Raw genomic sequence first — 41,476 nt, 5'->3', positions numbered from 1 at the left:
AAGGGAAGGGGACGAGGCGGTCCGATCGCCCGATGTGCGGGACCGGAGGCCGTCGCGGAGGCCGGTTGTCGCGGAGGCCGGTTGTCCGATGTACGGGACGGGGCGGTGCCGGTCGTCGGAGGTGCGGGACGGGGCGGTACCGGTCTTTCGTCCCACGCGCGGGGCAGTGGTGGGACCGGTCGTCCCATGCGTGGGGCAGTGGCCGGACCGGTCGTCCCATGCCTGGGGCAGTGGCGGGACGGTTCGTCCATTGCGTGGGACGGGGGAGAGGCCGGCCAGCCGGGCAACAGGTCAGCTGCTACGGTCGCCCCCGCCGGGAGGCCCATCTGAGTGAGGTCTGCCGGCCGAGTCGGCCTGGTCGGCAGGGCTCGAGGCGAATCCCTCGGCCTGCGTCGCCTCGTCCGCGACCCGAACGCCATAGCGGTACGAGAGCTTGCCGCCCAGCCATCCCGAGACGCCCAGCACGGCGAACGCGACGGCGTTGAGTGCCAGCGGTCCGGCCGCAACGCTCCCCGAGGGGCCCGCACCGGCCTGCCGCCACAGGAAATTACCGAGGTAGGCGGCGGTGACCAGCAGGTTCAACGTCATGTGGAGCAGCGCCACCCGAAACGCAGGCGTACCGGTCGGCACGGCGAACAGGTCCAGGAAACCGACCATCGCCGCCGCCAGCGCACCGATCACTCCGAGCGCGATCAGCCACATCGCCCCGCGGGACAGGAACTCCGGGTCGCCCACGAAGCGCGAGGCGATGTCGAAGACGAGGCTCGCCGCCCAGGCACCGATCGGCACGGTGACCAGCATGGGGTGGAACGGATGCCCGTAGGGACCGGCGAGTGCCGCACTGACCGGTTGTTTGGCCTGATGCGGATGGGTCATCGCGGCCACCTCCTTATTTCACCAACAAATCTTGGTCTTATTCCGGGAGGCGGTCAAGTGCACCAGCCCGAGCGCCCTCGATTCACCGTCCACCCACGTGCGCTGGCGTTACCGTGAAGGGGTGACCTCCGAGATGACCCCGCCGGCCTCGCCCGACGACGCAGCTATCGACTCCGTCAGTGCGCTGGGGGAGGGCACCCGGCGGCAGATGTTCGCGTTCATCCGCCGCGCCCGCCGGCCCGTGACCCGCGACGAGGCGGCCGCCAGCGCCGGCATATCGCGCAAACTCGCCGCCTTCCACCTCGACAAGCTCGTCGACGCCGGCCTGCTGCGCGCCCGCTACGCCTCGCCCAACGGCATCCGCAAGGTCGGCCGGCAGCCCAAGGTGTACGAACCCACCGACACACCGATCCGCGTCAGCATCCCCGACCGCCGCCACGAACTCCTGGCGGACCTCCTCGTCCAGGCCGTCCTTACCGAAGGCGAAGACGAGACCGCCACCGAGGCGGCGATGCGTACCGCCGGACAGCGCGGCCAGGAACTCGGCGAGGAAGAACGCACGGAACTGCGCCCCGGCCGACTAGGCGCCGAGCGCGGCCTGACCCTGTGCGAGCGCATGCTCGACCGGCATGGCTTCGAACCCGCACGCGAGGCCCCCGACCGGCTGCGACTGCGCAACTGCCCCTTCCACCCCCTCGCCGCCCAGGCCCCTGACCTGGTATGCGGCATGAACCACGCCTTCCTCAGCGGCTACCTCGAAGGTCTCCGCGCCCCCGCGGTCGAGGCCGTCCTCGCCCCCCGCCCCGGCGAATGCTGCGTCGAACTACGCCCCACCAGCGACCGCCCCGCCGGCGACCGCGCAGCGAGCGACCGCCCCGCTGGCGACCGCCCTCCGAGCGACCGTCCCGCGAGTGACCCCTCCGCCACTGACCGCCCCGACGGCGAAATCGGCTGACGGACATGAGCAAAGTGCAGCACCACACGGACGCAGCCCCGCACCTCAATAACGGGTAGCCAACCGGCCGGAGTTGACGCATCAGGGAGGGCCTTCCACGGTCCGCCGAGTGGCAGATGGTTTTCGGCTCACGGACGGCGATAGGCAGAGCGGTTAGTGCCCGGCGGCGGTTCGTGGGTCAGTGTCACGTCGCAGGGACAGTCGGGAACCCGGTACCGGCGTTCCCGTCGGCATCCCCGTGGGCACCCCCGATGGCATTCCCTGTGCGACCGGCAGCGGTCAGGCGGTTCCGCGGTGCTTGAACCCCGTTGGCCGTTGTGTGCCGAGGCCGTCGAACTGAAGGTCTCGCAGTGGGTCTTCCTGGAAGGCGGTGTACGTGAGGGCGCTGGGCACGAGGTGCAGTTCGTCGGCGAGGACGCGCGTCACTGCGGCGGCCAGGCGCTCGTAATCGGCCCGGTCCGCCGGCTCGGGCAGTTCCTGAGTCCAGCTCCAGCGCTCCTTCGCCTGCGGGGGCGTCCAGCCGGCGGCCGTGAGCCGGGAGCCGAACTCAGCCCACTGCCGCCGCAGTGCCCGCCCGCGAGGAGAGAGCAAGGCGGCCAGGCGCGCCGGAGCGCCGCGGGAAGGAACGGGGCCGATCTCGGCCGTCAGTCCGTCCTGGTCCTTGATGAAGCCCACGAAGAGGCTTTCCGGGGGCTTTTCGTTCAGCGTCAGTTTGCTGCCGTCGTTGTACGCAGGCATCTCTTGCAGCGCCGCGCCCAGAGCGGCGGTGAAGTCGGTCCACTGCGAGCCGGGGTCCTGATCAAGTGCCATCCGTCCAGCATGACCCATGTGGTGGTGAGGCAGTCCAGAGCCGCCGAGGCGTCCTGCCTGCACTGCGAACAGGACCTCCGGCCCGTCAGGGCGTGCACTGCTTGCCCAGCCGGGTGGGGCGAGCGGCCCTCCCGCCCCCACGCTCAGAGTCGCTGATATCGCCGATATCAGCGGCGCAGCCGTGTGCGTCCGTGCTTCGTGTGCGGGGCGGGGCTCCCGCCCTGTACCGTCCACGGTTCCGACGTGCTCGCGGACGTGCCGGCCGCCGCGTCGGCGATCTCTGGCTGGTGTACGCGCGTACCGGTGGGCCGCGGCGGCGTGAACTTCACGGGCAGGGAGAGCAATCGGCGCGAGACCCAGGCCGACTGCCACGTCAGCACCTCCTCGGACACGACCAGCTCCAGGTCCCGCAGGCGGTTCAGCAAGATGTCGATGCCCTCTTCCGCGATCGCCTGCCCGGTGGTCCGGGCCGGGAAAGGGCACTCGTGCGGGCCGGTGGAGAACGACAGATGGCCTTCGTTGTACTCGACCGAGAGTCCGGGCCGGCGGGCTGCCGGGTCGGCGTTGGCAGCCTCGATGCCCAGGATGATCATGTCGCCTGCCCGGATCTGCTGACCGCCGAGGACCATGTCTCCCGCTGCCCAGCGGGTCGGCAGCAGGCTGATCGGCGGGTGGTCCCACAGTACGCGGTTCAGGGCTTCGGGCAGCGTCATCTGACCGCTGGTCAGATTCTGGCTGAACTGCCGCTGCGTGAGGATCTCCAGCAGGGTGTTCGCGATCAACGCCACCGTCGGTGTGTACCCGGCGACGAAGACCAGGCGCAGGTGCTCCACGACCTCCTGCTCGCTGAGACCCGATTCGTGCTCCAGGAGCCGGGAGACGAAGTCGCGGCCGAGGGTGTGGGAGCTGGTCTCGCCGGCCTGACGACGTTCGACGAGTTCCTGCATCGTGCGAGTGACGAAGGCGTTGCCCTCGGCGGCTCGCTCGTTGCCGCTGGTCAGGTCGCGTACGGCGGAGACCAGGGCGGGACTCTCCTCCTCCGGCAGGCCGTACATCCAGGCGATCACCAGTGCGGGCAGCTGTGCGGCGTACTCCGCTACCAGGTCGGCGGTGCCGCGGCCGGCGAAGCCGTCGATCAGGCGGTTGGCGTACCGGCCGATGTAACGGCGCAAGGAGTGCCGGTTGAAGTCGAGGCTGTCCGTGACGGCATTGCGCAGCCGCTGGTGGGGCGCACCGTCCTCGAACGCCATGACCGGTTGGTAGGCGGTCATGGGGGCCAGCGGGTGGTCGGCCGTGATCAGGCCTTCCTGGTAGACGCGGCCGCGGCGGGAGTCGCAGGTCAAGCGGTTGCTGGTCTGCATCGCATCGCGGATCGCGTGGTAGCCGAGGATCAGGTACGCCGGTATGTCGCCGGGGGCGAGCACGGGGGCCACGTCGCCGTACTGCTGCCGCAGCCGCTCCAGTACCGGCCCCAGGGGCTCGGCGTCGGGGCCGTAGATCCGCTGCCAGGGACGGGCAGTGCTCTGCGTGTGCGCGGGGCATCCGGGAGGCGGCGCAGGTGTGGAGGAGGAGTGGGGGTCCGGATGAGTGGTCATGGTGCCTCCCGGCAGTGTTGCGACAGATCCCCTGCTGCCCAGCCTGCCGGTCGCGCTGTGGCTCCCGGCATCCCCGGTGCTGGGACACATCACCGCCCTGTGCGACGGCACACAGGGCGTGATGATCAACATTGATCATTAGCCTACCGACCCCGCTCCAGGCGTGACCTGCGGAGTCTTGGGCCATGGGTCAGGGCCGACGGTGACTGCAGGGGAACCGCAGACGCAGTGGATGACGCAGACGCAGTGGTCGGCGCAACGGGCGAGGCAGTGGTCGACCAGGCACTGGCCCCTCACCGGCCTCTCAGCCGGCCCCTCGCCGGTCCCTCGCCGGTGAGGGACCGGCGAGGGACCGGTGTCGTTCAGTGGTCCGGCCCGTTGGGGGCAGGGGTACGTGGCTGCACCGTCATGGGCACCCGGTCCGGCCGGGCCACCGCGCTGATCACTTCCTTCGGGGTGTGACCGCGCTGCGGCACCATGCGCCAGTCCCGGAGCACCTCCGCGATGGCGATGGTGGCCTCGGCCAGCGCGAACTGGTCCCCGATGCACTTGCGGTTGCCACCGCCGAACGGCATGAACCGCCGCTTGATCTCGGGGTTGTCCAGCCACCGGTCCGGATTGAACTCGTGGGCGTCCTTGCCGAAGACGTCCGGGTCGCGGTGGATCGCGTACATCGAGAACGCGACCTCGGTCCCCGCGGGCAGTGCGGTGTCGCCGAGGGTTACCGGCTCGGTGCTGCGCCGCATGAGGAAGGTGACGCCGTGCAGACGGATCACCTCGTCCAGTACGCGGCGGACGGCGGTCAGCCGGGGTACGTCGGTGATGGCCACCGGGCGGTCCGGGCCGACGACCGCCAGGATCTCGTCGACCACCTGGCGTTCCGCCTCGGGGTGGTGGGCCAGGTAATGCCAGGCCCAGGCCAGGGTCGAGGCCGTGGTCTCCGCTCCGGCGAACAGCAGGGTGGCCACTTCGTCGCGGACCTGGACGTCGCTGAGGCGTACCTCGACGTCGTCATGGACCTGCGTCCTGAGCAGCTGCGCAAGAAGGTCGTCGTGCTGCGCGGCGTGGTCGCCGTCGCGCGCGGCGGCGATGACCTGGTCGATCACCCCGCTCAACTGCGCGGACGCACGGTCGAAGACGCGGTTGTAGCGGACCGGCACCCGGTCCAGGAGCTTGGGGGAGGCGGCGCGCCTGAGCAACATGTCCAGCAGTACGGGCAGCTCGCGGCGGATCGTCTCCACCGCCGGCGTCCCGATGTCGGACGAGAACAGGGACATGGCGATGGAGTCGATCGAGTAGCCCGCGGCTTCCTCGTAGATGTCCACCTGCTGCCCCGGCCGCCAGGAGCCCGACAGACGCCGCGCGTTGCTGCTCATGACCTCGGAGTAGCCGGCGATGCGTTCCTTGCTGAACAGGGGCTGGAGGAAGCGGCGGTTGCGACGGTGCAGCTCACCGTCCGCGGTGGAGAGTCCCTCACCGGCCAGGCGTTTGAGGCGCTGGAAGAACCGGCCCTTCTCGAACCGTCGTCCCTCGGTGACCAGGACGTCGTGCAGCCGCTCGTGCGTGGTGACCACGTAGACAGGCATCCAGCCCAGCTGAATGCGGACCAGGCCGCGGTCGTCGGCGTGGTCCCGTAGGCGCAACAGGAATCCGAACGGGTCCCGGATGAGGGCCGGTGCGTGCCCGAGGAGGGGCACGGCGCCCGGCGCCCGGGGTATCGGACGAGTTCCGGCTGACGGGGCGGCGTCGACAACCACGGCGGGTCCTTTGCTGTAGGCGGCGCTGCGCGCCGCGACCAGGGAACTGTTGATCAAGCTTGCCCGGCATCGTCACGGACAGGCAAAAACGGAACACGAGAGTCTGTACGTTCCTGCCGTACGGACGGGAAGCCGCGGGCGCGACGTCGTTGAATCCCGTATCAGTGCAGGTGAGAGGCGCTCTGTGCCGTGCGGGGGAGGGCGGAATGCGCGATTCCCTTCTACTACGCTGCCGCCATGAAACTCACTGATCTGGAATGCGACATTCTGGATCACATGTGGCACGAGCCCGGTGAACCAGTACGAATCCGCGATCTGCGCGAAAGGCTGAACGAAGTTCGCGCCCGCCGCGGTGAACCCCCGTACGCCTACACCACGGTGGCCACCGTGGTGCAAAACCTCAGGGGCAAGGGGGCAGTGGTGAGCGCCGGGGGACGGCTGGCCGGCTACCTTCCCGTTGACGACCAGGCGGGCCGGACGGGTGACCGGATGCGGGAGACCTGGGAGGAGTCCGGTGACGCCGACGGTGCCATCGAGCGCTTCCTGTCGGGACTGACCGAGGAGCAACTGGGCCGCGTCGACCGCGCCCTCGCCGTCGCGCGCCGCAAGCCGGCCTCGCGGCAGGACGGGATGCCGGCACGTGCACGGCTCGTCCCCCGGGCGTACCCCGTGCCGGCACCTTCCGGCGGAGGGGCTCCGCAAGGAGACGTGCCACATGACCCGAACGCCTTGATCAGTGGCCTTCTTGAACAGCAGCTGAAGACGCTGGCCCCCAGGAGGATCACCAAGCGGGCGATCGCCGGCCGCCTGGGGGTCCACGAGAAGACGGTCGCCAAGCGGATGGCCGGCGCAGCCGACCTGCCCCGGGAGCAGCTCGAGGAACTGGTCGACGCTCTCGAGACGCCGGACGACATTCGCCCCGCCATCTTCCGATTGGCCCGGCGCATCCCTTCACCCAAGGAAGCCGTCGACCCCCGTCGTCTCCCCGACATGCCCACCATGCGGGCCTACCTGGACAGCATCAAACGCCCATCCGTCCTGTACGACGATGCATGGGATGTCGTGTACTACAACAAGGCGTACGGCGAGCTCTTCGCGCCCGGCCCCCTTATTCCGGACCGTCCCGGGGTCATGCCGCTGGAAAATGGCGTCCTGTACATGCTTTTTCACCCGGACGCCGTCCGGCTCCTGGGCGCCGGCGACCCGGAGGCGTACGACCGTCACTGGCGCACCCTTGCCGTGGCGCACTTCGCCGCAGTCTTCGAGGGAAATACCGGAAATCCCCGCTTGAAAAGCATTTTCCGCCAGATCAGAAAACGCCCCAACCTGTACCACGCCTATCGAAACGCCGCGAAACTGATTCATGAGCACGGCGACGTGGCCGTCAGCAGCGAACCGCGCCCGTTCTTCGATCCACGCAGCAGAACCAGGACACGGGCCCAGGTGCTGACCGAAGCACACCCGAACAGCCCGCTCCAGCACGCCACTTGGATGATCGAGGGCGAGGGCGAGGGCGAGGGCGAGGGCGAGGGCGGGGGCGAGGGCGAGGGCGAGGGCGAGGGCGAGGGCGAGGGCGTGGGCGAGGGGAAGATCGAGATCCAGAGCGCCTGCGACGAGGACTGACAGCACATCAGGCTCGGGCCGCACACCACACGGTGCCCAGAGACTACTACGCCTCATCGTCGAATAGGAAAGCTGCGTTCCATTTCGAGGTACGGACGGCCAAGGTCGGTAATGATGGTCCCGGCCACCCCACAGAGCTGAAACGGGGGCAGGCGAGGCGTTCCTCCACGCCTGTCAGCCTGTGAGGTGGCGCAATAAGTACCGGCCCCAGCCCCAGCCGGTACCGGACCGGCAGAGGTCGGCCCGTCCCGCCGCGGAAGCGAGGAAGCCACAACGCACACATCAAAGAACCGGAACTAGAACTATGACACCCTTCGGGGCGCACACGGGCCCGGCATGTTGCAAGCACGTCACGGGTGCTCGGGGTGACCGTGTCCGTCGGCCACGTGGAACTCCCGTCTGTACGCATTGCGGCGCAGGCTCTTCCTGGACCGTGAGTCTCCAACGCAACGCGGATGACCAGCCGGGATACGAGCGCTCGCGCTCGGCTGCTGTCGATCTGCCCAGCAGCCCGCACACGGGCGGAACGCCGCGCCGCCACCTCTAGGCCGGCCGCACCATCGCCACGTGCGGCTTCTCCAGGCGCACTCACGCCGAGCCGTACCGGGTACACCTAGGCTGCTCGGCCGCCCTCTTTCGCGGCGGCGAGCTGCCTCCGAGGCCGCGCTCGCCGGGCTGGACCACACAGGGGATGGCCCAGCCCGGGAGGCGGCCTCTCCCCATCCCACGGCGGCGTCCGAGGCAGTGCCGGTTGCAGGACGTGCTTGATACAGCGGTGTCTTCTGCGCCGGCCGGGTTGCCTGACCCGCCCGCAACCGCAGCACGAACGCAGAGGGCTCCTGCCAAGGAACGGCTGGAGCCAGCACATCGTCCTGGCCAGTGACGACCAGGACCGCATTCGCTGCGGCGTGACGACTCCGTCGACTAGTACGTCCTGCACTGGATCGACACCCTGCAGACCTTCTTCCGCCATGGCCTCACCAACGACGTCGTGGGGAAGCTGGTCGCCACCATGGAAGCCTCCATGCCCGAGGCGGTGGCGCACGCGCCGAGCGGCTTCGTCGACCGGATCGACTACCAGCCGGCCGCCCTGCTCGGCGGGCCTGGGCCGGTCGACGGGCCCGGGCCGGCCGGTGCTGTGCGACGTCCATGGGCGCCGGCGCGCGGGCAGGTGAAGGCCACGGGCACGGACGCCTGAGCCGGCCCCGGGCGCTCCGCCGGTGCCCTTCCGCAGGCCGAGCTCGGTGAAACAACAGCGTGGCGGGGCATGACCACGGACATGGACTCAGCAGTGCTCTCCGGAACGATAGGCCTGGCCGGGGCCGTGGTCGGCGCCGCGGCCACCTTCGCCGGCGTGGTGTACCAGCAGCGCCACCAAGAACGCACGGCCCGCGAGGCCCGGCGCAGCGAGCGGGCCGAGGCCGCGACCGAGGCGATCCTCGCCGAGCTGCTGGCCATTCAGGCGCTCGCCCGGCGCAGCGAAGAGGGACTGCGGGCGGAGGAACTGCAGGAGCGGAAACGCAGCATCCACGACCACGTCGCAACGATTATTCAAGTCTCGCACCGCCTCACCGAGAAGAGGCTTCGCGAGCGAGTTCAGAACAACGCATTCTTCGTCCTGCTGTCACCGCCCGGCGACGACAGGTCCAGACTCGACAAGCGCCTCGCGATGCTGCACCTGTGCGAAGACTCCGTGCTCGCCCTCGGGGCTCACCTGCGTGGCGACCCACCTCCTGAGGTGGGCCTGCAGGTGCGGCGGTTGCACGCACGATGGCCGGAATTCCTGGGATCCACCTGGTACGTGGAGAGCTGACCTGCCGCCTTCAGCATTCTTGGAGTTCAGCCGTCTGCTGATGATGAGACGGGCTGGACCAGTTTCCGGCCCAGGGTTTGTGGCCGGCTACCAGGTGATGACAGTCCAGGGCGGCGCTCTGCTTCGCTTGCTCGCGCCTGCCGGCCTCTGGCCCGCACGCGGAGGCGCCGGTCACGTGAGGCCGCGCTGTCGGCACTGTTCTCGCCTGAGGTAAATCACCCGGTAGGTGATATTTCCTGCCGCGCGGTCTGCCCAGTCTCGACGCCGCGTATGCGTGAGGTTTCCCTTATTTGAGCATTGTTGAAGTCGGCGTGTTCGAATTGCGCGCTGGGCAGTCTCCTGCTCAAAGCGCCTGATACAGGCGATGGACTGCGCTGCATGGCACACATGGCACTTGGTGGTCCTGCGGCGCCGAGATTGAGCGGAGATGCCGTGACGATTGCCGCAACTCAATCTGTCGGAGTGCAGTCGATACCTCAGGCACCCGGCGCATGGCCCCTCCTGGGGCATGTCCCCGCACTGGCCAGAGACCCGTTCACATTTCTGCTGTCGCTACGAGAACATGCGTCCGCCGGCCTGGTCCGTATCCAGCTGGGCACGCTACCTGTGTATGTCGCCACGACAACCGAGACGGTCACTCAGGTGCTGGTCCAAAAGGCCCGTTCCTTTGAGAAGGGCCGGTTCTTCGACCGCTTGCGGGCGCTGGCCGGCAATGGGTTGGCCAACGCGGACAATGCAACCCACCGGAAGTCGCGTCGGCTGATGACGCCGATGTTTTCCAACCAGCGTATTGCCACCTCCTACGCACGCATGATGCTCGCCAACGCGCGGGCTCAGGCCGCTGCCTGGAAACCGGGACAGGAACTGGACGTGCACCGGGAGATGGCGCAGTACGCCATCGCCACCGTCGCCCGGTCCCTGTTCTCCTCCGTGACACCCGAGGTGCTGGACCTGGTCCAGCGCCACCTCCCCATCGCGTTGGACAAACTCCTCAAGCGGGCGGCCTCTCCGAAGCTGCTGGACCGGCTGCCGGTACGCCACAACCGCCAGTTCGACGCCGCGGTCGCGCAACTCAACGCTGTCATCGAGCGCATCATCTCCGATCGCCGCCGCGCCGGGCAGACCGACCAGCACGATGACCTGCTGGGCTTGCTGCTGGCGACCGGCATGGAGGACGTGCAGATCAGGGACGAGGCCAGCACCCTCTTTTACTCAGGTGCGGAGACCACGGGGGCCATCCTGGCCTGGTTGTGGATGTACCTGGCCCGGCATCCCGAAGTGCAGGACCAGGTAGTGGCTCAGATTCAGGAGACCCTCGGCGACCGCGAGATGACCATTGCCGATGTCCCGCGCCTGACTGCCCTGCGGCGGGCTCTGGACGAGGTGATCCGTCTGCACGGCGTCACCTTCTTGATGCGCCGCACCACCGAGCCCGTCGAGATCGGCGGCGTCGAGCTGCCCCAAGGAGCGGAGGTCGGCTTCAGTCTCTACGCGCTGCACCGTGACCCTGCCCTCTACGGCGACGACGCGGCGCAGTACAACCCCGATCGATGGCTGCCCGAGCGACAGGAGCAAAGCGGCCGCCTGCCGTTCTTGTCCTTCGGGGCCGGTGCCCACAAATGCATCGGAGAGGCGTTCGCATACACCGAGGCGACCATCGCGATGGCGACGTGGCTCAGGGACTGGAAACTCGTCGCGGAACCGGGCCACGCCCCGAAGCAGGTCCCCAGCGCGGTGTCCCGCCCTGACCGCATGCCCATGACGGTCCAGCCTCGCCACCCCTGAAGCACTCCTGAATGGACTGCTGAATGCACCCTGAAGGCACCCCAGAAAATACCCCTGAAAGTCCGCGCCTGTGCCCAGCGAGGGACCCTCGCCGAGCCGCGGTACGCCGGCCAACAGACGCCACGCCGCAAGGGCCACCGCTCCGCCCGAACCAGGCTCGGGCGGAGCGCAGTTGAGGGCAGGGTGCCGCAAACGGCAGCCTGTTCGAGTGGCGGTATGGTGGCCGTTCACCTGCTGATACCTCACACCGCGTCAGCCGAAGCGGCGTGAGGTATCGCGGCTCCCAGCCGACGATCCACCGCTGTTCCGGAGGCCCCGTGACCACCTCACACACCCCCGACAACCCCGCTCCGCCCCCGGGCTGCCCCGCTCATGCCGGATCCGACGCCCTCGCCCCGCCCCGCATCCACGGATCCGCCCCGGTGACCGACCGCGCCTTGCACAACCAGGGCGGGCCGGTGGTCCGGGTACGGGTGCCCGGAGACGTGGAGGCCTGGCTCGTCGGCGGCTACGACGAGGCCCTCCACGTGCTCAGAAGCCCCCACCAGTTCGTCTGCGATTCCCGTGTCGGCCGCGTCTACCGGGAGAACCTGCTGTCGGCCGACTCGCCGCTGCGGCCCATGACGCAGTGGGCCCCCTTGCTGGCCTTCGCCGACGGCGCCGAGCACGCCCGGTTGCGCCGGGCGGTCGCCGAAAGCCTGGAGCAGCTGAGCCGGCACAACATGCGCCGCTACATCAGGCACTACGCCAAGCAGCTGCTCGCCGCGTTCGAGGACCGAGGCCGGGCCGACCTCATAGCCGACTACGCAGCCCCCCTGCCCGTCCTGGTCATGAACCACCTGCTCGGCCTTCCCCCGGAGATGGGACCGAAGCTCGGGCAGGCGGTGGCCGACAGCATGAGCGGCAAGAGCAATGCCGCGGACGCGAATGACTTCGTCGTCCGCACCATGGAAGACCTCGCCCGCAGCAAGTGGAGCGCGCGTACCTCCGACGCGAAGGTCATCGACTTCACCAGTCTGCTGATCCGGCATCCGGAGCAGCTCACCTTTGAGGAGGTGGTCCAGCACCTGCGCCTGACGCTGGCCACCAGCTGTACGCCCACCACCGGCCTCATCGGGAGCGCGCTCGGAGAGATCCTGACCGACCGGAAGTTCTCCGCGGACGTGCGGCGCGGCCAGATCACGATGTCCGAGGCCCTGAACCGGGTGCTGTGGAACCACCCGCCGCTGGCACTGCTGCCCACGCGCTGGGCGGTCGGCGACACCGAGCTGGGCGGGCAGCACATCCGCGCCGGCGACCTGGTGGTGCTCGACTTCGGCGCGGCCAACCGCGACCCCTCCAAGCGAGGCCCGAATCTCGAACTCCCGGTGGACCACAACGAGGGCCACCTGGCGTTCTCGGCCGGGCCGCACGAGTGCCCGGGGCGCGACATCGGCCGTGCCATCGCCGAGACAGCCGTCGATGTCCTGCTGGAGCGCGTCGAGGACCTCGAACTGACCGTCGAAGCCGAAGAGCTGGCCCGCATTGAGGCATTCATCTCCCGCCCCCTGGCTGCCCTGCCGGTGGCCTTCACGCCCCCGCGGGCGGCGCCCCGGCACAACCGGCGACCGGTGCCCCAGGCCACGGTGACGCAGACGCCGGAGCCCGGACCGGCCGAGGACGCCGGTACCCGCCGCTCGTCTCGGCGCCTGGAGCGCCGACGCTGACGATGCCCGGCGACATCGCCGGTTCAGGGGCGCTGTCTCCTCGGCGCGGGCCCTTGCACCGAGGAGTGCGGGCCCCTGCATCGAGGAGACAGCGCCTCCGCCTTGGCCGGGCGGAGGCGCGCCGCATTGACAGACACCGCCACCGCCCGCACCCCGCCCGAGGACACCGAGGTCCCTGAGGACCCCGAGGCCCCCGAGGGCACCGACGAGGCCGGCCACCCCGAGCCCGGCCACCCCGTGCCCGGCCCGATCGATGACGGAGAAGCCCGCTTGGCATACGGTGACGTCATCCACGCTCGCCATCGCTTGGGCTTGGGCGGCCTGTCCTGGAGCAACGATCACCCCGTCGGCACCCTGCCGTGAGCATGCCGGCTCTACCGAACGTTGCCGTACGGCCCGAACGTTGCCGTACGGCCCGACCGCTCCTCGCGGCGTGGGGCTAGCTCCTGGCCGGGGCGGCCTGGACGCTCACCGTCCGGTACGGCGGCCTGGACGCTCACCGTCAGGTACGAGCCAAAGCCACCGTATCGGGTCACGGCTGAAGCGACTCCACCGCAGCCGGGTGCGTTCACGTGCGCATGTGGTCGATATCCTGGCGTGATGGCTGAGAGAACCGGCGGTGAGCCGCAGATCGACGGACGCTCCACCCGCTGGGACGAGCACAAGGCACAGCGCCAGATGGAGCTGGTGGATGCGGCGGTCGCGCTCATCGAGGAGGAAGGCGCGCCGTTCCGGGTGCAGCGGCTGGCGGAGCGCGTGGGCCTGTCGCGGTCGGTGCTGTACCGGCACTTCAAGGACCGTGCGGGCCTGGACGAGCTGATCCGGCGGCGTGTGGTGCAGTCGTTCATGCGGCGGATGGAGCCCACGCTCACCTTCGAGGGCACCATCGAGGAGTCCGTGCAACGGGTGGTAGGCGCACACCTCGACTGGGTGGCCGAGCACCCGCGCCTGTACGCCTACATGGGTGTCGGCGAGCACGCGATGGGGGACGGGTCGTTGGTGGCCGACACCAAGACGGCCATCGCGCTGATGCTGAGCGAGCGGTTCGGGGACGTACTGAAGGCGCTCGGGGTGCAGGACGCGCCGATCCGGTCCGTCGCGGTCGGGATCGTGGGGTTCGTGGACACCTCCGTGAACCAGTGGGTGCGCGATCCCCAACGCGAGGTGTCCAAAGAAGAGTTGCGGGCGATGCTGTGCCGCTCGGTGTGGGCGGTGCTGGACGCGACGCTGCGGGATCTGGGGATCGAGCTGTCCCCGCAGCAGAAGGTGTCGGAGCTGGAAGGGGCTTGACGTGTGCGCTGTCAGGGGGACGAGCCGCCGGCACTGAGCACCGGCCCGGGGTTACCCGCTCACCCCGGCAGCCGGTCGCTCGGCCCCATGGCCCCTACGTCAACCGCATGCCGCCGCAGCGCCGTTCGCCGCGCGGCGCAGGGACTCCGTGTCCGTGAACTTCACCCGCGGGCGGCCCTCCGCCTCGCCCGCCGCTCGCTCCGCGCGGTCGATCGCGCGCCAGGCGTCCAGACCCAGCGCATCCACCGCCACGCCAGTGCGGGCGTCGGCGGCCGGCTGGGTGAGGCGGCCGCCGGCGAAGTCGTCCAGGAGGGATTCGACCGTCTCGTGGGCACACGTCTTGTTGGTGCCGATGAAGCCGGTCGGGCCGCGCTTGATCCAGCCGGCGACGTAGACACCGGGCTCGACCCGGCCGTTCTCGTGCGGGACGGTACCGCCGGCCTCGTCGAAGGGCAGGCCGGGGACCGGTCGTGCCCGGTAGCCGACCGAGCGGAGGACCAGGCCGGTCTCCAGCCTCTCCGTGTCACCCGTGGGCCGTGCGCGGACCGTGCCGCTCTCATCGGTGTGCAGGGTCGTGGGCGTGATCTCCAGGGCGTCGACCGAGCCTTCGCCCGTGAGGCGGACCGGGCTGGTCAGGAAGCGCAGCACGATGCGGCGCCGGCCCGCCACCGGTTCACGGGCCGCCAGGCCGGACAGCAGACGGGTCTTCTCGGTGGCGTCCGGGTCCAGTCCCTCGGGCCAGCCCTCCACCGTGACGTCCACGTCCTTCAGCGCGGAGAGCGCCAGGAGTTCGGGCACCGTGAACGCCGCCTGGGCGGGGCCGCGGCGGCCGAGCAGGACCACCTCGCGGACCTTGCTCGCGCGGAGGGCGGCGAGCGCGCGGTCGGAGATGTCGGTGCGGGCCAGGGCTTCGGGGTCGGCGGTCAGGATGCGCGCGACGTCGAGGGCCACGTTGCCGTTCCCGATGACGACGGCGCGCTCGGTGTCGAGGGAGTACGTGTCGAGCGCGCGGTCGGGGTGGCCGTTGTACCAGGCGACGAAGTCCGTCGCGGAGACGCTGCCGGGCAGGTCCTCGCCCTCGATGCCGAGGCGCTTGTCGGTCGCCGCGCCGACCGCGTAGATCACGGCGTGGTGCTCGCGCAGCAGGTCGGCGTGGGTGAGGTCCGCGCCCACCTCGACCCCCAGGCGGTAACGGAAACCGGGCTGGGACTCGATGGCCCGGAACAGGTCGGTGACCTGCTTGGTGTCCTGGTGGTCCGGCGCGACGCCGGCCCGCGCGAGTCCGTACGGGGTCGGGAGCCGGTCGTAGACGGTGACGCGCACGCCGGGGTGGCGCAGCAGCTCGTCGGCCGCGAACAGCCCGGCCGGACCGGCGCCGACGACGGCGACGCTCAACTCGCCTGCCGGGAGACCGCGTTGCTTGGGCAGCACGTACATCGGCGCACGATCGTCGTGCGGATTCTCCTTGTAGTACGAGGCGTTCAGCTCGAGGAAGGGCAGTTCCCCCTCGCCGAGCGCCGTGTGGGGCTTGAGCGCGTCCACCGGGCAGGCGGTCGTGCAGGCGCCGCAGTCCACGCAGGTGCGCGGGTCTACGTACAGCATCTCGGCGGTCCCGAAGCCGGGCTCCCCCGGTGCGGGGTGGATGCAGTTGACCGGGCAGGCCAGCACGCAGGAGGCGTCGGCGCAGCAGGATCGGGTGACGACGTACGGCACGGCGGGCGGGTCTCCGTTCGGATTCAGTGCAAGGGGTACGCGGCGCGCGGGCGCTCAGTCGGCATGCACGGCGGGCTCGCCGCGGAAGCGCGCGGGGCGGCCGTCGATGCGCAGGGCCCGCCACACCGAGCGGGACACCTTGTTCATCAGGCCGATGTCCTCGGCCAGCATCCGCACGTCGGAGAAGAGGTTGCGGAGCATCTTCTCGCCGGCCTCGGACTTCCAGAAGACGTCCTTGATCACCCAGGCCGGGATGCCGACCTCCGCTGCGGACTTCCGGTCGGGGATCATGATGACGTCGCACAGCACGCGCATGATCACCGGGAAGAGAACGGACAGGGCGCCGCGGCGGGCCTTGCCGTAGTTCGGGACGCGCAGCCGCAGGAACTCGTGCGCGAAGGAGATGTGCCGGGCCTCTTCGGCGATGTGGATCTGCATGATCCGCTGCGGGAGCGGATGCACCGGCTCACCGCTGCGCAGCGCCCCCTTCTGCAGGTGGTCGATGGGCTCCTCACCGGCCAGGATGCCGGTGAAGAACGCCTCGGGGTAGAGCGAGCCGAACAGCGGCAGTACGCGGCTGAGCTGACGGAACCAGCGCTTGCCGCCCGCGGTGTTCACGCCGGTGCGGTTGACCAGCTCCTGGAACATCTGGGTGTGGTGGGTCTCTTCGGTGATCTCGTGGGTGAGATACCTGAACTCCGGGTTCTGATTGCCCAGTTGGTAGATGTAGTCCAGCGCTCCGCGCATCAGCAGGTTCTCGAACTGCATGCCCACCTTGGCGATGACCGCCCAGCGCCAGATCCCGATCCGGATCTGCGTCTCGAGCGGCTGCTCCTGGTACCAGGGATGGGCGCCCAGGGCGTCCGCCGAGGTCAGCACCCAGCGCGGATCGCTGGTGTCCACGGCGAACTCGGGGTCGTCCCACTTGATGTCGATGAAGGCGTTGAAGTTGACGTTGACGGAGCCCTCGGACAAGGTCCGCAGGCGCTCGTCGTACACCTTCCGGGTCAGGTTCGCAGACATCTTCGTCCTCGATTTTTTGGGGGAGAGGCGGGAGGCGGGGGTGCGCGGAGGAATCCGTGCGGCTGCCGGTGTGCCCCGGCCCGCCGGCCGGAGACACCGGTCCGTCAGGCCGCGCGAGTCGTTTCCGGGGTTTCGGCGCCAGCGGCCGCTGCGGCTGCTGCGGCCGTTCCGGTTGCCTTCTCGAAGCGCAGCGGCTCGTCCTCGATGGGGGCGTCCTGGAGCATGGCGCGGTCGCGGTAGTAGTTGTTCCACAGCCGCCACGGGTCGCGGGTGCCCTGGCGCGGCATGACCTCGTTGGCCCGGGCGATGTAGCCGGACGTCAGTGCCTCGCCCATGACGGAGAACTCGGAGCGGTCGCCGTCGGAGGCCACCGGGGTGGCGATGTCGTGGCCGTTGCGGCGCATGTGGGCCAGCAGGCGGGCCGTGTAGTCGGCCGCGAGGTCCGCCTTGAGGGTCCAGGAGGCGTTGGTGTACCCGATGACGAGCGACATGTTGGGGACACCCTCGAGCATGACGGCCTTGTAGAGGACGCGGTTCTTGACGTCCACGGGGCGGCCGTCGACGGAGAGGTCCATGCCGCCCATGAGGCGGACGCTCAGGCCGGTGGCGGTGACGACGATGTCGGCCTTCAGCTCCTCGCCGGACTTCAGGCGGATGCCGTCGGCGGTGAAGGTGTCGATGTGGTCGGTGGCGATGGCTGCCTTGCCGCTCTTGAGCGCCTTGAACAGGTCGCCGCCGGGGACCACGCAAAGGCGCTGGTCCCAGGGCTTGTAGTGCGGGCTGAAGTGGCGCATGTCGACGCCCTTGCCGGCCTGCACCCGTACGAGGCCGAGCAGCGCCTTGCGGGCGAGGCGCGGGTACCTGCGGCAGAAGGCGTAACTTCCGCGCTGCAGCGCGATGTTGCGGGCCCGGACAATCTTGTACGTGAGCCGGGCCGGGGCGTGCACCTTCTGCAGCACGGAGGTGAGCGGGTCGACCTTGGGCAGGGTGAGGACGTAGGTGGGCGAGCGCTGCAACATCGTGACGCTGGCGGCCTCGTCGGCCATCGCGGGCAGCAGCGTGATGGCGGTGGCGCCGGAGCCGATGACGACCACGCGCTTGTCCTTGTAGTCGAGGTCCTCCGGCCAGTGCTGCGGGTGGACCAGGGTGCCCTGGAAGTCCTCCTCGCCGGGGAACCGCGGGCGGTACGGCCGGTCGTAGTCGTAGTAGCCGGTCGCGCCGATGAGATAGCCGGCACTGTACGACTCGCGCTCGCCGGTGGCCTCGTCCTCGACCTCCACCGCCCACCGGCCGGTGCTGTGCGAGAAGTCGGCGCTGATCGCTCGGCGGCCGAAGCGGATGCGTTCCAGCACGCCACGGTCGGCGGCGGCGTCCTCGACGTACTGCCGGATCTGCGCGCCGTCCGCGAGGATGCGCGCGTCGCGCCAGGGGCGGAAGCCGAAGCCGAAGGTGGGCATGTCGGAATCGGAGCGGATCCCGGGGTACCGGAAGAGGTCCCAGGTGCCGCCGACCCGGGCGCGGCGCTCGAGCACGACGAGCGACGCGCCGGGCTCGTCGCGCAGGACGCGGGACGCGGCGCTGATGCCGGATATGCCGGCGCCGATGACCAGGACGTCGACGTGCTGCTGCTCCATGGGTGGAGGTCCTCACTCTCGCTGGCGGGGCCCTGATCGAGTCAGATGCGGGGCCGCCGCCGCTCGGGACACTGACGACTGTTTACGCGTGGTTCCACAGCTGTTGCGTTCCCGCAATGTACCTGCGACACGCTGTTCCAGATACCGCCGGTAACGTGATATGGGTCACGTTTAGCGGTGCGAGGTGCCCGACCAGCACACGGGCTCGGCTCGGCTTCGGGAATCCCGCCGACGAATTGGGGGTGCGTTTCGGGGGGTGCTTCGGGGATGCGTTTCAGGGGGCGTTCCGAGGGTGCGGACTTCCTGCCGACCCGCAACGCATGACGGGCGGGCGCTGGTCGGTAGCCGGGCCGACGTCGGGGGCCGTCGACGGGGTGGTGCTGACCCGGTCCGCTGACCCGCAGTGTGGCGAGGGCTTCTGACCTGCGAAAACAGCCACGAGGGCTTGGGCAGGTCAGGACGTCGGCCGGTGGCCGACGGGCGGGGTGGCTTACGTGGAAGAGTCGGCGGGGGCGCTGCCAGCGCAGGTGGGGCAGCTGCCGAGCGTGCTCAGCGGTGCTGGCGGAGTGCGCTTGTTCCGGAGATGGCGCATTCCGGGGCCAGCGCACGCCAGCGCAGAGAGCCCACCTGTTGCCGAACTCGATCACACCGTGGAGGCCCATCCCGCGATGGGCGTCAGCGTCTCCGCGGTACACCTCGGCCAGTCCATGCATCGCCCGACTCGCGAACGTTCTCGGCGTTCACCCATGGCGACGCGGGCCGCCTCGAGCGGGACGCTGGGGGGCGGTGCTCCCGCACAACCGCCATTGTTCGATGGGGCGCCAGGGCGCCAGGGGCGCCAGGGGTTCCAGAGGTGGCAGTGGCTCTTGTGATGTGTGGCTGGCCGGGCACAGATGGCCTCAACTGGTCATGGGAGGTTCATGATGTTTCTGTTGATGGCTGCTTTTGGCTCTGGAGAAGCAAATAGTGGGCAAGTCGGTTGATTCAGCATGTGATGTGCTGCAATGCGCTTCATGGCAGCAGGCATGGTGCGGCAGGGGCGCTCTCCGGTGCGGGGCGTCGGAGGCCAACAGGATGTGTTTCGTGAGCTGGTGGAGTCCTCCCAGGACGCGATTTTGATCAAGCGAGTCGATGGGGAGATCACCTTCTGGAACGCGGCGGCGGAGCGGCTGTTCGGCTACAGCCCCGCCGAGGCGGTCGGCCGCCATGTGGGGATGCTGGTACCTCCCGGCCTGAAGGAGGAGGAAGACTGCCTGCTGGAGCGCATCGCCCGCGGCGAGTGGATCGAGCACTATGAAACGCAGCGGGTGACGTGCGCGGGCAAAGTGCTGGACATCGACGTGTCGTTGTGGCCGATCCGTAACCGGGACGGCAGCGTCACCTCCGCCTGCTCCCTCATGCGCGACATCACCGACTGCAAACGCGCCGAGGCGGAGCTGGCCGCACTGCACGCGCAGCAGCGGCACATCTCCCTGGCCCTGCACCTCATGGGCGCCTCGAAGCAGATCCCGGGAGCCCGGGCGGCCAGCCGTTACCTTCCTTCCACGCAAGGGCAGGGAGTGGGCGGGGACTGGCTGGACCTGATCGATTTGGGGGCCGGGCGGGTAGGGATCTTCGTCGGGGACGTGATGGGGCGCGGTCTGGACGCGGCCGTGGTGATGGGCCAACTGCGCTCGGCGGCCCGCGCTCTGGCCCTGGCGGGCTTGCCGCCGTGGGAGCTGATGCGGGCCCTGGACGCGTTCACCCACGACCTGCCCGAGCAGTTCGTCACCTGCGTTTACCTGGAAGCCGACCCCGTGCTGGGCGAGGCGATGGTGTGCTCGGCCGGCCACCTGCCGGTCCTGCTCATCGAGCCGGACGCCTCCGTCCATCAGCTGCCGGTGCCCACCGGCCTTCCCCTGGGGGTGGGCGGCCTGCCGCACGAGCAGGTGCGCATCCCGTTGCGGGCCGGCGCCACCCTGGCCCTGTACACCGACGGGCTGGTGGAGACCGCGCACAGCGACATGGACCACCGCCTGGACCTGCTGGCCGGCACGCTGGGGGAGGTCTTCACCACCGTCGGTGACCTGGAGGAAGCCGCTGACCGCGTCCTGCACACCCTGCTGCCGGACAGCGCCGTCTATGCCGATGACGTGACCCTGCTCCTGGTCGACTTTCCCGCCGCGCCGCTGCAGACCGCACAGACCGAACTGCCCAGCCAGGCGTTCTCCGTCCCGGCCGGCCGGCGGTTTCTGCGCGGGCACTTGTACGCCTGGGGGCTGGCGGCGCTGGCCGACACCGCGCTGCTGCTGGCCTCCGAACTCCTGACCAACGGTGTGCAGCACGGGCAAGGGCCGCTCGGGCTGCGGGTGTGGCGCAGCAGCCGCGAACTGGGCGTGGAGATCAGCGACCGCAGCATGCCCCGGCCCCGTGCCCGCCTGGCGGCGGGTACTGAGGAGAGCGGCCGCGGGTTGATCCTGGTCAGCAGCCTCGCTGATGCCTGGGGCACCCGCCCCACCACCACCGGCAAAACGGTCTGGTTCACTCTGCTCACCGAAGCGGCCCCACACGAGCCGGCCTGCCGGACAAGAGGCGCCGACAAGGAAGCGGGCGAGACCCCAGCACCTGTCTGAGCGGCGGGGTGAGGCGGGCCCGCTGTTCGTCTCGCGGGCTCTACCTGTCACCGGTACCGAGATACCGTGCGGGCCGTTGGCCGGTCCCGAGGTGCCACGAGACCGGCCATGGAGCCCCCACGCCCCCTGGGAGACCCGGCTGCGCACCGCGCTGCTCACGTTCGCACTGCTCACGATGACAGTGGCCGTGGCGGTGATGGTCGCGTACCGGTTTTGAGGTGAGGGCGGTCCGACGCTGCGTGAGAACACGCACAGGTCTTGTCATTCCCGTGCGGGCGCGGTTGCCCTTTCGTCGCCATCGATCACTTTCTCTCCGGCCGGCATGCGGCGTGGCAAGGGGCGGCACACTGTGCGCGTGGACCGCGCGGGCGGTGTGCACAGAGGTCGGGAAGGGCGCGCGTGACCGGTGACCAGCAGCGGGTGGGCAACCTGCCGGCAGCGAAGACGAGAATGGTGGGCCGCCGTACGGAGCTGAGGGGAATCCTGCGGCTGTTCGCGGGGACGGCGCAGCTGGTGACTCTCACAGGCGTTGGCGGGGTGGGCAAGACCCGGCTCGCCCTGGAGGCCGCCCGCGCGATGCAACCCCGTTTCCGGGACGGGGCGTGGCTGGTGGAACTCTCACCGCTGCGTCAGGGCGAGCTGCTGGCGCACACCCTCGCCGAGGCGCTGCCGTTGGCCGACCAGACCACCCGTCCGATGATCGATGTACTGGCCGACTACCTGGCGGACCGGGAGCTGCTGCTGGTTCTGGACACCTGCGAGCACCTGGCCGACGCCTGCGCTCTGACCGTCCAGGCGCTGGCACGGGCCGCGCCGGGCCTGCGGATCCTGGCCACCAGCCGCCGGCCCCTGGACGCCCCCGGCGAGGAGGTGATCACGGTCGAGCCGCTGCCGGTCCCGGAGACCGACGATCCGGCGGCCGCGCAGGCGGATGCGGTGGTGCTGCTGGCCGAACGCGCCGCCCAGAGCGTCCCCGGCTTCACGGTCTCCGAGGCGGGCCGGGCCGAGCTGGTCCGGCTGAGCCGTCGTCTGGAGGGCCTGCCGCTGGCCATCGAGCTGGCCGCGGCCCGGCTGGGTGAGCTGTCGGTGGGGGAGTTGACCGAGCGGCTGGACGACCGGTTCGCCGTCCTGGGGGAGACCGACGAGGCGGTCGACGGGGCCGAGCCTCCCTCAAGCTCTCGGCTTCTGCCCCAGCCTTCGGCCGGGAGGGGCCGCCAGAGCGGGGAGGGGCCTCCGTGGCATCAGGCCCTGCGGACCGCGATCGGCTGGAGTCACCAGCTGTGCAGCCCGGCCGAGCGGCTGCTGTGGGCCCGGCTGTCGGTCTTCGCCGGGTCCTTCGACGCCGAGGCGGCCCGGCTGGTGTGCGCGGACGCGGCTTTGGCTGCCGAGCGCATCCCCGCCCTGCTGACGGCGCTGGTCGACACGTCGATCCTGACCTGGTGGCCCACCGGCGGCGGGGAGCGGTACCGCATGCTGGACACCCTCCGCGAATACGGTGCCGGCTGGCTTTGCAACCTGGGCGAGGAGGACGAGCTGTGCCGCCGGCACCGGGACCACTACCGGGCTCTGGCCCACCGGGCGGATGCCGCGTGGATGGGGCCGGACCAGATTGCCTGGCACCAGCGGACCGTCACCGAGCACGCCAACCTCCGCGCCGCGCTCGATTTCTGCCTCGCCGAAGAGGACGGACACGCTGCACTGGAGATGGGCGGGGAGCTGTGGTTCCTCTGGTTCGCCTGCGGTTTCTCCAAGGAGGGCCGTCACTATCTGGACCGGGCCCTGGCCTTGGCCCCTGCGGCCGGGCCGGCCCGGGCCAAGGCCCTGTGGGCCTCCGGCCTCATCGCCATCGTCCAGGGGGACGCCGAGACCCTCGGCCGCGTCGCCGGCACCTTCCGAACGGCCGTGGCCGGGGAGATTGATGAGTCCGCACCGTACGCCGCCGCCTATCTGGAGGGCGCCGACTTCACGATGCACGGCCGGATGACACAGACGGCCGAAGTGCTGGACGCGGCACCCGGGCCCCGGCCTGCCGGCGGGCGCTACCGGGCGGGCTGGTTCCTGGCACGCACCATCCGGGCCTTCGCTCACGTCCACCTGGGGCAGTTCGCCGATGCCGCGGCCGTCGCCGATGACCTGCGTGCCGAGTGCGCCCGGTGCGGCGAGACCTGGGCCCACGCCTGGGCCCACTACATGCGTGCCCTCGCCGCGCTCGGGCTGGGGCGCACGGAGGAGGCTGCGGACCATGCCCGCACCGCCCTGGAGGGCAAGCGTCGCCTGCACGACAGCCTCGGCATCGCCTTGGTCGTGGACCTGCTGGCCTCCGTGGCCGTCGCCTCCGGGCACGCCGAGCGGGCTGCCTGGCTCCTGGGCAGCGCCGAGCAGATCTGGCACACCCTCGGTGTGCCGCAGGTGGGCCAGCCCGAACTCGTGGCCGCCCGCGAGAAGTGCGAGGCCCAGGCCCGCCGTCTTCTCGGGAACGACGCCTACCAGAGCGCGTTCGACGCCGGCCATCACGCCGCCCCCGACACCGGCATCGCCTACGCCCTCAGCTCTTCCGGCGTACCCCCACAGTTTTCCTCGTCCACTCCGGCCAACTGATCACAGAGCTCTGCTCGCCCCTCGCCCCGGCCGCCGATACCACCTGGGGCCTGCAACTCCCTCCCGTACCGACCACCGATCCGATCGCAACAGCCGCGTGGCCGAAGAGCCGTCACCGCCCGGTGAGGTCATCGCTGGTGAACATCCGCAGCACTCAAGGCCGCCAGCTGCTCTGCTCCACCCCTGCCCCATCGCTGCTGCTTCACGTGAAGAAAGCCACCCTGGCTTTGTATCTCTGTGCGGGAGTCGTCTTGAGGTGGCTGTGGGAGTCGCCTTCTGACCGGCTTTCCGATGTCGGTTTGTTTGACGTCACTCAGGGGCTGGCGGTGGGGCGGTGGGGTATCACCGAAACACAGAGGTGCAGTTGCCCAGGTGATCGCGCCAAGGGACCGAGCCGCGCCACATGCGACAGCCGCCCCGGTCTCCTCGACCCCGCACACTGCTGCGCGGCTACCGCGCCAACTACGAAGGCAACACCATCGCCGACAACGTGCCTCTCGCCGACCCCGGCAGCGCCGGGGGAGCCGTACGGCGTCTGTGAGGCCGGGGCTGCCCCGCCCGGCCGCACGAGCAGACTGCCGAGTGAAACCAAAACTCATCGACATTGATCATGAAAAGCATCGCGAGTGACTCCGAACCCACCTCGAAACGACATCCTCGGAGAGGCTTTGGTCCACCTGTTGTGGTCGCGTCCGCGGTGTGGCTCCGGCCTCCCGGCCCGGCACCGGCACGGTGGTCTCTGCGCCGTGAGGAGGTGCTGGTCATTTCTCCTTCAGGCCCGCGACCATCGCCGCGACCTGGTTGCGGGAGCTGAAGCCGAGCTTGGACAGGATGTGCTCGACGTGGGTGTCGGCCGTGCGCTTGGAGATGACCAACCGCTCGGCGATCTGGCGGTTGGCGAGGCCCTCGGCGATGAGGCGGGCGACCTGCCGCTCACGAGCTGTGAGAGGGCCGAGAGGGCTGCCGTCCTCGGTGGCCCGGAGCGATCCGGGGCCGCGGGTGCGTCCACAGGCCACGTCCACCAGTTCCTCGGTGGGGAGTCGTGCCCCCTGCGCGTACACCTCGGTGAAGTGCTCGGCGCCCAGGCTGAGCATCAGCGTGCCCTCGATGTCGTTGTGCAGGTGCGTCAGGCCGGGTTCTCCCCACAGCAGTGTGCCGACCTTGCGCCACAGGGCCCCCGCACCGCCCAGCAGCAGCGTGGCCAGTTCGTGCTCCTCTTTCTTGCAGGCCACCCAGGACAGGTATTCCGTCACGGCGGCGATCCCCATCGTCTCTCCCTGCTCGACGATGGAGGGCAGTACGGATTGGCCTTGTTCGCGGCTGCCGTCCAGATCGCCCGCTGCCCACAGGCACAGCACCTTCATGATCAGCAGGTAGTTCCGCACCCAGCGCTCCTGCGGGCTGCGTTCCAAGGAGCGCAGCCCGTGCTCCACCTCCTGCAGAGCCCGGACGGGATCGCCGTGCGCGGCGTGGATCGCCGCGGTGTCGGTGCGGGTGGCGGCCAGCAGAAACTGGTCGCCGGTCGCCGCGAGCTGCTCTCTCGCCTGTGCATACAGCGCAAGCGCCTGGTCCGTGTCTCCCCACAGGGCCGTATCGATCGCCTCCGCGATCGTGGAGCGCGCCCGTAGGAAGTCGTCGTCCAGTCGCTCGGCGACCGCCCGGCAGCGGCGGACCAGTTCGCGGACCGCCGGGTCTGCCTGCAGCAGTCCGTACAGGCACCCGTGCCAGAGTGCCCTGCCGTGCTCGGCCGTCGCCTCCTCCTCAGTCGCGAGGGCCTTGTCCGTCCAGCGCCGGGCCTCCGTCAGCCTGCTCTTTCCCAGCCACAGCCCCCACAGGCCGTTCACCAGCCGCAGTGCCGCCTCGTCCCCCGGGTGTGCGACGGCGCAGTCCATGGCCACCCGGAAGTTGTCGAGGTCGGCGGCGAGCCGCTCCCCCCACCTGACCTGGTCGTCGCCCATCCACTCCTGGCCGGCGCGGGTGGCCATCCGCAGGAAGAAATCCAGGTGGCGCCGCGCGTAATGGGCGGTGCGGCCGCTCCGCGCCAGCCGCTCGGCACCGTACTCCCGGAGCGTGTCGAGCATCCGGTAACGGTCCTCCTCGACGCCGTCGGTGCGCTGCACCACCGACTTGTCCACCAGGGCGAGGAGTACGTCGATCACATCGACATCGTCCAGCCCGTCGTCGGAGCAGACCTCCTCCACCGCCGCCAGCGTGAAACCGCCCGCGAAGACCGACAGCCGTGCCCACAGTTCCTGTTCGTGCGGCGAGCACAGATCGTGGCTCCACTCGATGGTGGCGCGCAGCGTCTGGTGGCGGGCGTGCGCGGACCGTACGCCGGTCAGCAGCTGGAAGCGGTCGTCGAGGCGGCGCAGGATCTGTTCCAGGGAGAGCGTGCGCAGCCGTACGGCAGCGAGTTCGATGGCCAGCGGCATGCAGTCGACGCGGCGGCATACCGCGATGACCTCGGCGCGATTGTCGTCGCTGAAGACGAAGGAGGGGCAGGCGGCCCTGGCCCGGGCGGCGAACAGCGCCACGGCGTCGTTGGTGCTCTCCGCCGCCTCCGCATCCGGCTCGGGCAGGGGCGGTACCGGCAGCACGTACTCGCCGGCCAGCGCCACCGGCTGTCTGCTGGTCAGCAGCAGGACCAGCCGGGCGGAACTGTGGACGAGGATGTCGGCGAACATGGCCACGGCGTCCACGAGGTGCTCGCAGGTGTCGAGCACCAGCAGCGCTCGCTTGTCCGCGAAGTACTCGATGACCCGGTCCATCGCCGACTGTGCCGCAATCTCGGGCAGGCCCGCAGCGGAGGCCACGGTGTGCGGCAGGAATTCCGCATCCCGCAGACCACTGAGTTCGGCGATGCTGACACCGTCGGGAAAGTCGACGCTCAGCTGCTGTGCGGCCCGCAGGGCAATACGGGTCTTGCCCACTCCACCGGGCCCCGTCAGCGTGATGACCCGCGCCAGCGCAACGGCCCTCGCGACTCCGGCGAGCTCCGCCGCTCGGCCGATGAAACCGGTGGGCTCATGCCGCATACTGCCCCTGGCCCACTCCCAATGCGCCACGGAAGCAGTATCCTCCCGGACCGTACAACTCCACCCTGGATTCCAGGATGTGGGTATGACGACACGTCTTCTGCGCTATCGTTGCCCGCTCTCGCGGACCACGCGACGCTCAGCGCGGCGGGCCCGAGACCTTCGCGACGGGCGCGCGCCGAACCGCAGCATCTGCGGACTGTTCCGAACAGCCCAGCGGTGACGACGGCTCCTGCCGGACCAGGAAGCATGCCGGCCACGGCAGGGCGCGCCAGCGTTCCCTGCCGCGAACGAGTCCCGTTGGCGTAACCGAGCGTCACCGGACCACAAGAAGTGGACCAGAGCCCGCGGAGCGAGAAGTGGGCCAGAGCCCTCGGAAAATGACACAGCCACCACTCTGCCGTCTGCATGCCCCGTGCTACGTCCGGACAACCGGAGCTGCTCGGCGAGTCGGGGGATTGGCCGGCAGGTTCGCGCCGGAGCCGGTGGATGTGCGGGCGGTAGGCCGAGAGGTCGTACTGTCCGCGGCGTGACCGCACGGGAACGGTCGGCTCTTCCCTGCTGTGGTGCTGCTTCTACAGGACGGGGTGGGGGAGGGCGGGGATCGGTGCGGGGAGGATGCGGCGGGTGTGGAAGAGGCGGGTGGTGGGTGGTGCGCTGCGGGCCGTGCCGACCGGGTCGCGCTCGTCGTCGGCAGCCCAGTGGCGTGCGCCCGCCCGGCTGACCGCCCGCCCGGGGACGTCCCAGGCGGGCGGTGCTGTTCGAGGCGGGTAGCCGGGCCCTCGTCACGCGAGGGCGCGGGGCGGTGCCAGGGAGGCGTTAGTCAAGGATTAGTCGATCATCAGCGGCGGCGCACAGGGTGGTGTGCAGGACGCGGAAGGCACCGCGTCCCGGGCGCACTTCAACCACCAGGGGGTCCCATGTCGCGCATGACCGCTGTTCGTCGTACCCGCACCGTCGCGGCGGCCTCGCTGATCGCCGCTGCGGCGTTCTCGCTCACCGCCTGCGGCGGCGACACCGCGACCGGTGCCAAGGGGGACCCGTCCCCGGCCGCCACGCCCGTCCACCCCGGCGGCACGCCCACCGCCGACCCGGGCGGCTCCGGCAAGGCAGCCGAAGCCAAGGCGGGCAACGCCTCCGAGGGCTCCTCCTCGGCACGCCGGTGCACCAGCGACCACCTGGGGGCCGCCTGGTCGACCTTCGAGGGCGGCCCGGACATGGACTACGACGGACAGCAGACCGCCCGGGTGGTGCTGACCAACACCGGCACATCCGGGTGCACCCTGGCCGGCTTTCCCGGCGTCCAGCTCCAGACCGCCCACGGCAGCACGTGGGACCTGCGGCGCAGCAGCAAGAAGCCGGCGTCCGTCCGGCTCGACGCCGGCGGGAAGGCCGTCTTCGACATCACCTTCCTGGCCTCCACCCGCGAGGACGACCGGAAGTTCGCACCGCACCAGGTAGTGATCACGCCGCCGAACGAGCGCCGGGACCTCGTGCTGGACTGGCCGTACGGCGGCGCCCTGCTGGATCAGTCGGGCGCCACTCGCCCGGGCACCTTCGTCGGCCCGGTCACCACAACGGAGTGAGCCTGGAGGCAGACCTTAGGCGGGCGGGAAGACAAGACCCTGTGACGCTCGGGTCACCTGATTACGCCGCGGGGCCTGCCCCGGTGCGTGGTAGGTCTCGGTCATGGTGCGGATGCCCGGCGAGCCGATGCTCACCCAGCCGGTCGACACCTTCGCGCTGCCGGCGGGGTGGGCGGCGGAGCCGAAGTGGGACGGCTTCCGTGTCCTGCTCGGCCGCGACCAGGAGCGGACGTTGCTGCGCTCCCGGCATGGCACTGACCTCACCGCCGCCTTCCCCGAGCTGGTTGCCGCGGCGGCCGAGCAGCTGCCGTACGACGTCATCCTGGACGGCGAGGTGGTCGTCTGAGCGGACGGCCGCCTCGCCTTCGACTACCTCACCCGGTGGCTGAACCGCCGCGCGCCTGGCCGAGCAGCACCCGGCCCACTTCGTCGCCTTCGACCTCCTCCACCACGGTGCCGACCTCACCGGCCGCCCATACACCGAGCGCCGCGTCGCCCTGGAGGCCCTCTTTGCCGAGTACGGGCTCGGGCCGCCGTGGACGTAGTGTCGATGACCACCGACGGGGCGACGGCCCCGGGGGGGCTGTCGTGGTCGGCCGTCGGCATCGAGGGCGCGTTGTGGACAGGCTTTGCAGCTGCCCGTTGACCACTTGAGTCCAATCTGGGGTCGTACGGCCTTTGCTCGTCTCATCTGCCCGACGGTCCGCTCGAAGGCTGGGGACCTGGTGCCCGCGTACGCGGCGCGCCCGTGCGTCGTCTACCCGGCCGGGCAGAGCGGGGCGCCGGCTGACGGCGGCGGTGGGCACGCCGCGTCGGGGTCGGGCAGCTCGAAGAAGAAGCATCCGGCGGCGAAGCCGAAGGCGCCCACCGCGAAGGCGCCGGCCGCCCCGAAGGCCCCGGCGGCGCCCGTGAGGGTCGCCCCGCCGCCGGTCCGCCTCTCCAAGTAACGCGGGACGCAAGGCGTCGCCCTCGGCCACGGTCGCCGCTCCCAACCCGAACTCCCGGAAGGGCCGGCCCGTGGCCGACACCACCGCACCCACCACCGCACCCACCCCCACGCCCGTGTGCGCGCCCCTGTGCAAGGCGGCCTGCATCTCCGCCCGGCGCCGTGCGCTCCTCGTCGTCCTGGCGCTGCTCGCCGCGAACCTCCTGATCGCCTCGGCGACCCTCGTCCCCGGCCTGGTCGACCGCGACGGCGGCGGTTCGACGTCGCCGTCACCGAAGCCGACGACGACCTCGGAGCTCACGCAGGAACCGACGCAGGAACCGACGCGCCCCGCCCAGACGCCGATCCCGGATCAGACCCGGGACACGCCGATCGACGAGGGCAGCACGAGGGGCGGAGGCACCGGGGGCGACGTCGGCGGACCGACCCCCTGATCGTGTGAAGCGCCCGCCCGGACCGAACCATGGTGCGGGCGGGCGCCGTCGTCTCCGCCATGACGAAGCTGCACGAGATCGAACCCGGCCACGTGTCCCTCACGATCCACGGTGCCGACGACACGACCGTGCTCACGATGGCGGAGGGGGGCTGAACCGCTGCCACAACGTCATCGGGCCCGGAGAGCCATGGCGCGTCCCCGGGCGCCTGGCGCGCGCATCCATCTGTACGGGCACACAGGGCCCGCCGCCGCGGACTGAGCCAGTATCCCCTCGGTGTCAGTGCCGGCCCCTACTGTGCGACGAGCAAGGCCGCACCAGAGGTCAGCCCCCGAGAGGACAGCAATGCCGTACTGCACTACGCCCGAAGTCGCCCTCACCCCCGCCGAGATCGAGCGCCTGAACGGCCTCCCCGGGGCGGCGCACGAGGTCAAGCCCGTCATGGAGTGCGAGCTGGAAGACCAGCACGCCGGGCTGCACATGGCGCTCGCCCAGGCGCAGGACCGCGCCCACGACGACGTGACGAACTGGTGGCTCACGTGGGGCGACGGTGTCCGCCGCGTCACGCACGAGCCCACATGCCGCTTCGAGGTCGAGACGGACGCCGCGTTCTACTGCCTGCTGCCGGTCGAGCACGACCGGGCGCACAGCGACGGCGAGCGCTGGATTGCCCGCGTTTCCAGCGCCCCGCCAGCGCGGCGTTCCGACCGCGACTAGTGCCAGGCGATGTCCTTCTCGTTGATGTACTGCCCATTCGTCAGCTTGCGGAAGTAGCGGTACTCGCCGCCCCAGATGTGCTCCGCGTTGACACAGTGGGTCGCGGAGCAGTCAAATTCGCCCGCCACCACTTCCTTCGTCAGCCAGTCGCCAATGCAGGCCCTGCTGGGCAAGTACGGGCCGTTCTGATTGAACTGGTGGCGCTTCCTGTAGGCGTCTGCCCAGCTGTGGTCCCACGCTGAGGTGCCGTTGGGGTTCCCGACAGTGGCCCTACAGTTGGGAGCGGCTTCGGGTGCCTGAGCTGCGGAGGTGTCTGCCGCCGCGGTGGCGCCGGGCGCAGCGAGTACGCAGGCGACAGCAATCGTGGCGATGCGCCCCAGGTGCCTCTTTCTCAGCATGAACAGCCCCTTCTTGTTCGGTTTGGCGCGTGTGTTCAGGGCACAACTACCGCCTGTGCCAGTGGCGAAATCCATGATCGTTTAGTCGCCACTCGAACAGCTCCGAAATCGGCTCCGGGATCTCCAGCCGACGCCACTGCCGCCCGGCTCTACCGAGAAAACCCGCGTGATCGTGGCGACGGTATGCCTGGTGGTCCCTGCGGCGGCCTCGACGACGAGCCCGGGGCCGGCATTCGTGTACGTCTCGCCGTCACGTGTGCGGGCGCGGCGCCCAGCGCCGGCCACGGCCAGATGGGCGGTGGCCTCGGCCGCGATTCGTCCGGTGAGTGCCTGCGAGCGCATGATCCGCCCGTCGGGTAGCCGTACGACAAGGTGCCGCGGTCGCGTCGCCGGGCCGGTGAAGCCGACGACGGGACAGTCCACGGTCTGGGTGTTGACGGGCCCGGGTTGGCTGCTCCGCCTCCGCGCGGACCTCGATCCGGCCGACGTCGCGCGGACCTCGATCCGGTCGACGTCCCGCGGTTCGGGCAGGGCAACGAGCCGGCGGCCGGCTGATCCGGCGCACCGGTGAGATCACCGGTGAGAGCGGATGTGGTGAGGAGAACGTCGGTGGGACCAAGTACGTTGCGCGGCTGCAGTTCACTCCGGGCGGTGCGGCAGTCGAGGGGGAGTGGACTGCGGAGCAAACTGCCCGGGCCCGGTACACCGAATGGGTCGGCCGCTTATGGCAGCAACCCGACCGTGATCATCCGCCTGATCGTGGACACCGACGGCCACGAACGCGTCGTGAAGACCTGGACGGCCCAGGGCGTGGTGGACGGGCCACAGGTTCCGTAGCGGGGATGGGCGCGGCCGCGCGGGACATCGCCGAAGGCCACCGAAGTTGCGGCCGCCGGCAGTGCCATCACTCCCGCGCGGCTGCGCGTGTTCAGGGGCCCGTATTCCGGGGAGGAAGCGGGAGTCCTCGAAGGAGGTGGACAGTCCCCGGCCCGCTGACGGCCGCCCGCCGGTGCCTGCTGGCGGGCGTGTGCGGGTCAGCGCAGGTGCAGGCGGGTGAGGGCGGTGGTCCAGCGGTAGCCGATGTCGCCGAGGAGAGCGCCGAGGGTGGTGCCGAGGCCGATGCACAGGACGATCACCAGCACCGTGGCGGCGTAGCGCGGCGCGTCCGACAGGCCGAGGCCGAGGTGGAGCAGGCTGCGGTAGGCGTCGGGGCCCGGGAGCACGGCGCCGGCGAGGCCCGGCAGTACGAGGGCCCGGGCGGACAGCCGGAGTGGGGGAGCGATCGCCGCGGCGAGGACGCCCATGAGCGCGGTGGCGCACAGTGCGGCGAGCGCGGTGGGCATTCCGGCTTCGCGCAGGAGCAGCACATTGGCGCACGCGCCGCACAGTGCGGTCGCCACCGCCCAGGGGATGAGCCGGGGCGGACCGCCCATGAATACGGCGTTGCCGATCGCACCGACCGAACTGGTGACCAGCGTGAGCGCGAAAGGCAGGGCCCGGAACGCCGTGTTGCGTAGGTCCGTGTCGAGTTGACTGATGAGCGGCGCGGCCAGAGCCGCGCCGCCGACGATCGCGCCCAGCAGGACGAGCATGGTACTGAGACGGCCCGCCGCGATGGCGGAGTAGCCGAGCACCGAGTCCTCGGTCGACGAGATGACCTGGAAGATCGGCAGCAGCAGGATCAGGTTCGCCGCCGCCAGGCTCACGGTCCCGGCCCCGCTGAGTACACCCCAGTGCGGCAGCAGCGCGGCACCGACCGTCACCATCACCGTCTGGCACGCGGTGACGAAGAACGGCGGGGCACCGCCCCGCCCCAGGATCCGGCCGGCTCCCTGGACCGCGACCGCGAGCACCGGGGAGAGCAGCGCCGCCGCCACCGACCCGCCGGCCAGCAGGCAGAGCATCGACGCCAGCAGCGCGGCGCCGAGGACGGTCACCCACCAGGGCCACGCGGCGCTGCCTGCCGCGAGGACATCCAGGCGTCGGGCAGCCTCGGTGACCCCGACCCGTCCGCGCACGACGCCCTCGGCCAGCCGCTCCAGCGCGATGAGACCGGCGAGTTGCTGGGCCGGGTTACCGCTGAGCACCTGAACACGGTGCAGCGCCCGCGCGGTGGTCGGCGCATACTGGCACTGGATCGAGTGCGTGCTCAGGTCGAAGGAGACACCGCCCATCCCCCACGCGGCGGTTGCGGCCACGAGCGCCGCCTCGACGCGGCGCGTGGACGCCCCCGACAGATACAGGTACCGGCCGAGCCGCAGCACGGTGTCCATGGCCTGGTGTGCGTCCTGCGACGAGAACTCCCGTGGCGGCGGGAACTTCACACCCTCGTACGGGCTTCCCCGTAGCCGGGCCCGCAGCGCTTCGCGGTCCTGGTCCAGCCTGACGGGGTTGCGGCCCCGCACGGAACCGCCTGCCTCACTCATCGACACGACACACGCGCCAACGCTCCTCCGACCTCCGCCTCTCCGCCCTGCCGGCCACATGTCGCGGACATGGACGGACTGAACTGTAACCGGGCGAAAGGTTTCATAACGGGCGACGGGTCGGGGCGACGACGCAACTGGGTGAACGTGCGTGGGGAGGTTCTCCGGGCTGAGTCATGGGAAGGATTGGCTTGCCATCGTGTCCACGGCCCCGTGGGGCCCCGGCGTCGGGGCCGGCAGCTGCTGGCTGTGCTCGCCGAACGCCAGCAGTACCACGATCGCCATGGAGGCGAAACCGATGGGCAAGGCGAGGTCTTCCCAGCCCAGGAGTGAGGGGCCGACCGATGTGGCGAGGGAGGTGACGACGGCGGCGATCTCCTTGAGGCGGTCGTAGTCCTTCGCCGGGTCCAAGCCCTCCAGTTCCTTGGCGGACAGGAGGTTGCTCACCTCGCCTTGGGCGTACCGGCCGGCGATCCGAACTGCTTTAACGCCCGGAAGTGGCCATGCGGGACCGGTAAGCCCTGACAGCCTTTCTGACGCTTCGCCCCATGCCGGACGGGCGGGCGCAGCCGGGAGCCCCCGGGACAGGGCCGTCCCTCCAAGGGAAACACACTTGGGCGCCGATGAGTTCGCCCTAGTGAGGCCCGTGAGGCGTCAGCTCTGTGCCGTGGGGCGGACGACGATGTCGCAGACGTCGACGTTCGACGGCTGCTCGATCGCGTAGGCGACAGCGCGGGCTATGTCGTCGGGGGAGAGGGAGAAGTCGACCGCCGGGGTCTGCGACTTGACGGTGGGGCTGGTGACCGAGTCGGCGAACTCCGTCGCGACGTAGCCGGGCGAGACCATGGTGACCCGCAGGTCGGGCCCGGCCTCCTGGCGCAGCCCCTCCGAGACGGTGCGGACTGCGTTCTTCGTCGCCGCGTAGACAGCCTGGTTCGGCACGATGCGCAGCCCAGCGGTCGAGACGACGTTGACGAACTGCCCCCTGCCCTGCTTGCGGAACACGGGGAGCGCTGCCGCGATTCCGTGCAGCACGCCGCGGAAGTTGACGTCGATCATCTGGTCCCAGTCCTCGACCCGCAACTCGTCGAACGGCGAGATGGGGCCGATCCCGGCGTTGCTGACGAGGACGTCGAGTGCGCCATAGCGTTCGCAGGCGTACGCCACCAGGTTCGCGAGGTCCCCGCGGCGACGCACGTCCGTCGTCGTCCAGGCGGCCGTGCCGCCATCGGCCTCGATGCGGGCGCCGAGCGCTTTTAGCCGGTCGCTCCGACGCCCGCCGAGGACGAGCTTCGCGCCACGCGACGCGAGGAGCAGCGCGCTCGCCTCGCCGATCCCGCTGCCCGCGCCCGTGATGGCCACCACCTTGCCGTCGATCCCTGTCATGGGCCGCCTCCGGTGCTAGAAGTAAGAGGGCTATCACTTTTAAAGTAAGTGGCCTCTTACGTATGGTCAAGGAAGGTGGGCTGAGTGACTGATGCAGCAGTTGGGGCGGGCGGTGGGCGCCCTGCCCGGGGGCGGCTCCGCTCGGCGCTGATCGATGAGAGCTTCGTGCTGCTCTCCGAGACGGGGATGGCCGGCTTCTCCGTCGCCGAACTCGCCCGCAGGCTCGGGGTGAGCACGGCCGCCCCGTACCGTCACTTCCCCAACCGTGAAGCGCTGCTCGCCGTCGTCGCGGCACAGTCCGCCGACGAGCTCACCCGCTCCATGAAGGCCGCCGCACAGGCGGCCGGCCCCGACCCGATCGACCGGCTCGCAGCCACCGCGGGGGCATATGTGCGCCACGTGTCCGACCGCGGCGCCGGCCTCGACGTGATCTTCGCCCGCGAGCTGAGGCCGCTGCGCGACGCCGACGTGGCTCGGGCCGGCCGGAACCTGATGGCGCTGCTGCTCGACCTCGCCCGGCAGGCGGGCCACGACGACCTTCCCCAGGCACTGCTCCTACTGGAACAGCTCTTCGTCCTGGCCCACGGCTACGTCACCCTGGACACGGAGGACTTCCTGACCCGCTCCCGCCTCTCCTCCGAGGATGTCGCCACCCGCGCCACGCGCGCAGCGACGGCGCTGCTGCGCGGCAATGTGACGTGAGCGCCAGCCGGGAGGTGGTGCGGTCACCATTCCCCGACCGCAGCTCCAACGTCGCCGACTGGAAGATCCACAGGGCCCGGGCCTGCCCCCGCTCCAGTGGCGTCCGGCCCGGGGGGGGGCTTGACCGCCGGGCCGGACGCCAACCGGATCGAGAACTCCGGCACGGCCACCCAGGGCCAGGGCGGTGGGTGCGAGGCGGACAGCGTGTTGCTGTGGGCGCGTCCGGATGCGGAGGGGCGGCGGCTTGACGCTCCGGTTGGTCCGTTCGACGAGGTGAGAGGTGGTGCGCGGGGACGGTGTGCAGGGTCATGCCGAGGAAGGACTTCGCCCGGGGAATGATTTCGCCGCCGTAGGCGGAGTCGGCTCAGGCGACGGTCACCTCGGGATGGGCGAGTCGGAGGCGGAAGAGCAGATCGCGGGCCGGGGGCGTCGCGGTTGGTGGCGGGGGCGACCATGCCCTGCAGCGGCATGCCGCGCATGTCGACGACCAGGTGCCGCTTGCGACCGTTGATCTTCTTCCCGGCGTCGAAGCCGCGAGCGGCCGCGCCCACCGTCTCGGCGCCCCTGACGGACTGCGAGTCCAGAATCACCGCAACGGTGCGAGGGCTGATCCCGTCGTGGAGGTGGGCCCTCTGGTGCAGCTCGGCATGGATGCGGGCCAGGACTCCGCTGTCCCGCCGTTGGAAGAAGCGGACAAGACCTACTCGTCTCGCGCGATCCGCGACCACCTGCCCAGGCGCGGCATACGAGCGGTGATCCCGATTCTGGGCTCTCGCGAGTTCTTTACCTCCGCGTGCAGGTCAACGTTGTCCGGGTCCCATCACCGTCGACATGGACGATGTGCAGCGCACCCGCGGCGTACGTGACTCTCAGCTCGTCGGTGTCGGGGGAGCCGCCGTGAAAGATCTTCCAGGGAAGCCGGAACGACTTCTCTTCGACGACCCGGCCAGGAACGTCCAGTGCGACCCATCGCCTCATGGGGCCCGACTCGCCGGCGTGCCAGGGGCCCTTGAGCGTCAACTCACGTCCCTGGATGGCCCACTGGCCTTTCCAGTGCCAGACGTCGTCCTGCTGCCCGCTGTGTTCCGCTTGCGGCTCGACACTCCAGCTGCTCGCGGTGATCTCGGCCAGAACGACCCCTCCTTGAGACCTGTCGGAGGAGATGTCGACCCGCCACTTGCCCTTCACGAAGGCGCTGACTGTCTGCCCGGCAAGACCGGTACTTCCCCCGCCACCGGAACCGTTGCCGCACGCGGCAAGAACCCAGGCTCCGATACCGGCAGATACGTACCGCAACGCGGTACGCCGGCCCACCGCCCGCATCACGGTCCGCATCTGACGACGTCTCGTCACGCCACTCATCGCAACCCAGCCCCCATGCGTCGACGCTCTTGCCCCAAGGATGCTCCCGTCCGCCCGCGCGAACCAGAGGACTGCACCGGCAGAGCCGGACCGTGACCAGACCCGGAAACAAGCCCGGCTTCGCCCTGCAGCTCGACCACCGCATCGGTTCCTCCGAGCATGCCGAACGACGGCACCGCCCTCACGAGCACGGTCATGAGAGCCCGTTCCTGAACTGCTGATTCTGGAAGCTGTGGCCATTGGCTGTTGTGGTTATGGCGGCGGGCGGAGGCTGCGGTGTGCGGGGCCGGTCGCCGGCGAAGCGGGAACCGCGTCCCGGCCTCCAGGGCTGCGGCGGCAGCACGGCCCGGCGGGCTGGTGCAGGCCGCGTGACCGAGCCATCGCGAGGCGCGCGTACGGCGCACGACGGACCTCTGCCGGCTGTGGCGGCTGCCCGGCCGCGCTACTGCGTACCGTGTGCCCTGCCGGTGTCGGCAGGTGTGATGCGTTCGGTCTCGTCCTGCACGAGCAGGGAGAGCAGCCGGGCCACGGTCAGGCCGGACTCCGCTGGATGGCGCAGCACCTTGCCGGGGTCGATCGTGTAGACGTTGCTGCGTCCCTCACGGGTACGGGAAAGGTAGCCTGCTCGCGCCAGGTCGCCGATGATGTTGTTTACGGCGCGTTCGGAGAGCCGGCAGTGGGCGGCGAGGTCACGGATGCGGGCATGTGGGTTCTCGGCGATGGCGGCAAGCACCCGTGCGTGGTTGGTGAGGAACGTCCATCCGGTGTGCGGCTCAGGTACTCCGTCCATGGCCCCACCATAGGTGCACGCGGATACCTGTATCCAAAAGCATGTACTTATTTTCCGGTATTGGTTGCCGATGGGGGCCGGAGCCAGCAGCCTGGCAGCACAGCCGGTCGCCAGGGCCAACGCACGGTCGCGGCCGGCCCGTCGGCAACCTGACATCAGCTCAGCACCGCGCCGGGCTTCTCCCGGCCCGTTGAAGAACACCATGCGCCACCCGCCAGGAGCGCAAGCCACCGCAGGAACGGGCCCCTGCGCGTGCCGGCCTCACGGAGGGACGCTCAGACGCAGGCGGCCGGTGATGATGTCGCAGGCGACCTCGCGCAGCGGACGGTCATGCGCGCCCAGGCGTGGGAGCGCAGGCGGAGCAGGGCCTGGTTGATGGGGGAGGCCCAGTTGTACGGACCGGATGCCGGCGGCCTGGTGGACTTCGGCGCGGTACAGGTCCACGGCAACGCCGAAACGGGTGGGGCTGGTCAGTGTGGCGGGCGGGGTGTGCAGGAGGAGGTCCAGGGCGATGCGGGTGAAGGTATGGAGGTTGGTCAGCTGGTCGGGGCGAAGGGGCAGGGGGTGGTGCGGTAGCCGGTCAGGGCGCCGAGGGTGGCGGCTCCCAGGCGCAAGGGGAGGGCGATGACGGAGTGGACCGAAGTGGTCCGGGCGGCGGAGGTGAAGGCGGGCCAGCGATCGGGGTCGACGGCCATCAAGTTGCGGTCCCCGGCGGTGCGTCCGGTGCGGGCGGCTTCGAGGGTGGGGCCCTCGACGAGGGTGTACTGCAGATCCTCCAGGTCGGTCCCGAGCTGGTCGGCGGGGTCGGCCCGGATCAGCTCCAGCGCACCGCTGGCGGAGTACAGGCCCAAGGGGTCAGGGCGTCCAGGTCCAGGAGCGGGAGAGTGCGGCCGCGGAGGTGTAGTCCAGGGGCTGGCACGTGCGCGCGGCTTGGCGCAGGTGGGTGAGGAGCAAGGTCAGCTCATCACAGGCTGACGCCGAGGCGGGTGGAGAGAACGCCCTTGGCCTGTTCGATGGCCAGGCGGCTGTCCAGCGCGGTCTGCAGCTGCTGAACGATCTCATCCCGCTGGCTCAGCCGGTGGCGGTGGGGGAGAGCGGCGGTGGCGGCCTCCGCCCAGAGCTGGGCCAGGTCCAGATCGGCCTCGGTGGCGTAGGGCGGGTCGGACATCAGCAGATTGACGGCGCCCAGGGCGAAGTGCGGATCGTTCATGATGGCAGCGGCCGCCACCTGGTCCCGGCCGCACGCGCCCGCGGCGCCAACAACGGCCAGCGGTCGGCACCGGGCCCCTGGACGAGGTCAATGACAGGCAGGGGCTGCTGGGTGCGGGCGCTGTCCAGGCACGGCCCCTGATCCAGGTCCAACTGGTCCTCCTCCAGCGCCCGGCACCCCTCACGACCGCCGAAGTGATCACTAACCGACTGACCACGGCCACCCCGACATGAGGCACGAGTAGCGGGCGGACGTTGCCTGATGCGGCACTGGGGCTGTCCGACGGATCATGGACGAACAGCCCCTGGCTGGCCTGAATTTGCAGTTGTGTAGGAATTTCGGGCCCGCCGAGGGGCGAGGGGCTCGACGACTGCCCCGCAGGTCCTTTCGGTGCCCCCCTGCACGTGACCCCTCGGTGGCGTGGTCGTTCAGTCAGGATGAGTTGATCACGGGCGAGGCGCGCCCGATGGAAGGTGGAACCCGTGAAGAAGCTGAAGGTCGCAGCCGTTGCCTGCGGCGCCATCGTCGCCGTCGGCGTAGGTGCACCGGCGTTTGCCGACGAGGCGCCCGCACCGCAGACGGCCCCGGTGACTGGGACCGTAGCGGATGGCGAAGACGCGCAAATTGCAGCCTTGGATGCGGAAAGCGTGAGGAAGGAGGCGGCGCAGCGAGAGGCGATCCTGAATCAGGACCGGGAAGGTTTGCTGACCCTGACGGCGAAGCCTCTGACGAAGACGGAAGATTCGGAGTGGTACAAGAAGCAGATGAAGGAGGATGCGGAGGCTGAGTTGAGGCCGTCGCCGGGGAGCGCAGACGAGAAGTTCAATGCCTGGATCAAGGAGCGAGACGCGCGCATGCGTCAGTCGATCGTGGGCCTCTCGGACTCGCAGACGCTGGGCCTTAACCCCTTCAGGCCGGGCTACTAGACGCAGCGGCAGGCCGAACGCTACGGCCTGCGGTTCGTCGTGATGAAGTCCGACCTTGGCTTTCTCGGCATGGTCGGCAAGCGCGGCATGTGGCCCGATGCCCAGAATCGGCTGTGCGCAGTTATCTGCACCAACTCCCCTCGCTGATCGACGTGATGATCAGTGCGATCGACGAGGAGGAACACCTTGGAACTGCGACATGAACTGATCGAGGGGGGCGGGGCGAGCTGCCCCGGATGAGGGGCCGTTGTCCCCGCTCGGGGCATCCACCCGCCGTACGTCGCCGTGAACGCGTACGACGAAGAGATCGAGGCGGTTACCGCCTACCTCGGGAAGCCGACCTCCTGCAACGCAGGACACAGGCCGAGGCCGAAGGCTGGATCGGTCAGAACGAGGGCCTCGACCTCACCCTTACCCTCCTCCCCGCCAAGCGCGACGAGAGGCGACGCCGGGCCCAGCGGCCGCCCGTCCACCTGGGCATCCCCAAACCCCGCACCACTCCCTCACCGCCGGAGGCCCCTTGACTGACCACATATCTCAAACCGACGGCGAGCTCCCGCCCTGCTCAGTCCTCCGCGAAGTTGATGGCCTGCACAGGGCAAGCCCTCACAGCCTCATTCAACAACGGGTCGCCTCGACCGTCCTCGCTTCCCGGACGCACCAACCCGAATCCATCGTCGTCAGAACCGAACACCGCCGGGGCGGTCAACGCGCACTGCCCACTGCCGATGCAGAGGCCACTGTCGATGCTCACACGGCTGGACACAGGACCGCCTTCCCCAAGCTCTCAATAGACAAGGTCACATGCGCACGCCATGATTCCGTGCGCCGACCCGATCGCAAAGCAACACTCACAGGAGCCGCCCGTTCGGGCGAAGTGCAGAGAAGCACCTCCACTCTCAAGCGCGACCAGGCCGCCAAGCCCATGACCGAGGTCATCGCCGCGCCTGGCCTGGACGACCAGGACGTCGTCCTCAACTGCCTGCGCATCCGGGCAGAGGAGTCGCCCGCACGGCTCAGGAAGCCGGATCTGGCCATCGACCACCGCGCCAGCCACGGCCGGCGCCTGGTGCTGACCTGGCATCCCGTCTTCCACCTCTCCGAGACCGCCATATGGCAGGAGATCGCGGAGGAGAGGCTGGAGTACCACTCGGTGTATGACACCCTCACCCCCGCCTCAGCTACACCTTCTGCATCCTTGCCGAGGTCGATGTCCTGGTACGGGCAATCCGACTGTGCCGGGTGCTCGACCTGCCCACCCCGAACACCTACGTCGACCTGGAGAGGAAGACGAGCGTGCCTATCACAGCCGAGATGGTCGGTGATCTCGCCCTCCAGGTGGACTCCAGCAGCCGCTTGGTCAACTGCTGCAGCCGCCCGCCCTCTCCGGTCAGCCGCAGACCCTCGGCCTGGGCGCGGTTCACCGGCTCGTCGATCAGCTGATCGTCCACGGCCGGCGCCGACAGGGTCGTCGCCGGCTCGATGGGCTCCTGCTCGGTCACGTTTTCACTGGTCATCGATGCATCTTCCGTGTTCGGGAGTTACACCGACCGATTACAGCCCCTGGTGACCCGTCCCGCCCCGGTCTGTGCCGCTGAAGCGAGTATTCGTGGTTTCTATGGGGGACTGGTGGCGGAGATGAGGTAGTCGACGACGTCGTGTGTACTGGAGCGTTGGCGGTAGGCGGCGCGTTGGCGGTCTGCGCCAGTTCCTTCGGTGCGCAGGCGCTGCCACTGCTCGTGTACCAGATCGAAGTCGTCGTTGTGCC

Annotated in this window: 37 protein-coding genes; 18 read left to right on the top strand and 19 right to left on the bottom strand. The window is 69.9% G+C overall.

Annotated features, from left to right (window positions below; genetic code table 11):
• Window positions 1-291: 291 nt before the first annotated feature.
• Complete coding sequence (locus C3486_RS26130; protein WP_103835211.1) at window positions 292-876, bottom strand: DUF2231 domain-containing protein; 585 nt, start codon at window positions 874-876, stop codon at window positions 292-294.
• 121 nt (window positions 877-997) lie between these two features.
• Between C3486_RS26130 and C3486_RS26125 the strand changes: the two genes are divergently transcribed.
• Window positions 998-1,831, top strand: coding sequence for a helix-turn-helix domain-containing protein (locus C3486_RS26125; protein WP_374936920.1), 834 nt, complete (start codon window positions 998-1,000; stop codon window positions 1,829-1,831).
• A gap of 279 nt (window positions 1,832-2,110) precedes the next feature.
• Here the strand turns inward: C3486_RS26125 and C3486_RS26120 are convergent, their stop codons facing one another.
• The 3 genes from C3486_RS26120 to C3486_RS26110 form a co-directional block, all read right to left on the bottom strand.
• On the bottom strand, window positions 2,111-2,641 hold the full coding sequence (locus C3486_RS26120) for a hypothetical protein (protein WP_103835210.1): 531 nt from the start codon (window positions 2,639-2,641) through the stop codon (window positions 2,111-2,113).
• A 167-nt stretch (window positions 2,642-2,808) separates the two neighbouring features.
• A complete protein-coding gene (locus C3486_RS26115; protein WP_181138697.1) occupies window positions 2,809-4,236 on the bottom strand; it encodes a cytochrome P450 in 1,428 nt (475 codons plus the stop codon).
• Between the two features lie 362 nt (window positions 4,237-4,598).
• The gene (locus C3486_RS26110; protein ID WP_258052996.1) at window positions 4,599-5,993 is read right to left on the bottom strand and encodes a cytochrome P450; all 1,395 of its coding nucleotides are present in this window, start codon (window positions 5,991-5,993) and stop codon (window positions 4,599-4,601) included.
• 237 nt (window positions 5,994-6,230) lie between these two features.
• Between C3486_RS26110 and C3486_RS26105 the strand changes: the two genes are divergently transcribed.
• The 7 genes from C3486_RS26105 (at window position 6,231) to C3486_RS26075 (ending at window position 14,210) form a co-directional block, all read left to right on the top strand.
• Window positions 6,231-7,616 carry a BlaI/MecI/CopY family transcriptional regulator gene (locus tag C3486_RS26105; RefSeq protein ID WP_146075062.1) on the top strand — a complete coding sequence of 462 codons (1,386 nt, stop codon included), beginning with the start codon at window positions 6,231-6,233 and terminating at the stop codon, window positions 7,614-7,616.
• A 991-nt stretch (window positions 7,617-8,607) separates the two neighbouring features.
• Entirely contained in the window at window positions 8,608-8,814 is a 207-nt protein-coding gene (locus C3486_RS26100) for a hypothetical protein (RefSeq protein WP_103835208.1), read from the top strand.
• A 69-nt stretch (window positions 8,815-8,883) separates the two neighbouring features.
• On the top strand, window positions 8,884-9,429 hold the full coding sequence (locus C3486_RS26095) for a hypothetical protein (RefSeq protein WP_103835207.1): 546 nt from the start codon (window positions 8,884-8,886) through the stop codon (window positions 9,427-9,429).
• 462 nt (window positions 9,430-9,891) lie between these two features.
• On the top strand, window positions 9,892-11,214 hold the full coding sequence (locus C3486_RS26090) for a cytochrome P450 (RefSeq protein ID WP_258052995.1): 1,323 nt from the start codon (window positions 9,892-9,894) through the stop codon (window positions 11,212-11,214).
• A 422-nt stretch (window positions 11,215-11,636) separates the two neighbouring features.
• Window positions 11,637-12,920: a cytochrome P450 gene (locus C3486_RS26085; RefSeq protein ID WP_103835206.1), complete on the top strand. Its 1,284-nt coding sequence runs from the start codon at window positions 11,637-11,639 to the stop codon at window positions 12,918-12,920.
• Between the two features lie 126 nt (window positions 12,921-13,046).
• On the top strand, window positions 13,047-13,283 hold the full coding sequence (locus C3486_RS26080) for a hypothetical protein (protein ID WP_146075061.1): 237 nt from the start codon (window positions 13,047-13,049) through the stop codon (window positions 13,281-13,283).
• A gap of 237 nt (window positions 13,284-13,520) precedes the next feature.
• Entirely contained in the window at window positions 13,521-14,210 is a 690-nt protein-coding gene (locus C3486_RS26075; RefSeq protein WP_103835204.1) for a TetR/AcrR family transcriptional regulator, read from the top strand.
• 99 nt (window positions 14,211-14,309) lie between these two features.
• On the opposite strand, the gene C3486_RS26070 is transcribed toward C3486_RS26075, so the two are convergent.
• From C3486_RS26070 to C3486_RS26060, 3 genes are all read right to left on the bottom strand, one after another.
• Window positions 14,310-15,923, bottom strand: a complete 1,614-nt coding sequence (locus tag C3486_RS26070; protein ID WP_103835203.1) for an FAD-dependent oxidoreductase — start codon at window positions 15,921-15,923, stop codon at window positions 14,310-14,312.
• 54 nt (window positions 15,924-15,977) lie between these two features.
• Window positions 15,978-16,946 carry a diiron oxygenase gene (locus tag C3486_RS26065; RefSeq protein WP_103835202.1) on the bottom strand — a complete coding sequence of 323 codons (969 nt, stop codon included), beginning with the start codon at window positions 16,944-16,946 and terminating at the stop codon, window positions 15,978-15,980.
• Between the two features lie 104 nt (window positions 16,947-17,050).
• Window positions 17,051-18,580, bottom strand: coding sequence for an NAD(P)/FAD-dependent oxidoreductase (locus tag C3486_RS26060; protein ID WP_103835201.1), 1,530 nt, complete (start codon window positions 18,578-18,580; stop codon window positions 17,051-17,053).
• A gap of 1,013 nt (window positions 18,581-19,593) precedes the next feature.
• Between C3486_RS26060 and C3486_RS26055 the strand changes: the two genes are divergently transcribed.
• From C3486_RS26055 to C3486_RS37460, 3 genes are all read left to right on the top strand, one after another.
• Window positions 19,594-21,192, top strand: a complete 1,599-nt coding sequence (locus tag C3486_RS26055; protein WP_258052994.1) for a SpoIIE family protein phosphatase — start codon at window positions 19,594-19,596, stop codon at window positions 21,190-21,192.
• A gap of 399 nt (window positions 21,193-21,591) precedes the next feature.
• On the top strand, window positions 21,592-23,790 hold the full coding sequence (locus C3486_RS26050; protein WP_103835200.1) for a hypothetical protein: 2,199 nt from the start codon (window positions 21,592-21,594) through the stop codon (window positions 23,788-23,790).
• A gap of 403 nt (window positions 23,791-24,193) precedes the next feature.
• Entirely contained in the window at window positions 24,194-24,331 is a 138-nt protein-coding gene (locus C3486_RS37460; protein ID WP_181138696.1) for a hypothetical protein, read from the top strand.
• A 220-nt stretch (window positions 24,332-24,551) separates the two neighbouring features.
• Here C3486_RS37460 and C3486_RS26045 read toward each other — a convergent pair whose 3' ends face one another.
• Window positions 24,552-26,825 (bottom strand): LuxR C-terminal-related transcriptional regulator, encoded by a 2,274-nt coding sequence (locus C3486_RS26045; RefSeq protein ID WP_103835199.1) that lies wholly within the window; start codon window positions 26,823-26,825, stop codon window positions 24,552-24,554.
• A 929-nt stretch (window positions 26,826-27,754) separates the two neighbouring features.
• Between C3486_RS26045 and C3486_RS26040 the strand changes: the two genes are divergently transcribed.
• From C3486_RS26040 to C3486_RS26020, 4 genes are all read left to right on the top strand, one after another.
• A complete protein-coding gene (locus C3486_RS26040; RefSeq protein ID WP_258052993.1) occupies window positions 27,755-28,411 on the top strand; it encodes a DUF4232 domain-containing protein in 657 nt (218 codons plus the stop codon).
• Between the two features lie 103 nt (window positions 28,412-28,514).
• Window positions 28,515-28,757: a hypothetical protein gene (locus tag C3486_RS26035; protein WP_103835197.1), complete on the top strand. Its 243-nt coding sequence runs from the start codon at window positions 28,515-28,517 to the stop codon at window positions 28,755-28,757.
• A 671-nt stretch (window positions 28,758-29,428) separates the two neighbouring features.
• A complete protein-coding gene (locus C3486_RS26025) occupies window positions 29,429-29,791 on the top strand; it encodes a hypothetical protein (protein ID WP_103835195.1) in 363 nt (120 codons plus the stop codon).
• A gap of 345 nt (window positions 29,792-30,136) precedes the next feature.
• Complete coding sequence (locus C3486_RS26020; protein WP_103835194.1) at window positions 30,137-30,508, top strand: hypothetical protein; 372 nt, start codon at window positions 30,137-30,139, stop codon at window positions 30,506-30,508.
• On the opposite strand, the gene C3486_RS36990 is transcribed toward C3486_RS26020, so the two are convergent.
• The 4 genes from C3486_RS36990 to C3486_RS26005 form a co-directional block, all read right to left on the bottom strand.
• Window positions 30,505-30,981, bottom strand: a complete 477-nt coding sequence (locus tag C3486_RS36990) for a hypothetical protein (protein ID WP_146075060.1) — start codon at window positions 30,979-30,981, stop codon at window positions 30,505-30,507. The genes C3486_RS26020 and C3486_RS36990 overlap by 4 nt on opposite strands.
• A gap of 959 nt (window positions 30,982-31,940) precedes the next feature.
• The gene (locus C3486_RS26015; protein WP_181138695.1) at window positions 31,941-33,332 is read right to left on the bottom strand and encodes a threonine/serine exporter family protein; all 1,392 of its coding nucleotides are present in this window, start codon (window positions 33,330-33,332) and stop codon (window positions 31,941-31,943) included.
• A gap of 174 nt (window positions 33,333-33,506) precedes the next feature.
• On the bottom strand, window positions 33,507-33,779 hold the full coding sequence (locus tag C3486_RS26010) for a hypothetical protein (RefSeq protein ID WP_103835192.1): 273 nt from the start codon (window positions 33,777-33,779) through the stop codon (window positions 33,507-33,509).
• Between the two features lie 207 nt (window positions 33,780-33,986).
• A complete protein-coding gene (locus tag C3486_RS26005; protein ID WP_103835191.1) occupies window positions 33,987-34,718 on the bottom strand; it encodes an SDR family oxidoreductase in 732 nt (243 codons plus the stop codon).
• A gap of 84 nt (window positions 34,719-34,802) precedes the next feature.
• Between C3486_RS26005 and C3486_RS26000 the strand changes: the two genes are divergently transcribed.
• Window positions 34,803-35,420, top strand: coding sequence for a TetR/AcrR family transcriptional regulator (locus tag C3486_RS26000; RefSeq protein WP_146075059.1), 618 nt, complete (start codon window positions 34,803-34,805; stop codon window positions 35,418-35,420).
• 23 nt (window positions 35,421-35,443) lie between these two features.
• On the opposite strand, the gene C3486_RS38815 is transcribed toward C3486_RS26000, so the two are convergent.
• Both C3486_RS38815 and C3486_RS37455 read right to left on the bottom strand, forming a co-directional pair.
• Window positions 35,444-36,010, bottom strand: a complete 567-nt coding sequence (locus C3486_RS38815; RefSeq protein ID WP_181138694.1) for a transposase — start codon at window positions 36,008-36,010, stop codon at window positions 35,444-35,446.
• Between the two features lie 193 nt (window positions 36,011-36,203).
• The gene (locus C3486_RS37455; protein ID WP_181138698.1) at window positions 36,204-36,773 is read right to left on the bottom strand and encodes a hypothetical protein; all 570 of its coding nucleotides are present in this window, start codon (window positions 36,771-36,773) and stop codon (window positions 36,204-36,206) included.
• 101 nt (window positions 36,774-36,874) lie between these two features.
• Here C3486_RS37455 and C3486_RS38220 point away from each other — a divergent pair, with 101 nt between their 5' ends.
• Window positions 36,875-37,003 carry a hypothetical protein gene (locus C3486_RS38220; protein WP_258052992.1) on the top strand — a complete coding sequence of 43 codons (129 nt, stop codon included), beginning with the start codon at window positions 36,875-36,877 and terminating at the stop codon, window positions 37,001-37,003.
• 221 nt (window positions 37,004-37,224) lie between these two features.
• Here C3486_RS38220 and C3486_RS25990 read toward each other — a convergent pair whose 3' ends face one another.
• The 3 genes from C3486_RS25990 to C3486_RS25975 all read right to left on the bottom strand — a co-directional run bounded on the left by C3486_RS25990 (window position 37,225) and on the right by C3486_RS25975 (window position 38,782).
• Window positions 37,225-37,572, bottom strand: a complete 348-nt coding sequence (locus C3486_RS25990) for a helix-turn-helix domain-containing protein (protein WP_103835189.1) — start codon at window positions 37,570-37,572, stop codon at window positions 37,225-37,227.
• A 536-nt stretch (window positions 37,573-38,108) separates the two neighbouring features.
• Window positions 38,109-38,423, bottom strand: coding sequence for a GAF domain-containing protein (locus C3486_RS25980; protein ID WP_103835187.1), 315 nt, complete (start codon window positions 38,421-38,423; stop codon window positions 38,109-38,111).
• Window positions 38,424-38,536: 113 nt separating this feature from the next.
• Window positions 38,537-38,782, bottom strand: coding sequence for an ANTAR domain-containing protein (locus C3486_RS25975; RefSeq protein WP_146075058.1), 246 nt, complete (start codon window positions 38,780-38,782; stop codon window positions 38,537-38,539).
• Window positions 38,783-39,264: 482 nt separating this feature from the next.
• Between C3486_RS25975 and C3486_RS25970 the strand changes: the two genes are divergently transcribed.
• Window positions 39,265-39,708: a hypothetical protein gene (locus tag C3486_RS25970; RefSeq protein WP_103835185.1), complete on the top strand. Its 444-nt coding sequence runs from the start codon at window positions 39,265-39,267 to the stop codon at window positions 39,706-39,708.
• 565 nt (window positions 39,709-40,273) lie between these two features.
• Here C3486_RS25970 and C3486_RS25960 read toward each other — a convergent pair.
• Both C3486_RS25960 and C3486_RS25955 read right to left on the bottom strand, forming a co-directional pair.
• Window positions 40,274-40,462 carry a ferredoxin gene (locus C3486_RS25960; RefSeq protein WP_374936919.1) on the bottom strand — a complete coding sequence of 63 codons (189 nt, stop codon included), beginning with the start codon at window positions 40,460-40,462 and terminating at the stop codon, window positions 40,274-40,276.
• 514 nt (window positions 40,463-40,976) lie between these two features.
• Complete coding sequence (locus tag C3486_RS25955; protein ID WP_374936918.1) at window positions 40,977-41,225, bottom strand: transposase; 249 nt, start codon at window positions 41,223-41,225, stop codon at window positions 40,977-40,979.
• Window positions 41,226-41,476 lie beyond the last annotated feature (251 nt).

It is taken from the genome of Streptomyces sp. Ru73 (assembly GCF_002920575.1).
Taxonomy (GTDB): domain Bacteria; phylum Actinomycetota; class Actinomycetes; order Streptomycetales; family Streptomycetaceae; genus Streptomyces.
Note: the sequence above shows the minus strand (reverse complement) of the source record. Positions and strands in the feature narration are given on the sequence as shown.

Bases quoted from the DNA above. Each gene is read 5' to 3' on its own strand.
- C3486_RS26005 (WP_103835191.1), bottom strand. From the start codon at position 34,718: ATGACAGGGATCGACGGCAAGGTGGTGGCCATCACGGGCGCGGGCAGC.
- C3486_RS26075 (WP_103835204.1), top strand. From the start codon at position 13,521: ATGGCTGAGAGAACCGGCGGTGAGCCGCAGATCGACGGACGCTCCACC.
- C3486_RS25975 (WP_146075058.1), bottom strand. From the start codon at position 38,782: ATGAACGATCCGCACTTCGCCCTGGGCGCCGTCAATCTGCTGATGTCC.
- C3486_RS26060 (WP_103835201.1), bottom strand. From the start codon at position 18,580: ATGGAGCAGCAGCACGTCGACGTCCTGGTCATCGGCGCCGGCATATCC.
- C3486_RS26120 (WP_103835210.1), bottom strand. From the start codon at position 2,641: ATGGCACTTGATCAGGACCCCGGCTCGCAGTGGACCGACTTCACCGCC.
- C3486_RS37460 (WP_181138696.1), top strand. From the start codon at position 24,194: ATGCGACAGCCGCCCCGGTCTCCTCGACCCCGCACACTGCTGCGCGGC.
- C3486_RS26095 (WP_103835207.1), top strand. From the start codon at position 8,884: ATGACCACGGACATGGACTCAGCAGTGCTCTCCGGAACGATAGGCCTG.
- C3486_RS26055 (WP_258052994.1), top strand. From the start codon at position 19,594: ATGGCAGCAGGCATGGTGCGGCAGGGGCGCTCTCCGGTGCGGGGCGTC.
- C3486_RS25955 (WP_374936918.1), bottom strand. From the start codon at position 41,225: ATGACCAGTGAAAACGTGACCGAGCAGGAGCCCATCGAGCCGGCGACG.
- C3486_RS36990 (WP_146075060.1), bottom strand. From the start codon at position 30,981: ATGGATTTCGCCACTGGCACAGGCGGTAGTTGTGCCCTGAACACACGC.
- C3486_RS26035 (WP_103835197.1), top strand. From the start codon at position 28,515: ATGGTGCGGATGCCCGGCGAGCCGATGCTCACCCAGCCGGTCGACACC.
- C3486_RS25990 (WP_103835189.1), bottom strand. From the start codon at position 37,572: ATGGACGGAGTACCTGAGCCGCACACCGGATGGACGTTCCTCACCAAC.
- C3486_RS26015 (WP_181138695.1), bottom strand. From the start codon at position 33,332: ATGAGTGAGGCAGGCGGTTCCGTGCGGGGCCGCAACCCCGTCAGGCTG.
- C3486_RS26115 (WP_181138697.1), bottom strand. From the start codon at position 4,236: ATGACCACTCATCCGGACCCCCACTCCTCCTCCACACCTGCGCCGCCT.
- C3486_RS26045 (WP_103835199.1), bottom strand. From the start codon at position 26,825: ATGCGGCATGAGCCCACCGGTTTCATCGGCCGAGCGGCGGAGCTCGCC.
- C3486_RS26040 (WP_258052993.1), top strand. From the start codon at position 27,755: ATGACCGCTGTTCGTCGTACCCGCACCGTCGCGGCGGCCTCGCTGATC.
- C3486_RS26065 (WP_103835202.1), bottom strand. From the start codon at position 16,946: ATGTCTGCGAACCTGACCCGGAAGGTGTACGACGAGCGCCTGCGGACC.
- C3486_RS26130 (WP_103835211.1), bottom strand. From the start codon at position 876: ATGACCCATCCGCATCAGGCCAAACAACCGGTCAGTGCGGCACTCGCC.
- C3486_RS26105 (WP_146075062.1), top strand. From the start codon at position 6,231: ATGAAACTCACTGATCTGGAATGCGACATTCTGGATCACATGTGGCAC.
- C3486_RS26020 (WP_103835194.1), top strand. From the start codon at position 30,137: ATGCCGTACTGCACTACGCCCGAAGTCGCCCTCACCCCCGCCGAGATC.